49 protein-coding genes (1 of these 49 running past the window's edge) are annotated in these 57,671 nt (G+C 66.1%); 32 read left to right on the top strand and 17 right to left on the bottom strand.

Going from position 1 to position 57,671, the window contains the following annotated elements:
• The 5 genes from B4400_RS17010 to B4400_RS16990 form a co-directional block, all read left to right on the top strand.
• Positions 1 to 23 carry the end of a hypothetical protein gene (locus B4400_RS17010; protein WP_078311723.1) on the top strand. The gene continues 337 nt to the left of window position 1, outside the view, so the window shows 23 of its 360 coding nt (coding positions 338-360); its start codon lies beyond the left edge, outside the window; the stop codon is at positions 21 to 23.
• Complete coding sequence (locus tag B4400_RS17005) at positions 20 to 1,207, top strand: hypothetical protein (protein ID WP_078311722.1); 1,188 nt, start codon at positions 20 to 22, stop codon at positions 1,205 to 1,207. The genes B4400_RS17010 and B4400_RS17005 overlap by 4 nt, the downstream gene beginning before the upstream one ends.
• A gap of 125 nt (positions 1,208 to 1,332) precedes the next feature.
• A complete protein-coding gene (locus tag B4400_RS17000) occupies positions 1,333 to 2,199 on the top strand; it encodes an ABC transporter permease (RefSeq protein ID WP_078311721.1) in 867 nt (288 codons plus the stop codon).
• Complete coding sequence (locus B4400_RS16995) at positions 2,196 to 3,224, top strand: taurine ABC transporter substrate-binding protein (RefSeq protein WP_078311720.1); 1,029 nt, start codon at positions 2,196 to 2,198, stop codon at positions 3,222 to 3,224. The genes B4400_RS17000 and B4400_RS16995 overlap by 4 nt, the downstream gene beginning before the upstream one ends.
• Positions 3,208 to 4,017, top strand: coding sequence for an ABC transporter ATP-binding protein (locus tag B4400_RS16990; RefSeq protein WP_078311719.1), 810 nt, complete (start codon positions 3,208 to 3,210; stop codon positions 4,015 to 4,017). Before B4400_RS16995 ends, B4400_RS16990 begins: the two co-directional genes overlap by 17 nt.
• Here the strand turns inward: B4400_RS16990 and B4400_RS16985 are convergent.
• The 3 genes from B4400_RS16985 to B4400_RS16975 all read right to left on the bottom strand — a co-directional run bounded on the left by B4400_RS16985 (position 4,014) and on the right by B4400_RS16975 (position 8,125).
• A complete protein-coding gene (locus tag B4400_RS16985) occupies positions 4,014 to 5,234 on the bottom strand; it encodes an ankyrin repeat domain-containing protein (protein WP_078311718.1) in 1,221 nt (406 codons plus the stop codon). The genes B4400_RS16990 and B4400_RS16985 overlap by 4 nt on opposite strands.
• A gap of 143 nt (positions 5,235 to 5,377) precedes the next feature.
• Entirely contained in the window at positions 5,378 to 6,853 is a 1,476-nt protein-coding gene (locus B4400_RS16980) for an amidase (RefSeq protein WP_078311717.1), read from the bottom strand.
• A 27-nt stretch (positions 6,854 to 6,880) separates the two neighbouring features.
• Positions 6,881 to 8,125, bottom strand: coding sequence for a glycosyltransferase (locus tag B4400_RS16975; RefSeq protein ID WP_078311716.1), 1,245 nt, complete (start codon positions 8,123 to 8,125; stop codon positions 6,881 to 6,883).
• A gap of 166 nt (positions 8,126 to 8,291) precedes the next feature.
• On the opposite strand from B4400_RS16975, the gene pafA reads away from it, so the two are divergent.
• The 7 genes from pafA to B4400_RS16940 all read left to right on the top strand — a co-directional run bounded on the left by pafA (position 8,292) and on the right by B4400_RS16940 (position 16,590).
• A complete protein-coding gene (gene pafA / locus B4400_RS16970; RefSeq protein ID WP_109556025.1) occupies positions 8,292 to 9,650 on the top strand; it encodes a Pup--protein ligase in 1,359 nt (452 codons plus the stop codon).
• A gap of 108 nt (positions 9,651 to 9,758) precedes the next feature.
• The gene (locus B4400_RS16965; RefSeq protein ID WP_078311714.1) at positions 9,759 to 10,751 is read left to right on the top strand and encodes a helix-turn-helix transcriptional regulator; all 993 of its coding nucleotides are present in this window, start codon (positions 9,759 to 9,761) and stop codon (positions 10,749 to 10,751) included.
• On the top strand, positions 10,748 to 11,728 hold the full coding sequence (locus B4400_RS16960; protein WP_078311713.1) for a helix-turn-helix transcriptional regulator: 981 nt from the start codon (positions 10,748 to 10,750) through the stop codon (positions 11,726 to 11,728). The genes B4400_RS16965 and B4400_RS16960 overlap by 4 nt, the downstream gene beginning before the upstream one ends.
• Before the next feature lie 59 nt (positions 11,729 to 11,787).
• Entirely contained in the window at positions 11,788 to 12,054 is a 267-nt protein-coding gene (gene tatA, locus B4400_RS16955; RefSeq protein WP_170915043.1) for a Sec-independent protein translocase subunit TatA, read from the top strand.
• 112 nt (positions 12,055 to 12,166) lie between these two features.
• Positions 12,167 to 13,039, top strand: coding sequence for a twin-arginine translocase subunit TatC (tatC, locus tag B4400_RS16950; protein ID WP_078311711.1), 873 nt, complete (start codon positions 12,167 to 12,169; stop codon positions 13,037 to 13,039).
• Positions 13,036 to 15,789, top strand: coding sequence for a DEAD/DEAH box helicase (locus B4400_RS16945; RefSeq protein ID WP_078311710.1), 2,754 nt, complete (start codon positions 13,036 to 13,038; stop codon positions 15,787 to 15,789). The genes tatC and B4400_RS16945 overlap by 4 nt, the downstream gene beginning before the upstream one ends.
• 90 nt (positions 15,790 to 15,879) lie before the next feature.
• Positions 15,880 to 16,590 carry a DUF4333 domain-containing protein gene (locus B4400_RS16940; protein ID WP_078311709.1) on the top strand — a complete coding sequence of 237 codons (711 nt, stop codon included), beginning with the start codon at positions 15,880 to 15,882 and terminating at the stop codon, positions 16,588 to 16,590.
• Positions 16,591 to 16,645: 55 nt separating this feature from the next.
• On the opposite strand, the gene B4400_RS16935 is transcribed toward B4400_RS16940, so the two are convergent.
• Complete coding sequence (locus B4400_RS16935) at positions 16,646 to 17,581, bottom strand: 5'-3' exonuclease (protein WP_078311836.1); 936 nt, start codon at positions 17,579 to 17,581, stop codon at positions 16,646 to 16,648.
• A 60-nt stretch (positions 17,582 to 17,641) separates the two neighbouring features.
• Between B4400_RS16935 and B4400_RS16930 the strand changes: the two genes are divergently transcribed.
• Entirely contained in the window at positions 17,642 to 18,784 is a 1,143-nt protein-coding gene (locus tag B4400_RS16930) for a M24 family metallopeptidase (RefSeq protein WP_078311708.1), read from the top strand.
• Here the strand turns inward: B4400_RS16930 and B4400_RS16925 are convergent.
• Entirely contained in the window at positions 18,781 to 19,206 is a 426-nt protein-coding gene (locus B4400_RS16925; RefSeq protein WP_078311707.1) for a F420-dependent biliverdin reductase, read from the bottom strand. The genes B4400_RS16930 and B4400_RS16925 overlap by 4 nt on opposite strands.
• Positions 19,207 to 19,307: 101 nt before the next feature.
• Here B4400_RS16925 and dprE2 point away from each other — a divergent pair, with 101 nt between their 5' ends.
• The 4 genes from dprE2 to B4400_RS16905 are packed head-to-tail and all read left to right on the top strand — an operon-like array spanning position 19,308 to position 22,748.
• Positions 19,308 to 20,033 (top strand): decaprenylphospho-beta-D-erythro-pentofuranosid-2-ulose 2-reductase, encoded by a 726-nt coding sequence (gene dprE2 / locus B4400_RS16920; RefSeq protein WP_078311834.1) that lies wholly within the window; start codon positions 19,308 to 19,310, stop codon positions 20,031 to 20,033.
• Complete coding sequence (cbiE, locus tag B4400_RS16915) at positions 20,030 to 21,247, top strand: precorrin-6y C5,15-methyltransferase (decarboxylating) subunit CbiE (RefSeq protein ID WP_078311835.1); 1,218 nt, start codon at positions 20,030 to 20,032, stop codon at positions 21,245 to 21,247. Before dprE2 ends, cbiE begins: the two co-directional genes overlap by 4 nt.
• Positions 21,244 to 21,999, top strand: a complete 756-nt coding sequence (gene cobM, locus B4400_RS16910) for a precorrin-4 C(11)-methyltransferase (protein ID WP_078311706.1) — start codon at positions 21,244 to 21,246, stop codon at positions 21,997 to 21,999. Before cbiE ends, cobM begins: the two co-directional genes overlap by 4 nt.
• A 20-nt stretch (positions 22,000 to 22,019) precedes the next feature.
• The gene (locus tag B4400_RS16905) at positions 22,020 to 22,748 is read left to right on the top strand and encodes a cobalt-precorrin-6A reductase (protein WP_078311705.1); all 729 of its coding nucleotides are present in this window, start codon (positions 22,020 to 22,022) and stop codon (positions 22,746 to 22,748) included.
• On the opposite strand, the gene B4400_RS16900 is transcribed toward B4400_RS16905, so the two are convergent.
• From B4400_RS16900 to cobG, 3 genes are read right to left on the bottom strand one after another with little or no spacing between them, the layout of a single operon-like run.
• A complete protein-coding gene (locus B4400_RS16900; RefSeq protein WP_078311704.1) occupies positions 22,720 to 24,198 on the bottom strand; it encodes a precorrin-2 C(20)-methyltransferase in 1,479 nt (492 codons plus the stop codon). The two genes, B4400_RS16905 and B4400_RS16900, sit on opposite strands and share 29 nt — an antisense overlap.
• A complete protein-coding gene (locus tag B4400_RS16895) occupies positions 24,195 to 24,821 on the bottom strand; it encodes a precorrin-8X methylmutase (protein WP_078311703.1) in 627 nt (208 codons plus the stop codon). The genes B4400_RS16900 and B4400_RS16895 overlap by 4 nt, the downstream gene beginning before the upstream one ends.
• Before the next feature lie 9 nt (positions 24,822 to 24,830).
• On the bottom strand, positions 24,831 to 25,991 hold the full coding sequence (gene cobG / locus B4400_RS16890; RefSeq protein WP_078311702.1) for a precorrin-3B synthase: 1,161 nt from the start codon (positions 25,989 to 25,991) through the stop codon (positions 24,831 to 24,833).
• Between the two features lie 33 nt (positions 25,992 to 26,024).
• Between cobG and cobN the strand changes: the two genes are divergently transcribed.
• From cobN to B4400_RS16855, 7 genes are all read left to right on the top strand, one after another.
• The gene (cobN, locus tag B4400_RS16885) at positions 26,025 to 29,642 is read left to right on the top strand and encodes a cobaltochelatase subunit CobN (protein WP_078311701.1); all 3,618 of its coding nucleotides are present in this window, start codon (positions 26,025 to 26,027) and stop codon (positions 29,640 to 29,642) included.
• 9 nt (positions 29,643 to 29,651) lie between these two features.
• Positions 29,652 to 30,056 carry a PPOX class F420-dependent oxidoreductase gene (locus tag B4400_RS16880; RefSeq protein WP_078311700.1) on the top strand — a complete coding sequence of 135 codons (405 nt, stop codon included), beginning with the start codon at positions 29,652 to 29,654 and terminating at the stop codon, positions 30,054 to 30,056.
• Positions 30,057 to 30,066: 10 nt separating this feature from the next.
• Positions 30,067 to 30,468: a PPOX class F420-dependent oxidoreductase gene (locus tag B4400_RS16875; protein WP_078311699.1), complete on the top strand. Its 402-nt coding sequence runs from the start codon at positions 30,067 to 30,069 to the stop codon at positions 30,466 to 30,468.
• 51 nt (positions 30,469 to 30,519) lie between these two features.
• Positions 30,520 to 31,032 carry an FxsA family protein gene (locus B4400_RS16870; protein ID WP_078311698.1) on the top strand — a complete coding sequence of 171 codons (513 nt, stop codon included), beginning with the start codon at positions 30,520 to 30,522 and terminating at the stop codon, positions 31,030 to 31,032.
• A gap of 92 nt (positions 31,033 to 31,124) precedes the next feature.
• Positions 31,125 to 32,660, top strand: a complete 1,536-nt coding sequence (locus B4400_RS16865) for an amidohydrolase (protein ID WP_078311833.1) — start codon at positions 31,125 to 31,127, stop codon at positions 32,658 to 32,660.
• Positions 32,653 to 34,458 (top strand): apolipoprotein N-acyltransferase, encoded by a 1,806-nt coding sequence (gene lnt, locus B4400_RS16860; protein WP_078311697.1) that lies wholly within the window; start codon positions 32,653 to 32,655, stop codon positions 34,456 to 34,458. The genes B4400_RS16865 and lnt overlap by 8 nt, the downstream gene beginning before the upstream one ends.
• Positions 34,459 to 34,463: 5 nt before the next feature.
• The gene (locus tag B4400_RS16855; RefSeq protein WP_078311696.1) at positions 34,464 to 35,225 is read left to right on the top strand and encodes a polyprenol monophosphomannose synthase; all 762 of its coding nucleotides are present in this window, start codon (positions 34,464 to 34,466) and stop codon (positions 35,223 to 35,225) included.
• 12 nt (positions 35,226 to 35,237) lie between these two features.
• Here the strand turns inward: B4400_RS16855 and B4400_RS16850 are convergent, their stop codons facing one another.
• The 5 genes from B4400_RS16850 to B4400_RS16830 form a co-directional block, all read right to left on the bottom strand.
• Positions 35,238 to 35,999: an SDR family NAD(P)-dependent oxidoreductase gene (locus B4400_RS16850; RefSeq protein WP_078311695.1), complete on the bottom strand. Its 762-nt coding sequence runs from the start codon at positions 35,997 to 35,999 to the stop codon at positions 35,238 to 35,240.
• A 23-nt stretch (positions 36,000 to 36,022) separates the two neighbouring features.
• Entirely contained in the window at positions 36,023 to 36,358 is a 336-nt protein-coding gene (locus B4400_RS16845; protein ID WP_043079148.1) for an RNA polymerase-binding protein RbpA, read from the bottom strand.
• Between the two features lie 202 nt (positions 36,359 to 36,560).
• Entirely contained in the window at positions 36,561 to 37,457 is an 897-nt protein-coding gene (locus B4400_RS16840; protein ID WP_078311694.1) for a class I SAM-dependent methyltransferase, read from the bottom strand.
• 45 nt (positions 37,458 to 37,502) lie between these two features.
• On the bottom strand, positions 37,503 to 40,538 hold the full coding sequence (locus B4400_RS16835; RefSeq protein WP_078311693.1) for an MMPL/RND family transporter: 3,036 nt from the start codon (positions 40,536 to 40,538) through the stop codon (positions 37,503 to 37,505).
• A complete protein-coding gene (locus B4400_RS16830; RefSeq protein ID WP_078311692.1) occupies positions 40,535 to 40,933 on the bottom strand; it encodes an MmpS family transport accessory protein in 399 nt (132 codons plus the stop codon). Before B4400_RS16830 ends, B4400_RS16835 begins: the two co-directional genes overlap by 4 nt.
• A gap of 225 nt (positions 40,934 to 41,158) precedes the next feature.
• Between B4400_RS16830 and B4400_RS16825 the strand changes: the two genes are divergently transcribed.
• The gene (locus B4400_RS16825; protein ID WP_078311691.1) at positions 41,159 to 47,563 is read left to right on the top strand and encodes a type I polyketide synthase; all 6,405 of its coding nucleotides are present in this window, start codon (positions 41,159 to 41,161) and stop codon (positions 47,561 to 47,563) included.
• A gap of 75 nt (positions 47,564 to 47,638) precedes the next feature.
• Complete coding sequence (locus B4400_RS16820; RefSeq protein ID WP_078311690.1) at positions 47,639 to 48,358, top strand: thioesterase II family protein; 720 nt, start codon at positions 47,639 to 47,641, stop codon at positions 48,356 to 48,358.
• A gap of 20 nt (positions 48,359 to 48,378) precedes the next feature.
• Here B4400_RS16820 and B4400_RS16815 read toward each other — a convergent pair whose 3' ends face one another.
• On the bottom strand, positions 48,379 to 48,744 hold the full coding sequence (locus tag B4400_RS16815) for a hypothetical protein (RefSeq protein WP_078311689.1): 366 nt from the start codon (positions 48,742 to 48,744) through the stop codon (positions 48,379 to 48,381).
• A 275-nt stretch (positions 48,745 to 49,019) separates the two neighbouring features.
• Here B4400_RS16815 and B4400_RS16810 point away from each other — a divergent pair, with 275 nt between their 5' ends.
• From B4400_RS16810 to B4400_RS16790, 5 genes are all read left to right on the top strand, one after another.
• A complete protein-coding gene (locus B4400_RS16810) occupies positions 49,020 to 49,349 on the top strand; it encodes a hypothetical protein (RefSeq protein WP_078311688.1) in 330 nt (109 codons plus the stop codon).
• Between the two features lie 138 nt (positions 49,350 to 49,487).
• Positions 49,488 to 50,321, top strand: coding sequence for an ABC transporter permease (locus tag B4400_RS16805; RefSeq protein ID WP_078311687.1), 834 nt, complete (start codon positions 49,488 to 49,490; stop codon positions 50,319 to 50,321).
• A 10-nt stretch (positions 50,322 to 50,331) separates the two neighbouring features.
• The gene (locus B4400_RS16800; RefSeq protein ID WP_078311686.1) at positions 50,332 to 51,081 is read left to right on the top strand and encodes an ABC transporter ATP-binding protein; all 750 of its coding nucleotides are present in this window, start codon (positions 50,332 to 50,334) and stop codon (positions 51,079 to 51,081) included.
• A complete protein-coding gene (locus B4400_RS16795) occupies positions 51,062 to 52,087 on the top strand; it encodes an ABC transporter substrate-binding protein (RefSeq protein ID WP_170915037.1) in 1,026 nt (341 codons plus the stop codon). The genes B4400_RS16800 and B4400_RS16795 overlap by 20 nt, the downstream gene beginning before the upstream one ends.
• 40 nt (positions 52,088 to 52,127) lie before the next feature.
• On the top strand, positions 52,128 to 53,225 hold the full coding sequence (locus B4400_RS16790) for an LLM class flavin-dependent oxidoreductase (RefSeq protein ID WP_078311684.1): 1,098 nt from the start codon (positions 52,128 to 52,130) through the stop codon (positions 53,223 to 53,225).
• Here the strand turns inward: B4400_RS16790 and B4400_RS16785 are convergent.
• The gene (locus tag B4400_RS16785; RefSeq protein ID WP_078311832.1) at positions 53,222 to 54,106 is read right to left on the bottom strand and encodes an SCO6745 family protein; all 885 of its coding nucleotides are present in this window, start codon (positions 54,104 to 54,106) and stop codon (positions 53,222 to 53,224) included. The genes B4400_RS16790 and B4400_RS16785 overlap by 4 nt on opposite strands.
• Before the next feature lie 79 nt (positions 54,107 to 54,185).
• Between B4400_RS16785 and B4400_RS16780 the strand changes: the two genes are divergently transcribed.
• Positions 54,186 to 54,620: a pyridoxamine 5'-phosphate oxidase family protein gene (locus B4400_RS16780; protein ID WP_078311683.1), complete on the top strand. Its 435-nt coding sequence runs from the start codon at positions 54,186 to 54,188 to the stop codon at positions 54,618 to 54,620.
• Between the two features lie 13 nt (positions 54,621 to 54,633).
• On the opposite strand, the gene B4400_RS16775 is transcribed toward B4400_RS16780, so the two are convergent.
• Together B4400_RS16775 and eccE are read right to left on the bottom strand one after the other, a co-directional pair.
• Complete coding sequence (locus B4400_RS16775) at positions 54,634 to 56,490, bottom strand: CocE/NonD family hydrolase (RefSeq protein ID WP_078311831.1); 1,857 nt, start codon at positions 56,488 to 56,490, stop codon at positions 54,634 to 54,636.
• 83 nt (positions 56,491 to 56,573) lie between these two features.
• Entirely contained in the window at positions 56,574 to 57,527 is a 954-nt protein-coding gene (gene eccE / locus B4400_RS16770; RefSeq protein ID WP_078311830.1) for a type VII secretion protein EccE, read from the bottom strand.
• Between the last annotated feature and the right edge of the window lie 144 nt (positions 57,528 to 57,671).

Here is a 57,671-nt window from a genome sequence, read left to right as displayed (position 1 = left end):
GCTCCCGGACGTCGGCGCGATGAGCGGCACCGTACGGCCCGATGAATGGCATGGCGACAAGTGGAGCCACGAATCAATCATGGACATGCAGGCGCGGATGGCGCCCGCGGGTATCAGGCGCATCGCCGACGAATGGAAAAGCGCTCTGGGGGAGCTTGATTCGCTGTTCGCAACCTTTCTGGAGGATGTGACCGCAATGATCGACGAGAGTTGGGATGGCCCCGGGGCGCAGGCAGCACTGGGCACCATGCGGGCGTACGTCGAAAACTCGGGTGTTGCGCTCCGGCGTGCGTTCACGCTGTCCGCTGGCCTGGAGGTGCTGGCAGGGGCGACGAGTGAACTGCAACAGAAGATCGCGTCCCCGCCCGCCAATGCCCCGGCCGGACGGATGGGTGTGGACCTCGGGTGGGCAACGCCGGTCGCCGAGAACCTCGACCGGTGGGAGCAGGCGTTGGCCCAGGTGCGCACCATGTACAGCGGCCCGGCGGTGCAGGCCGGTAATGCGGTTGCCAAGCTGATCGGCCCTCGGGAACGACTCCGGTTCGGGTCCGGCACCGACGCGGATGCGGTGCCCGACCGGCCGGCGGATGAGCAGGCCGAGCGGGCCGGGGAATTCCTGGCGCGGTGGGGCGCGGAGTTGAACCCGCAGTCGGCGGTGCCCCCGGCCCACAGCGGTATGCCGCTGCAGCTGCCTCTCACGGTGGCGGGAACACCGGGTAATCCATTCCGGGGCAGAGACTTCGGGGTGGGCACGTCCTCCGGATCGGAGACGGACGAGTTTGGTGAGGACGATGTCTATGCGGGCCAGAACTGGATGCGCGATCCACTCTGGCGTGAGAACCCAACCCGCAGTGCTGGGTTCGAATCGGCGACACCGACGAGCCGGCAGCCACTTGCTCCCGACCGGATGCCGGCGATCGGTGCGGGACCCACGGTGGCCAGTGGTGGTGGTATCGGCGCGGGGGCGGCGACACGGGGGTGGGGCGCGATGATGCCGATGATGGGTGCCTATCCGGCGCACGCAAACCAGCGGCGCGGTGACGAGAACGAGCACTACAGCCCGAGGTATCTCGTCAACAGCGACAACACTCGAGAGCTGCTGGGGGAGTTGCCCAAGGGTTCCGCCCCGGTCATCGGGTTATGGGAGGGCGATATCGCCGACGACGATTTCGGGCCGCCCGGTCGGCGTGGGTTTCGTTCGCGCTGAGTCGGACCCTTGAGGGGTTGGGTTTGCGCCGGTATCAATACCGGGTGCCTTCGACACCCTCTGCTGATAGCTGCTGTCGCCTGACGCCGTCCCGTAGCGCCTAGCCACAGAAAGCTGTCTGCATAGTGTCTGTATTCGTTGACATCGTTCCTCCCGAAGAATCGCCCGTCGCATCGAAGGAAGCCGCCGCACGCCCGTCGCAATGGCGCCGTCGCCTCACTAATGCCGCGTTGCCGCTGTTGTCGGTGGTCGCCTTCGTCGGCATCTGGCAGCTAGCAGCGGCAAGCGGTATCTGGAACCAGACCTTTGTGCCGTATCCGAGCACCGTCTGGAACGCATTCATCGAGGTCTCCACCAACCACGACGGCGTCCATGGGTACGGCGGCTATCTACTGGCCGAGCACCTGTATATGACGCTGCGCCGCTTGCTTTTCGGTGTGCTCATCGGTGTCACCGGCGGCGTGCTGCTGGGCCTGGTCATGGGATCGGTCGGCTGGGTGCGCAGTGTCCTGGAACCCTGGCTGACCTTCCTGCGCACGCTGCCTCCGCTGGCCTACTTCTTCCTGTTGGTCATCTGGCTGGGTATCGACGAGGCCCCCAAGATCACGCTGCTGGCGTTGGCGGCGCTACCGCCCGCCGCGGTCGCCACCACGGCCGCCGTGGTCGCGGCACCGGTAGGGCTGGTGGAGGCCGCCCGCGCCCTGGGCGCCACCCGCTGGCAGGTAGTCCGCGACGTCGTCATCCCCTCGGCGCTGCCCGAGACATTCACCGGGGTGCGCCTGGCGGTGGGTATGGCCTATTCCTCGGTGGTCGCCGCCGAATTGTTCAACGGCATACCCGGCATCGGCGGCCTGGTGAAAGACGCGAGTAACTACAACAACACCCCGGTGGTGCTCGTCGGAATCTTCTCGATCGGCATTTCGGGACTGGTGATCGACGCGGCATTGCGCGCAGTGGAGCGCCGTGCGGTGCCGTGGAGGGGAAAGGTATGAGACCGGGCGCAATCGCGGCGGCACTGCTGGTGGCGTTCGGGGTGCTGTCCGGGTGCGCCATCGACCACTCCGGCCTGCAGGATGGCAAGCCGACCATCCGGATCGGCTATCAGAACTTCCCCAGCGGTGACCTTGTCGTCAAGCAAAATCGTTGGCTGGAAACGGCTTTGCCCGAATACAACATCAAGTGGACACGATTCGACTCGGGTGCCGATGTCAACACCGCGTTCATCGCCAGGGAACTGGACTTCGGATCCCTGGGTTCGAGTCCATTCGCGCGCGGGTTGTCGGCCCCGTTGAACATCCCGTACCGCGTGGCGTTCGTCCTCGATGTCGCGGGGGACAACGAGGCGCTGGTGGCCAGCAATCGCAGCGGTGTCACGACGATCGCCGGTCTCAAGGGCAAGCGGGTGGGTACGCCCTTCGCCTCCACCGCGCATTACAGCCTGTTGGCCGCGTTGGCGCAGAACGGACTGTCGGCCAAGGATGTTCAGCTGGTGGACCTGCAGCCACAGGCCGCGCTGGCCGCCTTCGATCGCGGCGATGTGGATGCCGTCTACACCTGGCTGCCCACGGTGGACCAGGTGCGCAAAAACGGCAGAGACCTGATTACCAGCCGGCAGTTGGCCCAGGGGAGCAAGCCCACCCTGGACCTCGCCGCCGTGGCCAACGCGTTCTCCGACGCACACCCGGAGGTTGTCGATGTCTGGCGCCAGCAGCAGGCGAGGGCGCTGAGACTCATCCACGACGACCCGAGCACCGCCGCCAAGGCGATCGCGGCGGAGAACGGGCTCACTCCGCAGGAGGTGGCCGGCCAGCTCAAACAGGGGATCTACCTCACTCCCGGCGAGATTGTCTCACCGAAATGGCTTGGTGAGGACGGAAAGCCGGGCCATATCGCCGTGGATCTGCAGAGCGCGTCGCAGTTCCTGGCCGAGCAAAAGCAGATCCCCACTGCGGCGCCGCTTTCGACGTTCGAGAATGCTGTCTACACGAAGGGTCTGCCCGGTGTCATTAGTCGATGATGTGGAAGCCGCTGCCGAGGAACGGAGCACCGGATCCATCCGGATCAGCGGTGTCACCCACCGGTACGGCAGTGGTGCGGCCCGGACGACAGCGCTGGGCCCGGTGGACCTGACCGTCGATCCGGGGACTTTTCTCGTGCTGGTCGGGGCTTCAGGGTGCGGTAAGAGCACCCTGCTGCGGCTCTTGGCCGGATTCGAGTCGCCCAGCGAAGGTGCCGTGCAGGTGGCCGGCGACGCACCCACACCCGGCATCACCTCAGGGGTCGTGTTCCAGCAGCCGCGTTTGTTTCCCTGGCGCACGGTCGGGGGAAATGTCGAGCTCGCCCTGAAGTACGCAAAGGTGCCCCGGGAGCGATGGGCGCAACGTCGGGACCAGCTGCTTGCCCGCGTTGGGCTGGAAGGTACTGCGGGGCGGCGTATCTGGGAGATCAGCGGCGGCCAGCAGCAGCGGGTGGCCATCGCTCGTGCGCTCGCCGCGGAGACTCCGCTGTTTCTGCTCGACGAGCCCTTCGCGGCGCTTGACGCCCTCACCCGGGAACGCCTCCAAGAGGATGTTCGTCAGGTCAGTGCCGAGTCGGGCCGCACGACGGTGTTCGTCACACACAGTGCCGACGAGGCCGCGTTCCTCGGATCGCGCATCGTGGTGCTGACCCGCCGTCCTGGCCAAGTGGCCCTGGATATCCCGGTGAACCTGCCCAGAACCGGCATCGACCCGGATGATCTACGCCGGTCTCCCGAGTACGCCGAACTGCGCACCGAGGTGGGCAAGGCCGTGAAAGCCGCGGCCGCTTAGCCCGTGTGCTCGCGCAGCAATGCTGCGGCCTCAGTCTGGTACGCGTGCTCTGCCCATTGCAGTGGTGTTGACCCGAAGCGGGTATCGGTCACCGCGCGATCAGCCCCGGCCTCCAGAAGCCGGCGGATCAGCACCAGATCACCGGCCCAGGCCGCCTGGTGCAGCGGTGTCGCACCTTCGTTGTCGCGGGCATTGACGTCGGTGGGGAAGGAGGCCGTCACGAGAGTGGCGCCCGCGGTATCGATTCCGTGCCGGACGAGCAGCTCCAGGCGATCGGTGAACCCGTGCTGGGCGGCCCAGTCGACCTGCCGCCGCCACATCTGCTCGCGGGTCTCCATCGCCTCGCCCAGTCGACGCTCCCATGGGCTCGTGCCGGCATCGGCCAACCCGTGGGAGAACAGCAGCTCCAGATGCGAGTCGTCGGGACGGAACATCCGGTTGTAAAGGGTCTGCTGGTCCACCGGATGTGCACCCCGCCGCAGCAGCACGGTGGCCAGTGCCTCGGCGAAGGGGTGGCGGGGCTGACGACCGGGCCCCTGCTCACCCTCGCCGAACACGCCCGTCAAGGCGGTGAACGGGGTGGATAGTCCGCGCCACAGATACCCCGAATTCGGGTCGGCGCCGCCGTCGAGAAGAAGGTGCGCGGCCGCCAGCGTGTCGGCCACAGTGCGGCCCAGCGGTGCCCGTCCGTAGCACAGGTACATCAGCGGGGACCAGCCGTACGGACCGCCGCTCGTGGTCGCCAGTGCCGGTTGCGCCGCCAGATGACGTGCGAGCGCGACCGGATCCGCGGCGGACGCGGCAGCCCACACATGCCGATCCACCAGTGCGGGATCGGCAGCCACCAGATCGGCCGCTGCCTGCCAGCGCGGCGGTTCGTCGTCCTCGTCGTACCGCAACGAGGCCAGGGCGCAGAACCGGTCGGCCGCGGAGAGGTCCGGTTCATCGACCGCGCTCGGATCGGTGCTGAGCCCGGCGGCAAGCTCCACATAGTGCACGAGCGCGGGCCAGCCGGTAAAACCGTAACGGCGGGCGACCGTCAACTGGGCATCGTGCAGCGCGAATCGGTCACCCGCCAAGGCGATATCGGAACGTGGGTGGTGCTGACGCACCATGCCGATCGCTTCGGGATCCGCGGTGCGCACCGCGCGCTGAAGTTCGCGCGCGTCATCGCGGATGCGATCGAGTGAGGGATTGGTGGGAAGGGTGCTGGCCATGACGGCCTCCTCTCGTGAACCCGATGTCCGCGAGACCAGGTGTGAGAAGAGGTCGGCTAAACCACGTCAAAGACGGCAGGGAGGCTGAGCCTCTTCGGGCGGACACCGGGCGCTCCTGCACGCCCGGCACCCACATTACCGCGCTAGAGCGCGGGGCGACGGTGTGCCCACGGCTCGGTTGCCTCGAGCTGAGCGGCCAGCCGGATGAGCAGCGATTCACCGCCCAATGGCGCGACAAACTGCACGCCGAGCGGCAGGCCCTTCGGGGTCTGATACAACGGCAAGGAAATCGCCGGGCGCCCAGTGAGATTCGCCAACTGGGTGTACGGGACCCAGCCGAGATTGTCGTTGATCATGCTGTCGACGATGTTCGCGTACTTGAGCACGCGGGCAGTCTTGGTGCGCAGCAGTAGGTCGGATACCGCCGCCAGCGGCGCCGGGAGATTGAACTCGCCGATCCGCGGCGGAGTCTTGGCGAGTGTGGGTGTGAGCAGCAGGTCGTAGTCGCCGAAGAAGGTCGCCAGTTCCCGCACGTAGTTGTGTCGGCGTTCCACGGCCGCAACGTAATCGGGGCCGCTGGTGGCGCGGCCCAGAGCGGCGATGAGCAGGGTGTCGCGCTCGAACCCCTCGTCGCCCGCCCCGGTCAGCTTCTTGGTGTCGTCCACCTCGTAGGCGGCGTGCACAAACCAGGTCAGCAGGAAGTCGCGGGCGAGCTGCCCGTCGTCGTAGGGGGCGCTCACCTCTTCGACCTCATGGCCCAGGTGAGTCAGGAGGCGCACCGCGGCCTCGACGGCGGCCACCGCGGCGGGATCGGGATTCGGGGTGATGACGGTGGGGATGCGCACCCCGATCCGCAGCTTGCCGGGATCCCGGCCCACTTGCGAGGCATACGAATCCTCGGGCATCGCCGGAAGATACGGCGATGTGGGCTCGGGGCCGGAGATGATGTCGAGCATGGCGGCGGTATCGCGGACGGTGCGCGAGACCGTGCCGCTGACCGCCGCACCGTGCATGGGCTCACCGGCCCCCGGACCCATCGGAGTGATACCGCGACCGGGCTTGAGACCCACCAGGCCACAGCATCCCGCGGGGATGCGGATCGACCCGCCCCCATCACTGGCACCGGCCACCGGCACGATTCCCGCGGCCACGGCAGCGGCAGAACCACCCGAGGATCCACCCGGGGTGCGGCTCAGATCCCACGGATTACGGCTTGGCCCAAAGAGTTCCGGCTCGGTGATGCCCTTCGACCCGAATTCGGGGGTATTGGTCTTACCGAAGATGACAAGACCGGCGTCGAGCCAGCGCTGCACGATGGTGGAGTGTTCCGGGGCGGGGCGGGTGGACAACGCCCGGCACCCCCCGGAGGTCGGGTGGCCCTTGTAGTCCTGGCCAAGGTCCTTGATGAGAAAGGGCACTCCGGCGAACGGTCCGGTCAGCTCACCGGCGACCTGCGCGTCGGCCTCGGGGATGGTTCGGACGATGGCACCGATGTCAGGGTTGACCGCTGCCGACCGGGCGCGCGCGGCGGCGAGTAGCTCGGCAGGACTGACCTGCTTGGTGGCGACCAGCTCCGCGAGGCCGGTGGCGTCGTGTTGGCGGTATTCGGAGAAATCCACCCGGCCAGCCTATGCGGCTTCAGAGGATCAGGCGTTGGCCTTCTTCAGCACATCGTTATAGATGGCGACGATCTTCTCGGTCTGCAGCGACTGACGTGGCTCGTCCTGGTGCGCGGCGACAACTTCGGTCATCTGTCGCAGTTTGCCGCGGTCATCGGCCAGCGAGCGGATGGCCGCGGCGATCGCCTCGACGGACTCGTTCTTCGTCACCAGGCCACCGCCGTCGGGCACCGATTCGCCGAGGATCTCGTCGCAGAAAATTACGGGCGTCGACATCGAAATTGCTTCCAGCAGAACCAGTCCCTGAGTGTCGAAACCGTAGGACGTGAACAACAGGGCGCTGCTGGCTCCCATCGCCGCCAGGCAGCTGTCCTGGCTGACCCGCCCGCGCAACCGGATCCGGTTGGAGGCTCCGTGCGAGTCGACGTACTTCTTGATGGCATGTTCGAGGTGACCGTCGCCGTAGATGTCCATGACGCAGTTCTTGACCTGGGTGGCGGCCTTCACGGCCTCCAGCACCCGCTTCTCCGGGGAGAGGCGTCCGCACCAGATCAGCCGCAGCGGCTCATCGTCGGTCGGCTTGTCGTCGGCGGCCTCCCGGGCGATGTCCACCAGCTCGTCGTCGACACCGTTCGAGACCACCGAGATGGGCCGACGCAGACCGCGGTCGGTGAGGGCCTGGGCGAAGTGCGTCGTCGGGGTGATCTCGTGGTCCACGGCCTGCGCCTGAGCCATCATCAGCTGCCATGCCCGCCGCGATGCGGCGGACTCCGGCACCGTCGTCAGGTGGAAATCCCTGGGCAGGTGGCGCTCCTGCATCTGGCTGAAGATCCACGCCAGCAGCAGCGGGTTGGGGCTGGCCTTCTCGAAGTAGACGTCGTAGCGGGTGTGCTTGGTCTGCACCACCGGGATGCCGTTGCGGCGGGCGGCTTCCACACCGGCGATGCACACACCCAGGTCGCCCTGGCTGTGGATGATGTCGATGGGTCCGCGGGCGCGAAGCTCCCGGTCGATCAGCTCCCTGTTCGCGGTTCCCGGCCATACGAAGGTGAAGTCGTCGTGCTTGCCGAGCTTGCGCATCGCCTCCGCCACGAACGGCACGGGCTTGACCTCGACGACGTTCGGGTCGGGGTCGACGGTGTGGGCCAGGGGTGCGGTGAACACCGTCACCTTGTGCCCCAGCCGCTCCAGACCGTGACGCTGCCGGGCCACCGAGATCTGCGCCCCGCCCAGGCTCTCGGGATGAAGATCGGTGAACAGCGCAATATGCATCGTCGAAACCTTGTCGTTGTGTGCCAGTACGGCGTGCGGAAACCGGGCCCAACCCGAACCGAACCGTATCGGATCGCCGGTCGTGCTGCTGAGATACCCAGACAGAAGGCCCTGAGAAAGGCCAGCCTCCCCGCCACCGATGGCCTCACCCAGTACGCTCGATGCTGTGCAGCGTCGAATTATGGGGATCGAGACCGAGTTCGGCGTCACGTGCACTTTTCACGGCCACCGGCGGCTGAGCCCGGACGAGGTTGCCCGCTATCTATTCCGTCGCGTGGTGTCCTGGGGGCGCAGTTCCAACGTGTTCCTGCGCAATGGCGCACGGCTCTACCTCGATGTGGGCAGCCACCCCGAATACGCCACCGCCGAATGCGACAGCCTGGTGCAGCTGGTCACCCACGACCGTGCCGGCGAACGCGTTCTGGAGGACCTGCTCATCGACGCCGAGCAGCGCCTGTCTGATGAGGGCATCGGCGGCGACATCTACCTGTTCAAGAACAACACCGACTCGGCCGGTAACTCCTACGGCTGCCATGAGAACTACCTCATCGTGCGGGCGGGGGAGTTCTCCCGGATTTCCGATGTGTTGCTGCCGTTCCTGGTGACCCGCCAGCTGATCTGTGGCGCCGGCAAGATACTGCAAACCCCCAAGGCGGCGACCTTCTGCTTGTCGCAACGTGCTGAACACATTTGGGAAGGCGTCTCCTCGGCGACCACTCGCAGTCGTCCCATCATCAACACGCGCGATGAGCCACACGCGGACGCCGAGAAGTACCGGCGCCTGCACGTCATCGTCGGCGACTCCAACATGTCTGAGTCGACCACCATGCTCAAGGTCGGCACCGCCGCGCTGGTGCTGGAGATGATCGAAAGTGGCGTCGCCTTCCGGGACTTCTCGCTGGATAACCCGATCCGAGCCATCCGTGAGGTCAGCCATGACCTCACGGGCCGCCGCCCCGTCCGGCTCGCCGGGGGGCGTCAGGCCAGTGCCCTGGACATCCAGCGCGAGTACCACGCCCGCGCCGTCGAGCATCTGAATACCCGCGAGCCGAACGCGCAGGTGGAGCAGGTCGTGGAGCTCTGGGGCCGTACGCTGGATGCTGTTGAGGCCCAGGACTTCTCGAAGGTCGACACCGAGATCGACTGGGTGATCAAGCGCAAACTGTTCCAGCGCTATCAGGACCGCTACAACATGGAGCTGTCCGATCCGAAGATTGCCCAGCTGGACCTGGCCTATCACGACATCAAGCGCGGACGGGGTGTGTTCGACCTGTTGCAGCGCAAGGGGTTGGCCGCCCGGGTCACCACTGACGAGGAGATCAAGGCAGCCGTCGATCAGCCGCCGCAGACCACCCGGGCCAAGCTCCGCGGCGATTTCATCACCGCCGCTCAGGAGGCCGGCCGCGATTTCACCGTCGACTGGGTGCACCTCAAGCTCAACGACCAGGCGCAGCGCACGGTGTTGTGCAAGGACCCGTTCCGGTCCGTCGACGAGCGGGTGGAACGGCTCATCGCCAGCATGTAGCGGGATTCCGCTGCGATCGTGATGCTTCCGTCGACCGTCGAACAAACTTTCGCAACACCCCCTAAAGTGCTGGCAGGAAACACGCCATAGTCCTCTAAGCTTTCCGCCGTGGCGATCTCCAAAGTCGAGCGGTTGATGAACCTGGTGATCTGCCTGCTGTCCACCCGTACCTATGTCACCGCCGAACGCATCCGTACGTCGGTGGCGGGTTACTCGGATTCGCCGAGCGACGAGGCCTTCAGCCGCATGTTCGAGCGCGATAAGAACGAGCTGCGCGATCTGGGCATCCCGCTGGAGACGGGGAAGGTGTCGTCCTTCGACGCCACCGAGGGGTATCGCATCCGCCGCGACGCCTACGAGCTGCCCGATATCACCCTCACCGCGGACGAGTCCGCGGCCGTCGCGGTTGCCACCCAGCTGTGGCAGTCACCCGAGTTGGTCACCGCCGCGCAGGGCGCGCTGATGAAGCTGCGCGCGGCGGGGGTGGACGTCGACCTTGCCGGCGAGAACGTTTCGGTATTGGCACCTACAGCCATGCCCGGCGGCCGTGGATCGGAATCGGTGCTACGGATCCTGCTGTCCGCCATCGACTCCGGTCAGGCTGTGCAATTCGGTCACCGGCCCTCGCGCGCCGAGCCATATGTCACGCGCACCGTCGAGCCCTGGGGCGTGATCACCGATCGCGGGCGCTGGTACCTCGTCGGACATGACCGGGACCGGGACGCCACCCGCACTTTCCGGCTCTCCCGCATCGGGGAGGACGTCACGATGCTCGAGAAACCGGGAACGGTACGGCGCCCCGAAGGGGTGGACCTGCGCGCCATCGTGGCCAGGGCTGTCGGCGACGGCCCGGTGCGGATCACCGCGCGAGTGTGGATCGCCGAAGGACGCGCCCAGGAGCTGCGCCGGATGGGTGCTGTCGTCGAACCACAGCGGCGCGGAGAGCGCGACGGGGATGTGGTCGAGATCGAGGTGGCCTCACCCGACCGCCTGGTTCGCTCGATCGCCTCGCACGGCGCCGATGCGGTCGCGTTGGAGCCGGCACAGGTGCGCGATGAGGTCATCACTCGTCTTCAGGAGCACGCAGGAGTCACGGCATGACCGAGCTGTCGAATCGCCTGACCCGGCTTCTGAACATGGTTCCGTACTTCCAGGCGAATCCGGGCATCAGCGCCGCCGATGCCGCCGCGGACCTGGGCGTCACGACCAAACAGCTGATGGCCGATCTGAACCAGCTGTGGATGTGTGGCCTGCCCGGTTACGGTCCCGGCGATCTGATCGATCTCTCCTTCTCCGAGGAGAGCATCGAGGTCACGTTCTCGGCCGGTATCGACCGTCCACTGCGCCTCACCTCGCCGGAGGCCACGGCACTGCTGGTCGCCCTGCGCGCCCTGCTGGACATGCCCGGCACCGTCGACCCGGAGGCCGCGCGCAGTGCTATCGCCAAGATCGAGGATGCGGCCGGGGCCGGGGACGAGTCGCTGGGGCGAAGAGAATCAAACACCGAGTCGGTTGGTTTACCGGGGACTCCCGTGGAGTCCGAGGCGGTCTCCGCGGTGCGTTCAGCCGTGCGTCACCGCAAGGCGCTGCGCATCGAGTACTACTCGGCATCGCGAGACGCGTTGTCGGAGCGGATAGTCGATCCCATTCGGATCGCAGTGGTGGGGGACCACAGCTACCTGGAGGCGTGGTGTCGCGCATCGGAGGGTGTGCGGTTGTTCCGGTTCGACAGGATCGAACAGGCCGAGGTCCTCGACCAGCGCGCGGCGCCCCCCGCTCCCGCGGTCCAGACGGCCACCGACACCGGTCTGTTCGAGGCGGATCCGGCGCTTCCCGCGGCCACGGTGCTGGTCGGCCCGAGTGCGTCCTGGGTTTTCGATTACTTCCCGATGCGGCCCACCGGTGCCCAGCATGCCGACGGATCGGTGGAGGCCGCCATGACCTACGCCTCCGAGGACTGGATGGCGCGGCTGATCCTCGGGTTCGGATCGGCGATCCGGGTGCTGGCACCGGAGTCGTTGGCGCGGCGGGTACGCGCTGATGCGGCGGTGGCGCTGGCGGCGTATCAGGCCAGCTGACCGCAACCAGCCCTGGGGTAGCATTCAGGGCAGACACGACGCCAGAGGAGGTGACCACGTTGGGCGGTCTGCAACCCATGCACTGGGTGATCGTAATTGTGGTGTTCGCGCTGCTCTTCGGAGCCAAGAAGCTGCCGGATCTCGCGCGTTCGCTGGGTAAGTCGCTGCGGATCTTCAAGTCCGAAGTCAAAGAACTGCAAAACGAGGGAAATTCTGCGAAGGCGTCCGACACCCCACAAGCCGTGGAGCAGCAGCAAGTGCCTCCGGCTACCGCGGCGGAAGCACCCCCGATCGAATCGACTCCCGGTCACAAGCCCACTGCCTAGCCGCGTTCCGCCGCGATAGGCCGGCCGGATAGGTCATGCGTTCATGAATAAGGTCCTGGGTGCTCTTGGGCTGCGGCGAAAATCCAGGCAACCCAAAAATCCCGATGGCACCATGTCGCTCATCGAGCATCTGCAGGAGCTGCGCACCCGCCTGCTGATCTCGGTGGCGGCGGTCCTGCTGACCACCATCATCGGTTTCCTCTGGTACGAGCACACAATGTTTGGCATCGAGAGCCTCGGTGAATGGCTGCGTGAGCCGTACTGCTCGCTTCCTGCGAGCGCTCGCGCCAATCTCAGCGCGGACGGGGCTTGCCGGCTGTTGGCCACCGCCCCCTTCGAGCAGTTCATGCTGCGCCTCAAGGTGGGCCTGACGGCCGGCGTGGTGCTGGCCTGCCCGGTGTGGCTGTACCAGATCTGGCGGTTCATCACTCCTGGCCTGTACCGCAACGAACGCAAGTTCGCGTTCATCTTCGTCGCCGCGGCGGCAGTGCTGTTCATCGCCGGCGCGCTGTTGGCCTACCTGGTGCTGGCCAAGGCCCTGCACTTCCTCTTGACGGTGGGCAGCGATGTTCAGGTCACCGGGCTCAAGGGTGACGAGTACTTCAGCTTCCTGATCAACCTGTTGCTGGTGTTCGGTGTCAGCTTCGAGTTCCCGCTGCTGCTCGTCATGCTGAACTTTGTCGGAATCATCTCCTACGCCAAGCTCAAGAATTGGCGCCGCGGCATCATCTTCGGCCTGTTCGTCTTCGCGGCCTTCGCGACGCCGGGATCCGACCCGTTCTCGATGACGGCACTGGGGCTCGCGCTGACCCTGCTGCTGGAGTTCTCCATTCAGGTGGCCCGGGTGCACGACAGGCGCAAGGCCAGGCGGGAGGCCGCGCAGGAACTCAGCGATGACGAGGCCTCCGCGCTGGACGCGCCCGAGGCCATTGCCGCGCCCGAACCGATCGGTCCCCCCGAGCGGTTTGACAACATGGGCAAGTGACCAGCATCGGAACCGAACTGAGTGCGTTCTCCCAAGGGCTGAGTTTCGCTCTCGATCCGTTCCAGGTCCGCGCGTGTACCGCGCTGGAGAACGGACACGGCGTGCTGGTCTGCGCGCCCACCGGCGCGGGTAAGACCATCGTCGGAGAATTCGCGGTACACCTGGCCCTGGCTGCCGGGCGCAAGTGCTTCTACACCACCCCGATCAAGGCGCTGAGCAACCAGAAGTACAACGACCTGGTCTCGGTGTACGGGCCGGAGAAGGTCGGCTTGCTCACCGGAGACTCGTCGATCAACTCCGATGCCCCGGTGGTGGTGATGACTACCGAGGTGCTGCGCAACATGCTGTACGCAGATTCCCCAGCGCTGCATGGTCTTTCGTATGTCGTGATGGATGAGGTGCACTTCCTGGCCGACCGGTTCCGCGGTGCGGTCTGGGAAGAGGTGATCCTGCACCTGCCCGAGGATGTCGCTTTGGCCAGTCTGTCGGCCACGGTGAGCAACGCCGAGGAATTCGGCGGCTGGATCAAGACGGTCCGCGGAGATACCGCTGTGGTGGTCGACGAGACCCGGCCGGTTCCACTGTGGCAGCACGTCATAGTCGGGCGGCGGCTGTTCGACCTGTTCGATTACGACGGTAAGAAAACCGACGTCGATCCGGAGCTCACGCGCTACATAGCCCAACGGCGCCAGGCGGATCGCTTCGCGGACTTCGACCGCCCACACCGGCGGCCGCACCAGGGCGGGCCGAACCAGCGTTCGGGGAGGCCGCCCACCCTCTATCGTCCGCCGTCGCGACCCGAAGTCATCACCCGGCTCGATGAGGATGGGCTGCTTCCCGCGATTACGTTCATCTTCTCGCGCGCCGGCTGCGATGGCGCTGTGGCGCAATGCCTTCGGTCCCGGTTGCGCTTGACCACCGAGGAGGAGCGGCGGGAGATCGTCTCCGTCATCGATCGCCGCACCGAGGGGCTGCCCGAGGGCGACCTGGACGTGCTCGGGTACTGGCAGTGGCGGGAGGGGCTGCTGCGCGGTATCGCCGCTCACCATGCGGGCATGCTGCCCGTGTTCCGGCACACCGTCGAGGAGCTGTTCACCAAGGGGCTGGTGAAGGCGGTGTTCGCCACCGAGACACTGGCATTGGGCATCAACATGCCCGCGCGCACGGTCGTGCTGGAGCGGTTGGTCAAGTTCAACGGAGAGCAGCACGCGGCGTTGACTCCCGGCGAGTACACCCAGCTGACCGGGCGTGCGGGCCGGCGCGGCATCGACGTCGAGGGACACGCCGTCGTGTTGTGGACACCCGAGGTGGAGCCCAGCGAGATCGCGGGACTGGCGTCCACCCGCACCTTCCCGCTGCGCAGCTCCTTTGCGCCGTCGTACAACATGACGATCAATTTGGTGCACCGCATGGGCCCGGGTCCGGCACGCGAACTGCTGGAGCGATCCTTCGCGCAGTTCCAGGCAGACCGCTCGGTGGTGGGATTGGTGCGCGGCATCGAACGTGGTCAGAAGATGCTCGACGAGATCGCCAATGAGCTTGACGGACATGATGGTTCGGTTCTGCAGTACGTCCGGTTACGTGGCAACCTCGCCGAGCGTGAGCGCGCCGCCGCACGCGCGTCGCGGCTCGAACGTCGTGGCGCGGCCAATGATGCCCTGGCCGCGCTCAAGCGGGGTGATGTCATCGCGATTCCCCATGGCCGTCGCAACGGTGTGGCCGTGGTGCTGGAGCCGGCCAACGACAACGATGACCCCCGGCCGTTGGTCTTGACCGAACACCGTTGGGCCGGGCGGATTTCGTCGGCGGATTACACGGCAGGCGCTGAACCGCTCGGATCCATCGCACTGCCCAAGCGCGTCGAGCATCGTCAGCCCAAGGTGCGGCGTGATGTGGCGTCGGCGCTGCGCTCAGCACTCGACGAGGGCCGCGTCCGCAGGCCGCAACCGGTGAAGGGCCGCAAGAACGGTACCGACGCCGACGGCTCGGATCTTGGAGTCGAGGTCGAACGGTTACGTCATGAGATCCGGCAGCACCCGGTGCATCGCGCCCCCAACCGCGAGGAGCTGGCGCGTACAGCAGAGCGCTATCTGCGCATCGAACGCGATAACGCCCAACTGCAGAAGAAGGTGTCGGCCGCGACCAATTCACTCGCGCGCACTTTTGACCGGATCCTGGCGCTGCTCACCGAACGCGGGTACGTCGAGGACAGCGCCGAGCTCGGGATGAAGGTCACCGACGACGGCATGCTGCTGGCCCGTATCTACAGCGAAAGCGACCTGCTGGTGGCCGAATGTCTGCGGCGCGGGCTGTGGGCAGGGCTCAAACCCGCGGAGCTGGCCGCCGTGGCATCCGCCGTGCTGTACGAGTCGCGGGGTGACGCGGTGTCGGCGACGGGCGAGGCGCCCACGGCTGCGCTGCGGGCGGCACTTGCCGAGACCCACCGGGCACTGGCCCGGCTGCGCCGCGATGAACAGCAGCATCAGCTTTCGCCCACTCGCGAGGTCGACGAGGGCTTCGTCGCGGCGGTGTACCGGTGGGCGACGACCGGGGATCTGGCGGCGTCGCTGGAGGCCGCCGGCGATACGGGTACCGCACTGCCGGCAGGTGATTTCGTGCGGTGGTGCCGGCAAGTGGTTGATCTGCTCGACCAGATCAACAAGGCCGCGCCCGACGCCGAGGTGCGCTCGGTGGCACGGGCCGCGGTCGCCGACGTGCGGCGTGGCGTCGTCGCCGTTGATGGCACATAAGGTCGAGCAAACGCTAAGGTGGAGCGTCAGCACGCTTTCACATCGGTAACCAACACCGGTAAGTAACAATGTCGCGACACGGGAGGAACGATGAGCGGTCCACAGGGAACGGAACCTGGCGGACAGTGGGCGCCGCAACCTGGGCAAGGCCTAGAGCCCTGGCAGACACCGCAATCCTCAGATCCGGCAGGGCAGGGCGAGCAGGGTTGGCAGCAGCCGGCCTACGGTCAGGGACAGCAGTATCCGCAGTACCAGCAGCCGGGTTTCCCGGGTGGTGGATTTGGGGATCCTAGCCAGTTCGGCCAGCAGCCCGGTCAGCAGGGATTCGGCGAGCCGAGTCAGTTCGGACAGCCTGGCGCCTACGGCCAGCCGGGACAGTACGGACAACAGGGTGGATACCCGGGCCAGTACGGGCAGCAGCAGGGACAGCCGTTCCCGCAGTTCGGTGCCGGTAAGCCGCAGCGTTCCACCAAGACCATCGCGATCATCGGCGGCATTGTCGCGGCCGCGGTGATCCTGATCGTGGTACTGGTTACCGCCTTCCTGGCTCCCGGCTGGGCCATGACCACGACCCTGGACGTCGGCAAGGCGCAAGAGGGCGTGACCAAGGTTCTCACCGACGAGACCAACGGATACGGCGCCAAGAACGTCAAGGATGTCAAGTGCAATGACGGCAAAAACCCCGAGGTGAAGAAGGGTGCCACCTTCAACTGCGATGTCAGCATTGACGGCACCAAGCGTCAGGTCACCGTGACGTTCCAGAACGACAAGGGCACCTACGAGGTAGGCCGCCCCAAGTAAAGAGGTTCTCGCGAAAACGCCGAGTGTGCCCTCCGCGCACTCGGCGTTTTTGTGTTCAGGGGAGTCCGTCGAGCGCCTTCTGCAAGCGTGTGATCGCCGACCCGATGCCCCATTCGGCGCCCAGTTCGGCGACGCGCTGCGGATCTCGCGCTGTCAGCGGTAGCGCATCGCTGTCCCGATCGATCGTGACCGGCGCATCCGCGGCCACCCGCACCACCGGTTCGGCAGCCGCGATGTAGTCGGTGGCGGCCAGCAGCCTGGCGCGAACCGCCTTGGACAGCCCGGATTTTGGATCGTCGGCGGCGGCAAGAATGCCGGTCAGCGACCCGTACTCGGCGAGCAGCTTGGCCGCCGTTTTCTCGCCTACGCCGGCGACGCCGGGCAGCCCGTCGGACGGGTCGCCGCGCAGCAGAGCGAGCTCCGCGTACGCCGCGCCGGCACGCTCCGCGGGCACTCCGTACTGCTCGGAAACCTCTGCCGGCCCGAACAATGTGGCCTTGGCGAACCCGCGTCCCATATAGAAGACGCGCACCGGGACCGGGGCATCGGTGACCACCTGCAGTAGGTCTCGATCTCCGCTGACCACGATGACCGGGTCCCGGCGTTCGGTCGCCGCCAGGGTGCCCAGCACGTCATCAGCCTCGAAGCCGGGTGCCCCCGCTGACGCGATACCGAATGCGTCCAACATGGCGGCGATCATGTCGACCTGGGGTGTCAGCTCGTCGGGCACCTCTTCAACGTCAACCTCTGTCGCGATCTCCTCGACGACTCTGTGCGCCTTGTAGGAGGGGATGGCGGCAACGCGCCAGGCCGGACGCCAATCCAGATCCAGGCACACCACCAGCCGATGGGGCCGGTGCAGGGTAACGAGCTGCGACATCGTGTCCAGGAACCCGCGGACGGCGTTGACGGGTCTGCCGTCGGGGGACGTGATGGAATCGGGAACTCCGAAGTACGAACGGAACCACAGGCTGGCGCCATCGAGCAGCAGGACGGGTCGCGCGAGATCATCTGACACGGCACTCAACCTATGCCAGATAGCCTGGACGGTATGGCAGCCCAGCGTTTCGAATCGGATGTGTACGCCAACCGCCTGCGACGTGCCGCCCAGGAGGCCGCGGCGGCCGGGGTGGCGGGACTGGTGATCACACCCGGATATGACTTGAGGTACCTGACGGGGTCGCGCGCGCAGACCTTTGAGCGGCTCACCGCATTGGTGGTGCCGGCCTCGGGAACGCCCTCTGTGGTGGCCCCACGGATGGAGCTTGCGGCGCTGCAAGATTCGGCGATCGGGGATCTCAACATCCCGATCAGCGATTGGGTCGACGGTGAAAATCCCTACGAGCTGGTGCGTGCGGCATTGGGTGGTGCGGGCGGTGCTGTGTTAGGCACCGTGGCGGTCACCGAGTCGATGCCCGCAATGCATCTGCTCCCGCTGACCGAATTGATCGGGACGGTGCCGGTACTGGCCACCGGGGTGCTGCGCCGACTGCGCATGGTCAAGGATGCCTCAGAGATCGATGCGCTGCGCAAGGCGGGCAGCGCGATCGACCGGGTGCACGCCCTGGTGCCCGAGCTGCTGGTGCCGGGGCGCACGGAGGCACAGGTGGCTGCCGATATCGCTGAAGCGATTGTGGCCGAGGGGCATTCGGAGGTCGCCTTCATCATCGTGGGTTCGGGCCCACACGGGGCCGACCCGCACCACGAGTGCTCCGAGCGCGAGCTGCGGGCCGGGGACATCGTGGTGGTGGATATCGGCGGCAGCTACGAGCCGGGTTACAACTCCGACTGCACGCGTACCTACAGCATTGGTGATCCTGACCCCGATGTGGCTCAACGCATTTCGATTCTTGAGCAGGCCCAGCAGGCCGCGGTTCGGGCGGCTCGCCCTGGTGTGAGCGCGCAGTCCGTGGATGCCGCCGCGCGCCGTGTTCTCGACGAGGCGGGGATGGGCGAGGCGTTCGTGCATCGCACCGGACACGGCATCGGGCTGTCGGTCCACGAGGAGCCGTACATCGTGGAGGGCAATGATTTGATCCTGGAGCCGGGAATGGCCTTCAGCATCGAGCCGGGTGTGTACTTTCCGGGACTGTGGGGCGCGCGGATCGAGGACATCGTCATCGTCACCGAAAACGGTTGCGAGTCGGTGAATTCACGGCCACATGGCCTGACGGTGGTGCCGTCCGGCCGCTAATCAGCCGGGGTGTCGCCGCGGTTCAGCAGATCCGAGGAGCCCAGCACCCGCTCGATCTTGACCTCGATGACCACCCGCTGCGGGTTGACGCGGGGAGTGCGGTAACGCTGCGCGTAGCGCAGCTCGGCGTCGCGCACGGCTTCCTTGTCGGTGACGACGGCGGCCGTGCCCTCCAGGGACAGCCAGCGGGCTCCGTCGACCTGACTCAGCACGGCGAGGCCACCGCGCTCGGCGTTGACGGCCTTCTGCGACCCGCCGGTGGTGATGACCCGCGCGATGTGAGTCGCGGGGTCGAAGGTGAAGCCGACGGCCACCACATGCGGGCTGTTGTCCTGCCGCAACGTGGTCAGCATCGCGAGATGGCGCTCGGAGAGGAACGCCAGCGCATCATCGGTAAGTCGGGTCGTAGGGGTGTTCGCCATCAACCCTCACGCTAGCGCAGGACATAATCGCTGACGTGACCGACACGGTGCGACACTCCGGCCAGCTTGGGGATGAACCGCGTCCGGGAAGACCGTCGACGGTGGTGATTTTCGGTGGCCGTAGCGAAATCGGGCTCGAGGTGGCTACGCGCCTCGCGCCGGGAAATGCCGTGGTTCTGGCCGCGCGCCGGGCCGAGGACCTGCAGGAGGAGGAACGACGCGTCCGTGACGCCGGTGCCGTTGCCGTCGACTGCGTCGAGTTCGACGCGGACCGGCTCGACACCCACGAATCCGTGTTGGCCGCGATCATCGAGCGACGGGGAGCCATCGATGTGGCGGTGCTCGCGTTCGGGCTGCTCGGCGACCAGACGCGCGCGGAAACAGATCCCGCTCATGCGGCGGCCATCGTGCACATCGATTACGTGGCACAGGTCGCCCTGCTGACTCAGTTGGCGGTTCGCATGCGCGGTGCCGGCCGCGGCGCGCTGGTGGTGTTCTCGTCGATCGCCGGATGGCGGGTACGGCGCGCCAATTACGTGTACGGATCCGCCAAGGCGGGACTGGACGGATTCGCGAGCGGTCTGGCCGATGCCCTGCACGGTTCCGGCGTACACCTGTTGATCGCGCGCCCGGGCTTCGTGATCGGGCGGATGGCGGCGGGCATGTCCCCGGCGCCATTGGCGAGCACACCGCCCCAGGTGGCAGAGGCGACCGTGCGGGCTCTGCGGCGCGGGAAGCGCACCGTGTGGATCCCGCGAGCACTGGGAACGTTGGCATTCGTCATGCGGTGGGTACCGTCGTCGGTATGGCGCAGAATGCCGCGATGAGTCCCTCGGGCGAAGAGCATCGAACTCAGATGATTACCGTGGTCGGGATAGGTGCGGACGGGGTCGACGGGCTATCGATGCGTTCTCGCCATGAATTGCAGCGTGCATCAGTCATTTTCGGCTCATTGCGCCAGCTGGAACTGCTGGCCGCCGAATCTCTGGCCGCCGAATGCCGAGTATGGCCCTCCCCGCTGCTACCCGCGTTGCCCACCATGTTCGACGGTCTCGGTGACGTCCACGTCCTTGCCAGCGGTGACCCCATGTTGCATGGCGTTGGCACCACACTGACCCGGCTGTTTGGCGGCGAGCGGGTGCGGGTGTTTCCGCATGTATCCAGTGTGTCGTTGGCCTGTGCCCGAATGGGTTGGGCGGTGAACGATGTCGAGATCATCAGCCTGGTGAACGCGCCGGTCGACTCCGCCCGCAGGTTCGGCGGACGGGCGGTGGTGCTGAGCCGCAATGCCAACACTCCCGGGGACCTGGCGCGAGCCTTGACCCGAGCCGAGCTGGGCGACTCGCGGTTGACGGTCTGGGAACAGTTGGGCGGTGCGGCCGAGCGTTCGTTCGCCGGTGCCGCCCGCGGTTGGGATCATTCACCCGGCGACGCGTTGAATGTCATTGCCGTCGAATATGTTCCGGAGGTGGAGGGCACCGTCCTGCCGCTGGTCGCGGGGCTGCCCGAGGACGTGTTCGAGCACGATGGGCAGATCACCAAGCGTGAGATCCGGGCGGTCACTTTGGCGTCGCTGGCGCCGCGGCCGGGCCAACGGTTGTGGGACGTGGGCGCGGCCTCGGGCAGCATCGCGATCGAATGGTCACGCAGTGGCGCCGGCTGTAACGCCTCGGCCTTCGAGATCGAGTCGTCGCGGCGGGCCGCCATCACGGCCAACGCGGAGAAGTTTGGCGTCGATATCGAGGTTTTCGGCTCGGCGCCAAAGGATTTCGAGCAGGCCATGGCCCCGGACGCGATTTTCGTCGGTGGCGGCGTTACCGGACCCGGATTGCTTGAACACTGCTGGGATCGGTTACCGAGCGGCGGCCGCATTGTCGTCAACGCAGTGACCGCGGAATCCGAAGCGCTTTTGTTGCAATGGTATTCCGGCCACGGGGGAGAGCTGCGCAGGTACCGCATCGAGGATGCCGCCCCCCTCGGTGGTTTTACCAGCTGGAGATCCCGGCTGCCTGTCACGCAATGGAGCGCGGAAAAGCCATGACGGTTTATTTCATCGGTGCCGGACCGGGCGCCGCCGACCTCATCACGGTGCGCGGGCAGCGGATCCTGCAACGGTGCCCGGTCTGTCTGTACGCGGGATCGATCATGCCGCGTGATCTTTTGGAGGTGTGCCCGCCGGACGCCCGGATCATCGACACCGGGCCACTGACCCTGGATGCGATCATCGGCGAGATATCCAGCGCCGCCGCGCAGGGACTCGATGTCGCTCGGCTGCACTCGGGTGACCCCTCGCTGTACAGCGCCGTCGCTGAGCAGTGCCGCCGGCTGGATGCCCTCGGCATCGGTCATGAGATCGTGCCGGGTGTTCCGGCCTTCGCCGCCGCCGCGGCGGCGTTGGGCACCGAGCTCACCGTTCCCGGCGTCGCGCAGACCGTGACGATCACCCGGGTGTCGACGTTGTCCACCGCGATGCCCGCCGGCGAAGATCTGCGCACCCTGGCCGCGCCGGGGGCGACCCTGGCGTTGCATTTGGCGGCGGCTCAAATCGATACCGTGGTGGCTGATCTCGTCGCTGGGGGATACTCGCCGCAGACACCGGTTGCTGTGGTGGCGTATGCCAGCTGGCCATCCGAGATCATCCTTCGCGGCACTCTCGCGGATATCGCCGGGCAGATGACGGAAGCGGGTGTCACCAAGACGGCGGTCATTTTCGTCGGGAAGGTGCTTGCGGCAGAGGGTTTTACCGACAGCTATCTGTACTCGGCGGGACGCCGTAGAGGGGCTTCGCACTGATGCACCCATTAAGAAGAGTCTTGATCCTCGGAGGTTCGGCGGAGGCGCGCCAGCTGGCCGAGCGGCTGGTACCCCGCTTCGATGTCACCACCTCGCTCGCGGGGCGGGTGCGCAACCCGGCGGTACCGGCGGGCGAGCTGCGCGTCGGAGGATTCGGTGGCGAGGTAGGTCTGCGGACATGGCTGTTGGATAACAACATTGAAGCGGTGATCGATGCCACCCATCCGTTCGCCGCGACGATCACCGAGAACGCCGTGGCGGCCTGCGGACGGCTGGGCATCCCTCACCTCATCCTGCGCCGCCCACCCTGGCCGACAGGCGATGCGACGGTGGTCTCTTCGGCGGCAGAGGCCAAGGATGCGGTGGTGGCGCAGGGTTTTTCGCGGGTGTTCCTGACCTCGGGACGCTCGAGCATCGGGGCGTTTCTGTTCTCGGACGCCTGGTTCCTGATCCGTGTGGTGGAGCCGGTGCCCGCCGACGAGCTACCCGAGCGGCATCATGTGTTGTTGTCGCGCGGGCCGTACTCGCTCGGCCAGGAAACCGAGCTGATGCGCCAGTATGAGATCGAAGTTCTGGTCACCAAGAACAGTGGGGGGACAATGACCTCCGCCAAGTTGGAAGCCGCTGCGGCGCTGGGTATTCCCGTCGTGATGATCGACAGGCCGGCATTACCGGAGAACGTGACCACCGTGACCACCGTGGACGCTGCGCAGCAGTGGGTTACGGAGCGGGATAACGCCGAGGCGTGAACACCTGAGGCCCGGAATCGGTGTCCTGCCACTGAGTCTGCGAGGAACCGATGATCAGCAGGGTGCGCATGTCCACCGCTGACGGGTCGAGCTCACCCAGCGTCGTCACCCGCACGGATTCTCCCGCGCCGCCGACATCGCGTCCCAACACGACCGGCGTCGCTGGGGCGCGGTGTTCCAACAGCACATCACGCATGGACGCCACCTGCCATGTCCGCGACTTCGAGGCCGGGTTGTACACGGCGAGCACGAGATCTGCGGCCGCCGCGGCGCGTAGGCGGGATTCGATGATCTCCCATGGTTTGAGGCGATCGGACAGCGAGATCACCGCGTAGTCGTGGCCCAGGGGTGCCCCCACCCGGCTGGCCACGGCCTGCGCTGCCGTCATCGCCGGGAGCACCCGCACCGTGACATCGGGCCACGCACGGGCCTCTTCCATCACTGCGGCGGCCATCGCGAATACACCAGGGTCGCCAGAGGACACGACGGCCACCCGGCGCCCGCCCGCCGCGAGCTTGAAGGCCAGTTCGGCGCGTGCGGGTTCGTCGCGGTTGTCGCTGGCGTGACGAACCTGGCCGTCCCGGGCGGGGATGCGATCCAGGTACGGGCCGTAGCCGATGAGATCGGTGGCGCGCGCCAGTTCCTGACGGACCTCGGTGGTGGTCCAGTCGTGATGGCCCGGGCCCAATCCGACCACCGTCACCATCTCGTCGAGCCGGGTGTCGGTGATGGGTTGCGCCCCGGGAACCAGGACCAGTGAGAAGTACGGCACCGAGGACGGGTCGACATCGGCGGCGGGAAGCACCCGCTGCTCCGTGGTGCTGGCCCGCTCTACGTAGTAGGCGCGATCGAGCACGCCGGCGGTGTCCAATGCCTGTCGCACGGCGCCATACGAGCGGCCCAGTTTCATGATGACCGCGGCATCCGAATCGCCGAGTCTGCGGGCGATTTCGTCGGCCGGCAGGGTGCCGGGGATGACGGTGAGAATCTCGTCGCCCTCGACCAAGGGCGTCCCCGTCGCCGCGGACGCGGCGCTGACCGACGTCACACCGGGGATGATGACCGCATCGAATCTGTCGGTCAGACGGCGGTGCATGTGCATGTACGAGCTGTAGAACAGCGGATCGCCCTCGGCGAGCAATGCCACATTGCGGCCCGAATCCAAGTGGGCGGCAATCCGATTCGCGGACTCTTCGTAGAAATCATCGATCGCGCCGCGGTATCCGCCCGGGTGCTCGGTCGTCTCGGTGGTGACCGGGTAGACCAGATGCTCCTCAAGCTGGCCGGGCCGCAGATACGGCTGCGCGATCGAGCGGGCAATGCTGCGCCCATGCCGTGCGCTGTGGAACGCCACCACATCGGCCTCGCCGATCACTCGCGCCGCCTTGACGGTCACCAGCTCGGGATCGCCGGGGCCCAGGCCCACGCCCCACAGGGTTCCTCTACTCATTCCTTATCGCTCGCCATCGCGTTCACCGCGGCGGCGGCCATCGCGCTGCCGCCCCGCCGACCCCGTACCAGGAGGTAGTCCATGCCACGCGGACGGTCGATCAGCTCCTGTTTGGACTGTGCCGAGCCGACGAAACCGACCGGGCCGCCCAGGACGGCCACCGGGGGAGCAACCCCTTCGTCGATGAGTTCGAGGATGCGGAACAGCGCGGTGGGGGCATTCCCGATCGCGGCGACCGATCCGGGCAACCGATCGGCCCAGAGGTCCACGGCGGCAGCCGATCTTGTGGTTCCGGTGCGCTGGGCCAATTCCGCGGCGCGCGGATCGGCCACCAGGGACACCACCTCGTTGTCGGCGGGGAGGCGCAGGCGGGTGATCCCGGCTGCGACCATCGACGAATCACACAGGATCGGGGCACCGGCGTCCAGGGCCGCCCGGGTGCGTGTCACCACGTCGGGGGAGAAGGCGATCTCGCCGGGCAGATCCACCTGCCCGCAGGTGTGAATGAGCCGGACCACCACGCGCGCGACGTCGTCGGGGAATGCCGACAGATCGGCCTCAGCCCTGATGGTCGCGAACGATTGCCGATAGATCTCGGCTCCGTCTCGCACGTAGTCAAGCACGCGCTCACCCTACGGGTGCCGCTCCAGCGGCCGATAACCCAGCTCCGTCGCCACCAGCACCTGGCCTGTGGCGGGGGAGCCGCAGGCGCGTGGACAGCCAACCCAGTGCCGATGCACCGGGGAATGGATTCCGCTGGCGATCTCCTCGGCGACTTCGAGTCGCACATCGGCGTGCACGTCGGCCCGCGAGCGCCCACATCCGGGTAGTCCGGTGCATGAACTGGCATTGAGCCAGGGGGAGCGTTCGTCGAACACCAGGCCCAAAGGCGCCAGCACCCGCAGTACCACGTCGGCGTCTTCGTGGGGCAGATCGCACAGCAGTACAGATCGCCACGGGGTGATGACGACAGGTTTTTCGGCCGCCGCCAACAGCGCGGCCACTCTCGCCGGTAGCTGACCCAACGGAACCGCGGCGCCCAGTGTCACCATGTCGCTGGCAGAGTTACCCGAGGAAGGCTGCTCGATCCATCCCACGGGTGCACGTACCGTGGCCGTCGGATGAGGTGGGCCTTCGATCAGCGTCGCGCCGATCGCCTGAGCAAGGGTCTCCGCCGCGTCCGGCAGCTCCGCCACGCGCCACGCGTTCCCGCGGATGTGCACGAAGGCCTGCGCGATCGCGAGCACGCGTTCCACGGCGGCATCTGGGTCGTCGATGCACACTGACGTGGTGCGGCCGTCGAGAATCAGTCGCCATCCACCTGGGTAATACCGCAGTCCGATATCGGCCCCCATGGCCGTCATATCGCCCCGCCCGTCGTCGAGGCTGAACAAAAAACGCCCCGGCAGGTCGGCGAGAACGGGAGCAGAGATCAGCCCGCGGTCCAGCGCGACGACCAGCGGACGCACATCGGGAAAGTCGCCGGACCGACCCGACAGCGGTGAGGCCACGATGTTGCGTACCCGTTCATGGCTCGGCGACGGCAGCAGCCCGGCCTCCGATAAGAGGGTGCCCACCGCATCCGCATCACGGATCGATCGCAGCTGAACATTGCCGCGGGAGGTCAGTTCCAATACCGGCGCGCCATAGTCGCCGGCCGCCTTCGCCAACGCGGCCAACTGCGCTGACGTGACCATTCCGCCGGGCAGCCGGATGCGTGCCAACGCTCCATCGGCAGCCTCGTGTAGACGCAGCGCACCGGGGCACGCGTCGTCTGGGCTGGAGCGGGTCACCTACTCACCGTAGGACTACGGTACGAATGTCCTGTGAGCAATGCCCCGATCCTGATCCTGTCGACATCCGACACCGACCTGCTGAGTGCGCGTGCCAGTGGTGCGAACTATCGATGGGCCAACCCTTCTCGTATCCACGTCGACGACCTGCCGGCCCTGCTGGACGGGATGGGGACGGTGGTTGTTCGGCTTCTTGGTGGCCGTCGCGGTTGGGAAGAGGGCATCGATGCCGTCATCGCCTCCGGTGTGCCGGCCGTCGTGGTCTCCGGTGAGCAGGCTCCCGATGCCGAGCTCATGGAATGTTCGACCGTCCCGGGCGGCGTGGCCCTACAAGTGCACCGGTACCTGGCCGAGGGTGGGACGGCGAATCTGCAGCAGCTGCACGCCTTCTTGTCCGACACCGTGCTGATGACGGGAATCGGCTTCGAACCGCCGACGACAAACCCCGCCTGGGGGGTGCTACAGCGTGCCGCCCGGAATGTCGACGGTCCCACCATCGCGGTCCTGTACTACCGCGCCCAGCAGCTGGCCGGAAACACCGCGTACATCGAGGCTCTCTGCACCGCCATTGAAAACCTTGGAGGACGGGCGCTTCCGGTGTATTGCGCCTCGCTGCGGACCGCGCCGGCGGAGCTTCTGCAGACCCTGGCGGCCGCCGACGCCATGGTGGTCACCGTGCTGGCCGCCGGTGGTGCGACTCCCGCGGCAGTGGGGGCCGGCGGAGCCGACGACGAGTGGAATGTCGGCCACCTTGCGGCCTTAGATATCCCAATCCTGCAGGGGTTGTGCCTGACCAGCCCCCGCGATGATTGGGACGCCAACGACGACGGTATGAGCCCGTTGGACGTCGCCACCCAGGTCGCGGTTCCCGAATTCGACGGACGCATCATCACCGTGCCCTTCTCGTTCAAGGAGATCGACAGCGACGGCCTTATCACCTACGTTCCCGACGCGGAGCGTTGCGCACGGGTGGCCGGTATCGCACTGCGGCACGCAAAACTTCGATCCATCCCCGCCGGCGAGCGTCGGATAGCGGTGGTGTTCTCCGCGTATCCCACCAAGCACGCCAGGATCGGCAACGCGGTGGGACTGGACACCCCGGCGAGCGCGGTGGCGCTGCTGACAGCGATGCGTGCGGCGGGCTATGACGTGGGCGCCGACGGTGACATCCCCGGACTGCCCGCTACCGGTCGGCCCGCGACGGACGGCGACGGGGACACGCTGATTCATGCGCTCATCGAACGGGGCGGCCAAGATCCGGACTGGTTGACCGCGGAACAGCTGGCGGGCAACCCAATTCGTGTACCCGCGCGACAGTACCGGGAGTGGTTCGCGCGGCTGGCGCCCGGGCTCGCCGAGCAGGTGGTCGAACACTGGGGCCCACCACCGGGAGAACTATTCGTCGACACCAGCGTCAACCCCGACGGCGATATTGTGATTGCGGCGTTGCAAGCAGGCAATATCTTGCTTCTCGTACAGCCGCCGCGTGGATTCGGGGAGAATCCGGTAGCCATCTACCACGACCCCGACCTGCCACCCAGTCACCATTACCTCGCCGCGTACCGCTGGCTGTCGGCCGGACGCGAGGAGGGCGGGTTCGGCGCCGATGCTCTGGTACACCTGGGCAAGCATGGCAATCTGGAGTGGCTGCCCGGGAAAACCGTTGGCCTGTCGGCAGATTGTGCTACCGATGCTGCGATCGGTGATCTGCCGCTCATCTACCCTTTCCTGGTAAACGATCCGGGCGAGGGCACTCAGGCCAAAAGGCGCGCGCACGCGACCCTGGTCGACCACCTCATCCCGCCCATGGCCCGCGCCGAAACCTATGGGGATATAGCGCGTTTGGAGCAACTGCTCGATGAGCACGCGAACATCTCGGCGCTGGACCCGGCGAAACTGCCGGCAATCCGCCAGCAGATCTGGACGCTGATGCGTGCGGCGAAGATGGATCACGACCTGGGGCTGCAGGAGCGCCCCGACGAGGACGTCTTCGATGACATGTTGCTGCATGTCGACGGATGGCTCTGTGAGATCAAAGATGTGCAAATCCGCGACGGCCTGCACATTCTGGGCAGCGCGCCCATCGGGGGAGCTCAGGTTGATCTGGTGCTGTCGATCCTGCGTGCCCGACAGATGTGGGCCGGTGAACAATCGGTACCCGGATTGCGTCAGGCGCTCGGACTGGCCGAGGACGGCACCGACGACCGTGGGCGCGTCGATGAGATTGACCAGCAGGCGCATTCGCTGCTGACGGCGCTGCAGGCTACGGGCTGGAATCCCGACGCGGTGGACGATCTCACCGATGACCCTCAGGTCGCGCAGATCCTGCGGTTCGCGGCGGCCGAGGTAGTGCCCAGGCTGGACGGAACCAACGGCGAGATTGACGCGATCCTGCGCGCTCTGGACGGCCGGTTCATCGAGGCTGGGCCCTCCGGCTCGCCGCTGCGGGGGCTTGTCAACGTGCTGCCTACCGGGCGCAATTTCTACTCGGTGGACCCCAAGGCGGTGCCGTCGAAGCTGGCCTGGGAGACCGGGCAGGCCATGGCGGACTCGCTGCTGGAGCGATACCGCACCGACTATGGAGATTGGCCGCGGTCTGTAGGTCTTTCGATATGGGGTACCTCGGCGATGCGGACCTCCGGTGACGATATCGCCGAAGTTCTTGCACTCCTGGGTGTTCGGCCAGTGTGGGATGAGGCCTCCCGGCGCGTGGTGAGCCTGGAGGCGATCTCCCTGGCAGAACTCGGGCGCCCACGGATCGATGTCACGGTGCGCATTTCCGGATTCTTCCGCGACGCCTTCCCGCATGTGGTGACCATGCTCGATGACGCGGTCGCGCTGGTGGCGGGTCTCGATGAACCCGCGGAGCAGAACTATCTGCGGGCGCATGCCGAATTGGATCGCGCCGAGCATGGGGATTGGCGACGCGCCACCATGCGCATCTTCGGTTCCAAGCCCGGCACTTATGGCGCAGGACTACTTCAGCTGATTGATAGCCAAAACTGGCGCAACGACTCGGATTTGGAGCAGGTCTACACCGCGTGGGGCGGATTCGCTTATGGTCGTGGATTGGATGGTGCCGCCGCGAGTGAAGATATGCGTCACCAGTATCGCCGGATCGCGGTCGCGGCGAAGAACACCGACACCCGCGAACACGATATTGCCGATTCGGACGACTACTTCCAGTACCACGGCGGCATGGTCGCCGCGGTGCGCGCACTCACTGGTAAGGCTCCCGCGGCGTATATCGGTGACAACACCCGACCGGACGCTGTGCGTACCCGCACGTTATCTGAAGAAACCACAAGAGTTTTCCGTGCACGTGTGGTCAATCCGCGGTGGCTGGAGGCGATGCGCCGGCACGGTTACAAGGGCGCGTTCGAAATGGCGGCCACCGTCGACTACCTGTTCGGGTACGACGCCACCGCGAATGTGATGGCCGACTGGATGTACGAGCAACTCACCAGCAGCTATGTGCTCGATGAGCAGAACCGCAAGTTCATGCAGCAGTCCAACCCGTGGGCGCTTCATGGCATTGCCGAGAGGTTGCTGGAGGCGGCCAGTCGGGGCCTGTGGGAGAACCCGGATCAGCAAGTTTTGAGTGATTTGCGCTCAGTGTTCTTGGAGACCGAGGGCGAGCTGGAGTCGTAGCATCGGAGCATGGCCCGGAATATCGGCTTGGACATCGGCACCGTAGCGGCCGGCCGCTACATTCTGTTGACCACATTCACCAAAGATGGTGTGCCCAAGCCAACTCCGATGGGCTTCGTCGCCGAGGGCGATGAGCTCTTGCTGACCACGAGTGCGAACACCTGGAAGGTCCGAAGGATCCGGCGAGACCGGAAGGTGAGAGTGGCCGTCTGCACGCAGCGCGGCCGGGTGATCAGTCCGGTTGCCGATGCCACTGCGGTGATCGTCGAGGATCCGGCCTCGGTGGCGCGTATCCGGGAGGCGGTGGTCAAACGGTACGGACTACCCAGCCGGATCGTGACGGCGTGGTTGGACCGGCGCAACGGCGCCAGAGTCGGTATTTCGGTGACGCTCGGCGCGCCGGAAACGCTGTGAGGTTCCTAGACTGATCGGCATGGGTGCGAACCTCCCGGTGCCGACATTCGACGACGTCTGTGCCGCCAAATATGTCCTGTTGACCACCTACACCAAGGACGGTCACGCCAAACCGGCCGCGGTGTGGGCGGCACCCGAGGACGGCGAGCTTCTCGTGTGGACGGAAGCCAACTCCTGGAAGGTGCGCCGGATCCGCAATACCCCGCGCGTAACGCTGGCCGTCTGCGATGTGCGTGGCAAGGTCCGCAGCGGCGAGATCGAGGGCACCGCACGAGTCCTGGACCCCGACGGGACCGAGCGGGCGCGGGCGGCCATCACCCGGAAGTACGGCCTGCTGGGGTGGGTGCTGGTCAAGGCCAGCGTGCTGCGTCGAGGCACCAGCGGCACCATCGGGCTAGCCATCACCGCCTGACCCGGAACGCCGAACCGGGAACCCGGCGACGGGCCGGTGCGTTGTCCGGGTATGTGGCCAGGCCTGTTTCTCCTGTATGTGATCGTCGAGGTGTCCGCCCTGGTGGCGTTGACCTCGGCGGTGGGCATCGGCTGGACCATCATCGCCGTCGCCGCGGCCTTTGTCGTTGGTCTGATACTCGCGGGCTCGCAGGCCCGGCGCGCCGTGGATCAGCTGCGGCGGGGAGTGCGATCCCCCGGGGGCGCCGTCGCGGACGGTGCGCTCATCGCGCTCGGAACTGTCGCGGTGGTGATCCCGGGGCTGGTGTCCTCGGCTATTGGGCTGCTCATGCTGTTGCCCCCGACCCGTGCCGTCCTGCGGCCGGTGCTGACCCTCGTCGCGGCACGGCAGCTGAGCCGGCGCGCGCCCCTCATCACCGTCATTCCCGCCGGATACGGCGCGTTTCAGGCCAGCCGAACGCGGCCGAGCACCGTCGACTACATCGATGGTGAGGTCGTCGACGTGGCGGAAGATTCAGGCGAGCAGACCTCCAGGTACCGTCCCGGCCACGACCTGCCTGCGTAGACGTCCCTCGAACCCGGCAGAATTACCGAGTGCAGACTCAACTGCTCGTCAACGCGCGCGTGCATAGCCCGTCGCATCCGGCGGCGACCGCCATGGCCGTGACCGGCGATATCATCAGCTGGATCGGCGAGGACGACCTTGGTCGCGCAGAGTTCCCCGGCGCCGACATCGTCGACCTGGAGGGTGCCTTCGTCGCGCCCGCGTTCGTCGACGCCCACGTTCACCTCACCGCTCTGGGGCTGTCCATCATCGGGCTCGACCTGTCCGACATGACCTCACGCGAGCAATGCCTGGCCCGACTGGCCGCGTACGCCGGTGAGCATGCCGATGAGGTGATCTGGGGACACGGCTGGGACGAATCGCGATGGCCGGATCGGGAACCGCTGAGCACCGCCGAACTGGACGCGACAGCACCCGGCCGGGCCGTCTACCTCACCCGTATTGATGTGCACTCGGCCGCGGCGTCGACGGCGCTGCGCCGGCAGGTACCGGGACTTGCCGATGCCACGGGATTTCACCCCGAGCGTCCGCTGGCCGGGGCGGCTCACCACCTATTGCGGGCACACGCCCGCGGTGCGCTCTCCGTCAACGGGCGGGCGCGGGCACGGCGCGCGGCCCTCGACAGCGCGGCATCGCTGGGCCTGGTGTCGGTGCACGAATGCGGCGGGCCCGAGATCGGTGGGCTGGATGATTTCCGGGAGCTGTTGGCCACCGAGCATGGCGTGCAGGTCACCGGATACTGGGGTGAGCCAGCCCGCGACCCCGATCACGCGCGCGAGCTCATCGCCTCAACGGGGGCTGCCGGTCTGGCCGGTGACCTCTTCGTCGACGGCGCGCTGGGATCGCATACCGCCTGGCTGCAGGAGCCGTATCACGATGCGCCGCACACCTGCGGCACGATGCATCTGGACGCTGAAACGGTTGAGACGCATCTGGACTCGTGCACGCAGGCCGGCATCGCCGCAGGGTTCCACGTGATCGGCGACGCCGCCGTCACTCAGGTGATCGACGCGCTGGGCCGTGTCGCCGACCGTTATGGCGTGCCGGCGGTGGCTCGGTGTGGACATCGTCTTGAGCACCTCGAAATGGTCTCCGCGGCACAGGCCGAGCAACTCGGTCGCCTCGGGGTGATTGCCAGCGTGCAACCGGCATTTGATGCTCTCTGGGGTGGCCCAGATGGCATGTATGCGGAACGACTCGGCCCGGACCGAGGTGCTCAGCTAAACCCGCTGGCGCTGTTAGCATCCCAAGGCGTGCCTCTCGCGTTCGGTTCTGATGCCCCTGTCGCGCCCATGGATCCGTGGGTGACGGTGCGGGCAGCGGCACATCACCGCACCGCAAGCAGTTCCGTTTCGGTCCGCGCGGCATTCGGTGCCGCGACCCGGGGCGGCTGGCGTGCGCAGGGCGTTCATGACGGCGCGACCGGCACGTTGACGCCGGGAGCGCTTGCCAGCTATGCGGTTTGGGAGACAGGGGACTTGACCATCAACACCAGCCAACCGGGAGTGCAGCGGTGGTCCACGGACCCGCGCTCGCGGGTCCCGGCCCTGCCGGACTTATCGGACGCCGCTGCTGTGCTCCCCACATGCCTCCGGACCGTGCACCGCGGCACGGTGATCCATGGCTGAAGAAGCTGTCGGCGAATCCGTTGACGAGACTGTTGGCGAGGACATCGCGGATCGCGGTGTGGAGGCCAACGTTCCGGTAGACGAGGAGCCGCAGGCTCCGGGCAACGCCGGTCCCTCACGCGGTGCGGCCTTCGCCGGTGCGGTGCGTGCACGCGCTGTCGCGTTCGGCACGGCCTGGCTGCGCGCGGCGACCCGTCAGGGCGCGGCGTTGATCGGGGGCCTCGCATTGTGTGCGAGCTTCCCGCCGTGGGGTTACTGGTGGGCCGCGTTCCCGGCACTGTCGATCCTGGGATTGGTGTTGTGGTCGCCGAAGACCAGGTTGCGCGGCGGGCTCGGGTACGGCCTGCTGTTCGGTCTCGCGTTTTACATCCCGCTGCTGCCCTGGACAGGCCAGCTGGTCGGCGCCGTCCCGTGGCTGGCGCTGTCCTTGCTCTGTGCGACCTGGGTGGCCCTATTCGGTGTCTTGGCGGTCGCCGTGCGGAACCTGCCGGGTTGGCCGCTGTGGTTCGCCGCCGCGTGGTCCGCTGCCGAATGGGGTAAAGCGAGCGTTCCGTTTGGCGGGTTCCCTTGGGGCCGTATCGCTTTCGGGCAGGGCGACGGTCCAATGCTGAGCCTGGCGCGATACGGGGGAGCGCCGTTGGTGTCCTTCATGGTTGCCCTGGGGGCCTTCGCGGTGACCGCACTCGGTATCGAGATGTACCGCTGGTGGCGAAGCCCATCCTTGGGTCCGGACGGCGCCCGGCCGATGCCCTCGGTGCTGCTGCCCGGAGCCTGCGTGTGTCTTGTGCTGTTCGCCATGGCGGTGAGCTGGCAGCAGGTTCGGCACGCGAGCCACGGCGCCACGGATGGTCGGACCGTCACCGTCGCCGCGGTGCAGGGGAACGTTCCGCGTTTGGGGCTCGATTTCAACGCTCAACGCCGCGCTGTGCTCGACTACCACGTCAAGGAAACCCTCCTGCTGGCCCAGGACGTGAAGGCGGGCAAGGCTCCGGCACCTCAGTTCGTCGTGTGGCCGGAGAACTCCTCGGATATCGATCCGATCCGCAACGCCGACGCGGCCGAGGCCATCACCGAGGCATCACAGGCCATCGGTGTGCCCATCCTGGTCGGCGGCGTGCTGCGGTACCCCGATTCCACCCCCGAACAGCCCAAATCGATCAATTCGATCATCGTGTGGGATCCGAACACCGGCCCGGGGGAACGTCATGACAAGCAGATCGTGCAGCCGTTCGGAGAGTATCTGCCGTGGCGGAGTTTCTTCGCGCACTTCTCGGAGTACGCCGACCGCGCCGGGTACTTCGTGCCGGGAGACGGCAACGGTGTCGTCACCGCCGGTGGAGTGAAGATCGGTGTGACGACGTGCTGGGAGGTCCTGTTCGACAGGGCAGCGCGGCTGTCCACCCTCAACGGTGCCCAAATTCTGGCGGTGCCGAGCAACAACGCCCTGTTCGGCAGTGCGATGAGTGAACAGCAGCTGGCCATCTCCAAGGTTCGGGCGGTCGAGCACGACCGGGAGGTCATCGTCGTCGGCACCACCGGGATCAGCGCATTTATCTCTCCCGATGGTGTCGACGCGGGCCGCACCAAGTTTTTCGAACCGGCGTACATCGACATGCAAGTGCGACTGCACGACGACCTGACACCCGCCACACAATGGGGTCCCTGGATCGAATGGGCACTTGCTGTGATCGCTGGACTTGCCGTCCTGGCCTCGGCTGGCCTGGCGATACTGCACAATGGAGGGCTGAAGAGGCCGGAACGTGAGGTAGAGCCGGCCTCACCGATTAAGGAGACCTGACCGGAGTGGATCCCGTGACCGAACGTCCGAGCGCCCGGACCCTGGTGATCATTCCGACGTACAACGAGCGGGAGAATCTCCCGCTGATCCTTGGTCGGCTGCACAAGGCGCAACCCGATGTCCATGTGCTGATCGTCGATGACGGCAGCCCTGACGGCACCGGTGAACTTGCTGACGAGGCCGCGCTTGCCGACCCGGATCGCGTGCACGTCATGCATCGCAAGGAAAAGGGTGGCCTGGGAGCCGCCTACATTGCCGGCTTCGGTTGGGGCCTGGCCCGTCAGTATTCGGTGCTGGTGGAGATGGACGCCGACGGCAGTCACGCTCCTGAACAGCTGTCGCGGCTGCTCGATGCCGTCGACGCCGGAGCCGATCTGGCGATCGGTTCTCGCTACGTCCCCGGGGGCACCGTCGTCAACTGGCCCTGGCGGCGGTTGGTGCTATCCCGCAGCGCGAACGTCTATGCGCGGCTGGTGCTGGGCGTCAAGCCCCACGACATCACTGCGGGATACCGCGCGTACCGGCGTGAGGTGCTCGAAAAGCTGGATCTGGCGGCCGTTGAATCGCACGGCTACTGCTTCCAGATCGACCTCACTCTGCGCACCATCGCGCACGGTTTCGAGGTTGCCGAGGTGCCGATCACCTTCACCGAACGCGCCATCGGTGAATCCAAGATGAGCGGATCGATCATCAACGAGGCCCTGGTCAAGGTCACCAAATGGGGTATCAGCAGTCGCCTCGATCGGGCGCGCGGCATCAATCGCTGAGGTACTCAGCCTTCACGCGTTGCGGGCCATCAGGCCGCCGTCGACGGGAATGACCGTGCCGGTGAGATAGGACGCGGCCGGCAGGCACAGGCTCAAGGTCATGTGTGCCACTTCCTCGGCGCGACCGTAGCGCCGTAGCGCGGTGCGCCGGCGGGCATAGGTGTCTTTGTCTTCGGAGGAGATCGCTGCCGTCATCGCGGTATCGATCGGCCCTGGGCAGATGCAGTTCACCGTGATGCCGTCGCGTCCAAGGTCGACGGCCAAACTCCTGGTCAGACCAGCCAGGCCGGACTTGGCCGCGACATATGGGCTGTCGTACGGGGTGGCGCCGAGAGCCTCCGTGGAGGCGATGTTCACCACGCGCGGGGCAGGGGAGTTACGCAGGAACGGAAGCGCCGCACGGACAATCCGTTGGGGTGCGGTCAGATGAACGGCCAGTGAGCGCGCCCAGGTCTCGCCGTAATCGGGGTCATCGAGGGACCTGAATGCCGCGAAACCGGCGTTATTCACCACAATGTCCAGCCGGCCGAATCGCTCGGCGACGGCCGTCACCACCTCGGTGATCTGGGTATCATCGGTGACATCCAGTGCCCAAGGGGCGGCGGAATCGCCGATCTCAGCGGCGACCGCCTGTGCGTCCTCCAACCGAAGATCGGTGACCGCCACAAACGCGCCGTCCTCGGCGAAAACCCGGGCAGTTGCCTTCCCCATGCCGCTGCCGGCACCGGTGATGAGAACTGCCGAACCCGCGACGGATCTGCCGGAGGCACTCATCAGGCGAGTTACGCTGCCGCGCCCTAGCCCCTGCGACGGCCCTTGATCAGTTCCAGACGCTCCTTGAGCAGCTCGTCGAGTTCCTCAACGCTGCGGCGCTCCAGGAGCATGTCCCAGTGCGTACGGGGGGGCTTGACCTTCTTGGGCTCGGGCACATCGCCGTCGAGGAGGGTGCCTTCCAGGCCATTGCGGCACGCCCAGTTGGCAGGGATCTCGGCATCGTGGGCGAAGGGAACGTCGAACTCTTCACCGTTGTCGGTGCGGTAGCGAGCCATGCGGCGGGGCGCCAGGTCGTGGTCACGATCGGTTTCGTAGCTGACGGCGCCGAGTCGGCTGCCCCGTAGAACACGATCTGCCATGTGTACATCTCCTCTTCACTGCGGGTCTCTGCGGATCGGATCCCGCGCTCGAATTGCTGGTGGCTGTCTACCTCAACGCCGTACCCGCGCCGTTAGTTCCCTGTTCGCGCAGGTTGTGGCCCTCATTATAGCTGGTGAACGCCGTTGTGGCGGTCACCGCTTTGCGTCTGCGACGCGTGGCGGGGTATCACGATTGCCCGAGTTAGGCGCGCTGTGCCGTGGTGATAGCTGCCCGGCCATCGGCGGGCGATCGGCTGGCATAGGTCGGTGCGTACCGCTGCAGTAGTTCGCGTGTGGTCAGGTGCTTTTGGCACTGGAACCCATGCGAGGCCAGCAGTGCGTCGGCGTCACCCGCGGTGAGGCCCGTCAGGTATGGCTCGCCAAAACGTGCGGCCGCCTCGGTCCACAGTCGGGCGCGTACAGACTTGCTGTCTCCACCGGTGACGACACTGGTGTCGAGGTAGTCGAAAACCAGCAGGCTCCCGGGCGCGCAGACCGTCGCGAGGTCGGCAAGTGTCGCGTCCAGTGCGTCCTGGGTGAGGTAGGCAGTCACACCGAGCCAGATGAACAGGCTCGGCCGGGTGGGATCGAATCCGTGGGCGAGGAGTCTTTCGCGCAATACGTCGTGTTCGAAATCGCAGGGCACCCAAACGATCTGATCGTTGTCATCGGGTGAACGGAGCTGTTCCATGACGGCGCGTTTGTCCGCTTGGGTGGTGGGCGCGTCGACTTCGAAGATCCTGACCGAACCGTGTGCCGCCCGCCGCAACGTGGTGGTGTCGAATCCGGCGCCCAGCAGCACAACCTGATCGACACCGTCGTTGATGGCGGCATCGAGGACATCATCGGTGTAGCGCACCCGTAAGACCAGGAAGAAGTGACCCGCGGCGCCGAACACGGATTTCAGTACTCCGATAAAGCCGCGCGCCACCAATGGATGGATCAAACAGGCCCGTAGCAGGGGGCTGCGGATGAAATGCCGTGAGTACGGATCGTCGAGCAGGCGCCGCCGTGGCGGCTGCAACGTTTCCGCCGCGCGTTGGGCCGCGCAGGATTGCGCCGTAAAACTCGCCCGACGATCAAGACGACGACTACTCACACCGGTCTCCGCTTCTGGTGGCCAACACATTCCCCGCATCCACGTCTAGGCCCGGTGTCCGCCGGACGTTGAGCCGACCAATGCCGGATCCGACTCCCGCAGCGCGCGGCACGGCACGCGCATCGGCCACCAGAACCACCGGCCCAGGAGCGTCGCGATGGAGGGGATGACGAGCGAGCGGACGATGAGCGTGTCGAGCAAGAGTCCGACGCCGACGGTCGTGCCGATCTGCGCGAGCGTGCTCGAGTAGCCCGCGATCAACGCGAACATCGTGAAGCCGAAGATCAGGCCCGCGGTCGTGACCACGCTGCCCGTCCCCACCATGGCGCGGATGATCCCGGTTTTTATCCCGGCGCGGAGCTCTTCCTTGAACCGGGCCACGAGCAACAAGTTGTAATCGGCGCCGACCGCGACAAGGAAGATGAAGGAACACGGTGCGACGGCCCAGTGCAAAGGCAGACCGATGCCGTACTGCCAGATGGCGACACTGAGCCCCCACGCGGAAAGAAAGGACAGTCCCACGGTGCCCACGACGGCGACCGCGGCGACGAAGCTGCGCAACAACAGCAGCACGACGCAGAACACGAAGGCGAACGCCGCGACCGCACTGGTGAGGAAATCCTCCTTCGCGAAGGCCGCGATGTTGAGCAGCGTGCCGCCGGCTCCTCCGATGCTCACCGTGCTCCCGCCGAGTGACGTGCCCTTGAGCGCCGCCTTGGCCGCGGGGACGATCTTTGCGCTGTAGTCCATGCTCTCGCGGCTGAACGAATTCACGTCACCCATGACGAGCATGCGGGTGATCTTGCCGTCCGGAGAGAAGAAGACGGAGAGCGCGGATTGGAACAACGGGGATTCGAAGGCCTGGCTCGGAAGGAAGAAGTACCCGCTCGGGTCTCCCTTCATATAGGTGTCGGCGATCTCTCGCAGGAACTGGGTGACTTCGTTCATCTGCACCAGCAGCGAGTCCGCCATGCCGCGGATCGGCGTCAGTGTGCGTTGCGAGTCGGCGAGAAAACGGTCCAGCAGCCGGACCTGGGCCACCAAGTTGGGCAATGATTCCGAGGCGACGCGGGACGCGTCCACGATGTCCTCGAACTTGCGTCCCCCCGTCTGATTGAGTCCGTCGAGAACGGCCAGACCGGTGAGCGCGGCGTTGCAGGGGAGGAGCTGCTTGCAGTCGGGAACCATGTCGACGAGCTCGCCCGCCGCGTCGATGCCATCCGCGACGAGCGGCTGCATTTCGTTATGGATCCCCTTCGCCACCTTCAACAGCTCAATGAGACGTTGCCGGGTGGCTGCGCCGGTGCCGCCGGGCAGCTCGACCGCGCGCTGGGTTACCTCAAGGTCTTTGAGCACCACCTTGACCCCCACGGACAGCTGATCGATCTGACCGGTGATTCTGGCGATGCCGTTGAGCTGCGTGCTCACCATCTCGGCTATCTGGGACATCCGTTCGCCGATGTATCCGCCCTGATAGGTCAGGGTGCCTTGGGGAAGTGGCGTGATGAGTGGGCGGGTGATGCCTTGCACCGCCTGGACGCCTTCCACGGCGTAGACGGCGTTCGTCAGCTTCGCGAGTGCGATCAGGTCGGCGGAGTTGCGCATGTCGTGATCTGACTCGACGAAGAGCAGATTCGGGTTCAGCAGATTGGGCGGCAAGTGCCGATCCGCGGCATCGAGACCCAGGTTCGCCTCGGTGTTGGCCGGTTGGGCCGCACGCTCGTTGTAACTGATCACATAGGTCGGCAGCACAAGAATCGCGAGTGCCAGCACGGCGAGGCTGCCGGCGAGCACCGGACCCGGCCAGCGGACCACGTGGGTGGCGATGCGCCGCCAGCGCCGGACGGCGCGTTCTCCGCGCGGTTCGTACAGTCCGAGCCTGCATCCGATCGCGAGCAGTGCGGGGCCAAGGGTCAGCGCTGCGGCAAGTGCGGTGAGGATGCCGATGGTGCAGGGCAGACCGGAGGTGGAAAAAGCGGCGAGTCTGGTCAGCGTCATGCACGCGGTCGCGCCCGCCACGGTCAGCCCCGAGGCGAAGATGATGCGCTGCACGCTTTTCAGTGCGGTGTAGTACGCCGTGGTCGGGTCCTGCCCGGCTCGTCGTGCCTCCTGATATCTGCCGAGCAGGAAGATGCCGTAGTCGGTGCCCGCGCCCAGCACGATTCCGGCGAGCAGGCTTGACGCGAATATGGAAATGCCGATGATCTCGTGCTGGCCGAGAAGGGCGACGATCGGCCGGGCCGTGACCAGAGCGACGGCCACCACGAGCAGTGGCATCGCGGCCGTGAATAGCGAGCGGTAAGTCAACGACATGATGATGGTGATGCAAATGGCGCAGGCGAAGATGATCGGCAGGATCGATCGGTTGATCGCGAGCAGCTCGTCGTTCACGACCGCGGATGGACCGGTCACGTAGATCTTGACGCCGTCCGGCGGCGGATACGCCTTGACGATGTCGCGCACGGCCTGAGTGGATTCCATGGCCAGCGCGGTGCCCATGTTGCCACCCAGGTTGAGGTAGCTGAAGGAGGCCTTCCGATCCTGGCTTTCGAATGCCGGAGCAAACGATGGGTCGGACCATAGGTCGATCGTCGTGATGACGTGTTTCTTGTCGGCCTTGAACTTCTCCATCAGGTTCGCGTAGTAGCGGTGCATCTCCGCGCCGAACGGCTGGTCGCCCTCGGCGAGCACCGCGACGAAGTTGTTCGTACCGCCGTTGCCAAAATACTTGCCCATGTTGGACAGTGCCTGCACCGACGAGGCCTGATCGGGCAAGAAGGACAGGGCGTGTCCCTCAATCACCTTCTCCAACTGAGGGCCTGCGGCATTGAGCCCGCACGCGAGTAATACCCATAAGACAACAATGGGTATGGAGAGTCCATACAGCAGTCGGGCGTACAGGGGTCGGTGCTGTTCGGTGCCCGCGTAGGTCTCACGACGGAACGGCACCGAGAATTCCCCGCGCACTCGGCGACCGAAGGCGCGCGATCGGGCGGCGAACCCATCAGCTGCGGCAGGCGCGGCAGGTGTGCCGGGAGCGGGTATCGGGCCGGTATCCGCTTCGGCCTCGTCTGCGGTCATGCGACTTGCACCTTGCAACTGGCGATACCGCCGGTGGCCGTCGCGACTTGTTCATCGCGGACCTGTCCGTTGACGGTGATCCGGCATCCGACGCCAGCGGCATTGGATTGCACGACCATGCTGGTCACCAGGGAGGGCTCCACGGTGCGCAGCGCCTCCTGCCATGGCAGGACCGCGCCGACATTCTGGTTGTGGCCGTTGTCATCAAGATAGGACACCGTCGCCGGCGTCCCGGCAGGCCCGATGGCTTCGTACTGGATGGTCCGCTCGGAAAGGCTGCCGAGTACAGGGAGACGGCTCACGGTTCCCACCGCCTCATCGGGGATCTCGCTCGACCGCAACTTCAGAATGAACACGGCCGCGACCGTAAGGACCGCCAGCACAACAAGATACACCCAGGCGCTTCTCATCAAGCGACCTTTGGAGGAAGCGGCAAATCCATTGTGAAACACCCTTCGTGTTGCCAATCAGGCGCGTACAGTGCGAATTCCACAGGATGACACGGCAGGCAAAGCTTCTTTGATGGTGACGATGATTGCAGATGAGTTAAGAGCGTCCCGCTGTTTCGGCAAAAGTTCCATTGTTTCCGGACGATCCAATAACTAGGAGAGGGCAGAGCATTGGTCGCGGTGGCCATTATTGGCATTGGATGCAGGTTCCCCGGGGGCATTGAAGACGCGGATTCCTTCTGGGAGTTCGTATTGCGCAGAGGCGACGCCGTGGCCGATATCCCGAAGGATCGGTGGGATGCGGACAAGTACTACGACCCCGATCCCGACACTCCGGGGCGGATGTACACCCGGCGCGGCAGCTTCCTCACCCAAGGATTCCGGCGGTTCGACGCGGACTTCTTCGGGATCTCGCACCGCGAGGCCGCCGTCCTGGACCCACAGCAGCGGCTCCTTCTCGAAACCTCGTGGGAGGCACTCGACGACGCGGGCATCGCTGGAAAAGCGTTGGGCGGCAAAGTGGGAACGTTCATCGGCGGCTTTATGAACGACAACATGGTCAGCCGGGCACTCGCCCGCAACCTTGAGAAGATCAACAACTTCGCCGCGTTCAGCGCGTCTCAGACTTTGCTGTCCAACCGGATCGCCCATGCGCTGGACCTGTGGGGGCCGAGCATGACCGTGGACACGGCGTGCTCTTCATCCCTCGTGACAACGCACCTCGCGGTGCGGGCGGTCGCCAGCGGTGAGTGCGATGTGGCGCTCGCGGGTGGCGTGAACGCCATGTTCCAGCCGGAAACCTTCATCACGATGTGTAAGGGCAGGTTTCTTGCCGCGGACGGGCGGTGCAAGTCATTCGATGCGGCCGCCGATGGCTACGGTCGTGGCGAGGGCGTCGGTGTCGTCGTGCTCAAAAACCTCGAACAGGCACAGCGCGACGGCGACCGCATCTATGCGGTGATCCGGGGCAGCGGTGTCAATCAGGACGGCAGAACGATAGCGCTGCCGGTACCGAATCCGGTGTCGCAGCAGCGGCTTGCGGAGCAGGTGCTCGAGGAGGCAGGTGTCGACCCCGCCCTCGTCGGGTACATCGAAGCGCACGGCACGGGGACGAGCGTCGGCGACCCGCTGGAGGCGGAGGCGTTGGGACATTCGTACGGTCAGGCAGCCGGCCGCACACAGCCTCTGCTGATCGGATCGGTGAAGAACAATTTCGGGCACACCGAGGCCGCCGCGGGCGTCGCGGGTCTGATCAAGGCCGCGCTCACCGTGCAGCGCAGGACTATTTTGCCGCAGGTTGTCCTCGACAAGCTCAACCCCGCAATCCCGTTCGACGAGCTTGGGATTCGGATTCCGACCGAGGTTCAGACCTACCCCGATCTGGGTGCGCCGGCGTATGCTGCGGTGAACAGCTTTGGCTATGGCGGGACCAACGCACACGTCCTTGTGCAGGAGCCGCCGGCACCCGTGGCCGCAAAGCCTGCTGTGCCCGTCAGGGACAGCATCCGGATCTTTCCGGTCTCCGCCCGCAGTGGTGCCGCACTCCACGAGGTCGCCCGGCGCTACGCCGCGCTCCTGGAGCCCGGGGAGGGCACAGCGGGCACAGTCTCCGACGAGGCCGCGCAACGCCTGAAGACCGCGGTCACCGGCCGCAGGGCACACCATTACCTCCGTAAGGGCTTCATCTACCGCGGCGCGGACGACCTTCTCGCACAGCTGAATTCCTATGCCGAAAGTGACGAAGCGGCACCCGCGCGTGCCCTGGTCGAAGGGATCTCCGATCCCGTGTTCGTCTTCAGTGGCATGGGTCCGCAGTGGTGGGGGATGGCGCGCGGTGTGTTGGAGCGCCCTGGCGCGTTCCGCGATGCCGCCGCCGAGATCGACGCGGTGTTCCAGGAGGTGTCGGGCTGGTCGGTGATCGCCGAGTTGCTGCGCGCTGAGGGCGACTCCCGTGTCAGCCGCACGGAGATCGCCCAGCCGGCGAACTTCCTTGTCCAGGCGGCACTTGCGAAGCACCTCGAACAGTTCGGAATCCGTCCCACGGCGGTGGTGGGACACAGTGTCGGGGAGGTGGCCGCGGCGTATGTGAGCGGTGCGTTGTCCCTGCGGGACGCGGCCACGGTGTCCTATCACCGTTCCCGCCTGCAGGCCAAGACGGCGGGCTCCGGCGGCATGCTCGCCGTTGGTCTCGATGCCGAGGAAGCGCAGCGCCGGGCCGCGCGCTTCGGATCGGCGGTGTGTGTCGCGGCAATCAACAGCGCCGCGGCGACCACGCTTTCCGGTGACTCGAAAGCCCTGCGGATACTGCACGATGAGCTTGCCGAAGACGGCGTCTTCGCCCGGATGCTGCACGTGGAGGTCCCGTATCACAGCCAGCTCATGGACCCCATCCTTGGTGAGCTCGCCGCATCGCTGGCCGGACTCGCCCCACGCCAGGCCGACGTGCCGCTGTATTCGACGGTCACCGGCGAGAAGACCGATGGTGAGGCATTTGCGGACCCCGACTATTGGCTGAAGAACGTGCGCGAAAGCGTGTTGTTCGCGAAGGCGATCGACACGCTCATCGATGACCGGTATCGAGTGTTCCTGGAGCTTGGGCCGCACCCTGTGCTCCTCGGAAACATTCGTGAAAGCTTTGTGCGCCATAGTGTCTCGGGCGCAGCGGTCCCGACGCTGCATCGTGAGCAGGATGACGAGCAGTCGGTGCTGCAGGCCGTCACCGACTTGTACGCGGTAGGCGCGATCGACGCCCCCGGCGAGGCCGATCTCTACACGAACGGCTCGATCCCGCACATGGATCTGCCGAAGTACCCGTGGTCGCAAGAGGAACTGTGGGAAGAAGATCCCCTCACGCTGCGCGCGCGGTACGGGGACGCCGATCGTTTCGCCCTTCTCGGCGACAGGGCGGAGGCGCTGACACCGCAGTGGGAAGTGACCCTGGCTCCGGCGAACCTGCCCTGGCTGCCGGACCATACGGTCCTCGGTTCGGTCGTGCTGCCCGGAACCGCGTATCTCGATGCCGCGCTGTCGGCCGTGCGTCAACGCTCTGGCCGTGGCCAGGCCGGACTGGACTCGGTGGTCTTCGCGGTGCCGTTGGTCGTTGCCGAACACGATGCGCCGATCACCCGCCTCACCGTGGACGAGCCCACTAAGCGGTTTACCGTCAACGGCCGTTCCGCGCACACCCAGCTGTGGACGGCACATGCCAACGGCAGACTGGTCGAGGCGAATCTGGGGACGTTGCGGATCGATGTTCCGCAGTCCGAGCACGACACGATCTTCGACGGCGCAGACGTCTATAAGGGGTTGGCGGCGGTCGGATTGTCCTACGGTCCCGCCTTTCAGCGAATCCAGAGTGCGCGCATCGGTTCGGCGGGCTGCGTCGCGCAGCTGGCGAGCCCCGAAGCGGTACCCGAGCCCGGGGTTGACCCTAAGCACGCTGTCCACCCCGCACTCGCCGACGCGGCCTTGCAGTGCATCGCGGTCCTCTTGGCCGCACGTCCGGAGCTGGACATACCTCCCACGGCGCATATTCCGGCTTCGGTGGACCGGGTGCGGCTGTACCACGAGGTGCCTGAGGACCCCATCGCGGTCGTCGAGATCACGAGCACGCAGCCGCTGCGCGCGAACGCCTACCTCGCTTCGCCCGATGGCGACGTGGCCCTGGCCATGACCGGCGTGACGCTGCGGCCGGTGGGAGCGGCGTCGGACCCGCTGTCCGAGCTTGAGCAGTACTTTTACGAGCCTCGGTGGGAGCCGTTCGACGAGGAGCCGGAAGGGCAAGAGGGACAACGTGTCCCGGCGCCTGTCACCGCTGCTCGCGCGGCGAACGCGGTCGTCGAGATCGGGGGCGTCAGCGCAGCTGTCGCCGAAGGCGTCCGCCGAGCGGCCGGCGCCGGTGTACCGATCCTGCGCGCCGAATCGCACCAGGGAGCAGATCTCGCCGAGACGTTCGGGGAAGCGTTGCGCGCAGACACGTTCTTGCGCGTGCTGGTGGCCGTCGGCTCCGGGAAGTCCTCGGTAGAGAACCTTCATCAACTCGTCGTGGTCGCGCAGGCGTTGCGGACGGTCATGGAGGCCGAGACCGACCGCGGTGTCGTGAATCCGGACGTGCAGGTCGTCGTCGTGAGCACGCATGCCTTCCTGGCGCCGGGTGATCGTGGACTCGTCCTGGACCAGGCCACGCTCGTGGGGGCGCGCCGGGTGTTGGCGAACGAGCAGCATCCCGCCAAGTGGTCTCTGGTGGACCTGTCCGATTCGGTCACCGCAGACGAGGTGGCCGCAGAGATCAACGCGATGAATCGAGCGGAAGAAGTCGCGGTGCGCGCGGGTGTGCGGTGGACCCAGCGGATGCGTCGGTCGCTATCCGAACTCGTCGCGCCGTGGGAAGAGGCATTCGAGCCCACAGACCCGGACGTGGCCTACGAGGTGCAGATCCCGGATACGCGGACGCTCAAGGACATTGCGCTCCGTGCATGCGATCGCGTCGAGCCGGGACCCCGGCAAGTGGAGGTCCGCGTCGAGACTCTCGGACTCAACTACAAGGACCCGTTGAAGGTCCTCGGGATCCTGACTGAGCGTGAACTCGGCGAGACGTACTTCAAGCTGGATCCGGGCATGGAGGGTTTCGGTGTTGTCACGCGCGTCGGCTCCGCGGTCAGCGAGCTTCGGGTTGGCGAGAGCATCGCGGTCGCGGAGCGGGGTCTGCTGCGCCGCTACCTGACCTTCGACCTCGACGGCGGTGCCGCGTGGGAGCGGATAGACGAAGAGCATCTTCAGCGTGCGGACTTCGATCCGCTCGCGGTGGGTTCCGGTGTGCCGTTCTTCACGGCGGGCTATGCCTTCTACAAGCTGGCGGATCTGCAGCCCGGCGAGACAGTTCTTATCCACGGCGCGGCGGGCGGCATGGGCATGGGCGCGGTGCAGATCGCGGTCAACATGGGTGCGGTCGTGTACGCGACCGCCGGCAGCGAGGAGCGTCGGCGTGCGGCGCTGGAGCTCGGCGCCACCGCGGCCTTCGACTCGCGGTCGGTCGGGTTTGTCGACGACATACTGCGGGTCACCGAAGGGCGCGGGGTTGACGTCATCTACAACTCATTGCCCGGCGAGATGATCGCCCAGAACTTCGCAGTCGCCGGGGAGTTCTGCCGGATCATCGAAATCGGCAAGGCGGACATCTATTTCGGCGGAGCGATGGATCTCAAGCCGTTCAGCGGCAACCTGTCGTTCCACGCGATCGACATGGACCGCATGCTGCGGCTGCGTCCGGAAACATTCCGCGAGCTCAGGCGCGAGTGCACCGAGATGCTCACCTCCGGCAAGCTCACCCCGCTCCCGTTCACGCGGTTCCCGATCGACGAGGTCGTGGGGGCGTTCGAGGCGGTGTTCCGGGCGGCACACATGGGCCGGATCGTGCTGGATCTGCGTGATCAGACGCCTAAGCTGCTGCCGCGCAAGCCAGATCCGGCGCCGGTGCGCCCCGGTCACTCCTACCTCATCAGCGGTGGATTCGGCGGCTTCGGTCTGGCCACCGCACGTTCGTTGGCCAGGGCCGGGGCGACCCATCTGATCCTCGCGGGCCGCAGCGGTGCCACAACGGACGTTGCGCGAGCGCAGATCGAGGCGCTCAGGGCCGCCGACGTCGACGTGTGGGAAGAGCGGATCGACATCAGCGACTATGACCAGGTCGCGGATCTGATCGCGAAAGTGGAGGCCTCGGGCCATCCGCTGCGTGGCGTCTTCCATGCGGCCGCGGTCGCTCACGACGAGGTGCTCGCGGATATCAGCGCGGAGTCGTTGTACAAGGTGTTCGGGCCCAAGGTCGAGGGTGCGCTGAACCTCGACAGGGCCACGCGCGAGCACGATGTGCCACTCGACCACTTCGTGCTGTACTCCTCGATCAGTGGCCTCATCGGCATCGTTCCGCAGCTGACCTACGCGGCGGCGAATAGCACGCTGGACGGCCTCGCTCAGGCGCGGCACGCGGCCGGGCTGCCTGCTCTGTCGGTGAGCTGGGGTGCCATGAGCGGCGGTGGCATGGCCGAGGTTGAGGCCATTGTGAAGTTTCTCGATTCGGTTGGGCTGCGCCGCCTCAACATGGACCTCGGGGCGACACTCATGCACGAGTGCTCCCGTTTCCAGCTTCCGCACGTCGCCATCGCGGGTGTCGATTGGGGGGTCTTGCGCACGCCGCTGCCCTCGACGGCCAAGAGCACGCGCTTCGCGCATTTGTCCGCTGAGGCCGCCGCCGTGTCGAACGAACAGGCTGCCTTCCGTGCGGCGGTGTTGGCACTGCCGGAGGAGGAGCGCGGACCGATGGTTACCAAGGAACTGGCCAAGGAGCTCGCCAACGTGCTCAAGGTCGATGTGGACAGCATCGACCCCACGGGGCCGATCGCCGATTTGGGAATCGACTCCCTGATGGCGGTCGAGTTCGCCGCCCGCGCCGGCAAGCAGTTGAACATCCAGATCAGTGCGTTCCAGTTCACCCCCGACCTCACCCTCGAGGCTGTCGGTGCCCGGGTCGCATTACTCATTGCGCAAGGGGTCGGCGATCCCGAGCACGACGCGATATAGAGGATCCGCGTGACTGTTGCGACTCCGCTTGAATGTTGGTGGTGGCCCAGGGCGTATCAACCGTCCCTGCCCACCGTGCTGTTTTTCCCGGGCGCTGGGGCAAATCACGCCGGTGAGCAGCACTTGGTCCCGCACCTGGCGGGGGTGAATTTTGGGGTGTGGCGGATGCCGGGGCGCAGCACCCGGTCCACCGAACCATCTCCGGAGAGTCTGCGCGCGCTGTCGGAGGAGTGCGCGTCGGCGATCATCGGGCTCGGTTGCCGCCGACCGGTCCTCGCGGGAAAGAGTTTCGGCGGGCTGTTCGGCTACACGGTGTGTCAGGCATTGGAGTCGCGGGACTTCGCCGTGGGCCGGTTCGTTCCGGTGGTGAGCGGGCATCCGTCTCTCTGGCGAATGGATGCTCTCTACGCCAAGACCCGGGGGCACAACCCGAAACAACACGCACTCTGGAGACTTACCAACGATGAGCAGCGCGGCGCCTGGCCGCCGAAGAAGATTGCGGATGAGTCATTGCTGGAGCAGGCGCGGCTACATGCGGTGATCGATTTCAGTCTTGGCCTGCAATCGATTTCGCGTCGCCGGATCACGACGCCGATCACCGAGGTGAGCGCGAAGGATGATGAGGTGATTCCGAAGTTCGCGCCGCCGCGCCGATGGGCCCCGTACACGAAGGGGGAGTTCACGAGCATCCTCGTGACAGGCGGGCACTACTTCTACTGGTCGAACCCGCAGGCCTTGGCGAGCATCTTGACGCACGAGGCCGAGCTGGCCCTCGGCGGCTCGTACTCCTACTAGCCGCCGAGGCAAGCGTCGTATTACGGGGTTTCGCGCTGGCAGTCCGGGCCGGTGTACTGCCAGTTCGGGTTGCTTGAGTATTCGCAGCCCGGGCCCACGTACTTCCAGTTCGGGGCCGGGGCAGGCAGGCGCCCACCTTCGCCCTGCCAGTTGCGGCCGGAGTATCGCCAGCCCCACGCGTCGAACCAGCTGTCGGGGTTGACGCACCCTTCGACGTTTCCTGGTCCCCACGGGGGTGGGGGTGAGGGATACGGTCCGTTAAAGCACACATCCGTGGGGGCGGGGATCGGCTGCGCCGACGCCGGGCCCGCGCTCAACAGAGCGATCGGGGCGGCGATGACGCCTGCTGCTAACACGGCCTGCCCGACCATGATGATCTTGTTCATCGCACAACCTCCGACGCTGGATGCCGCTGTGATTCCGCAAGATTAGCGCACTATCGCGCGTTTTCTCGGTAATTGTGGCAATTGCGCTCGCTGACATATCACTACGCGAACCGGCGTACGTCGCACCTGCGCTACCAGCCGTGTTGTCGATCAGAGGGGTGCCGACATCGCGCTCGCGGCGGAGGCCCATCGGTTCGCTGACCCCGATGCCATGAACCCTGCTGAGAGGTTGCCGCGCCAAGGGGGCGGCCGGGTCACCGCTACGCTCCTGAGACGTGGCACGTCGCAAACACGCTCAGCCCTGCAAGTGGTGCGGGCGCGAAGTCGATGACGCAGAGCTGGGTCGCCGGCGGCAGTATTGCCGCCAGTCCTGTCGCCAGCGCGCGTACGAACAGCGTGCGGCGGTCAAGGGCACCTCGGTGCCCGCCGACGCCGTGGTGCTGACCGCCGACGAAGCGACCGATCTGGCCGATCGGGTGTATCAGGCGAGGTGTGCGGCCGAGGATGTCGCGACGGCCGTCGACGAGGGCGCGACCCAGGACCAGCTGCGCCAGTTGTGCGAAGAATTGCTGCGCGCCACCAAGGCTGCCGACGGCTGGCGCTAGTTTCGGTCGTTCACCTCGGGTGAGGGATACCCGTCGAATCAGCGCGATATTAAGTCTTCACGGAATCCAAACGCGCCCATAGTTTGTCAATACTTGTCGAAACGCAGCCGCCGACCCGTGAGGATTCCCGAGCTTTTCATGACCACCCGTAATACGTTGGTGGCCGCTGCGGCGACTGACACCGACGCCCCGATATCCACCCCGTCCCGACGGGAGTGGATCCTCAGCCGGCGCTGGGAGATCATTCGATTTCTTTCGCCGTTCGTGGTGCTGCTTGTTTGGCAAGCGGGGAGTGGCTGGGGTCTGATCGATCCGGACATCCTGCCGGCGCCGTCGACGATCGGGCACGCCGGAATCGAGTTGGTCGGCAATGGTCAGCTCACCGCGGCACTGCGGGTCTCCGGCATCCGTGCCGCCGAAGGACTGCTGCTGGGTGGCTTGGCAGGCGTGGTGCTGGGCGCGGCGGTGGGTTTGTCGCGGCTCGTCGATGCCGTGGTGGACCCGACCATGCAGATGGTCCGGGCGTTGCCACACCTCGGGCTCATCCCGCTGTTCATCCTGTGGTTTGGAATCGGTGAGCTTCCCAAGGTGCTGATGGTGGCCCTCGGGGCGGCCTTCCCGCTGTACCTCAACACCACTTCCGCGATCCGGCAGGTTGACCCCAAACTTTTCGAAACCGCACAGGTACTTGGGTTTTCATTCTGGCAGCGGTTGCGCGTCATCATCATCCCCGGTGCTACTCCGCAGGTGCTTGTCGGGCTGCGTCAATCCCTGGCGTTGTCCTGGCTGACGCTCATCGTCGCCGAGCAGATCAACGCCGACGCCGGGGTCGGTTTCCTTATCAACAACGCGCGCGATTTCCTGCGTATCGACGTCATCATCTTCGGGCTCGTGGTCTACGCGCTGCTGGGCATCGTCACGGACGCCATTGTGCGCGTGCTGGAACGGCGCGCGCTGCGGTACCGATCATGAAAGGCACATCATGACAGCGGTTTTCGAGGTCACTGAACTGGCACGGCAATCTGCTGTACCGGCGGCAGAGCTGACATCGGTCACCAAATGGTACGGACGCAATCGCGTTCTCGATGACGTCTCACTGCGGGTGGGCCATGGCGAGATCGTCGCATTGGTGGGCCGCAGTGGTTCGGGCAAGTCGACGGTGCTGCGGGTGCTGTCCGGGTTGGCCGGCGACTACGAGGGCGAGCGTCAGGTGCTGGGCGCTCCCGCGGTGGCGTTCCAGGAGCCACGACTGTTCCCGTGGCGTTCGGTGCGCGACAACGTGTTGTACGGGCTCACCCGCACCAAGTCGTCCAAGGCGGAAGCGCTTTCCCGCATTGATCGGGCCCTTGATGAGGTGGGGCTTGCCGATAAGGCACAAGCCTGGCCGCTGACACTCTCGGGCGGACAGGCGCAACGCGTGTCCCTGGCGCGTGCGCTAGTCGCGGAGCCGCAGTTGCTGCTGCTCGACGAGCCCTTCGGCGCACTTGACGCGCTCACGCGACTCTCCATGCACCGACTGCTGTTGAACCTGTGGCGAGAGCACGAGTTCGGCGTGCTGCTCGTCACTCACGATGTGGACGAGGCGATATCTCTGGCCGACACCATCCTGGTGCTGGATGAGGGCCGGCTGGTGCACACATTGCGCATCGGCAATCCCCGTAAACCTCATGGCAAGCACGACGCCGAAACCGAGAAATACCGAGGAGAGCTCCTTGCGCAGCTTGGTGTTTAAGTCAATCGTCAGCGCGACCGTGATCCTGCTGTCTCTGACGGCCTGCACCTCCGGCCGCGACGGCAAGGGTGATACCGCTGTGCCGCAGCTTGTTCCGCTCTCAGAGCTGGCGAGCCTCACCCTGCGGGTGGGCGATCAGAAGGGTGGCACCGAGTCGCTGCTGCGGGCGGCGGGCGAGCTGGACAACGCGCCGTACAAGGTCGAATTCTCGACCTTCAGCTTTGGCCCCCCGCAGATTGAGGCGCTCACCGCGGGCAAGATCGACTTCGCGGTCACCGGCAATACACCGCCGATCTTCGGCGCGGCCTCCAAGGCGAGAATCAAAGTGGTGTCTGGGTATACCAATGACGCCTCCGGTGACCAGATCCTGGTTGCCGACACATCCCCGATCCATTCCGTCGCTGACCTGCGGGGTAAGAAGGTGGCTGTCGGGAAGGGCAGTTCGGCGAACGGTCATCTGTTACTTCAGCTGCAGAAGGCCGGTCTCACCATCAAGGACATCCAGCCGGTCTTCCTGCAGCCTGCCGATGCGTTCACCGCACTGAGTCAAGGCCAGGCTGACGCCTGGGCGATCTGGGATCCGTACACGGCGCTGGCCGACAAACAGCTGAAGGTTCGTACCCTGGTGACCGCGACCGGCGTCGCGAACGGGTACGGATTCGGCGTCGCATCGCAGGTGGCGCTGCGTGATGCTCAACGCAATACCGCATTGTCCGACCTGGTGCAGCGCATCGCGCGTGCCAGCGCATGGGCCCAGGCCCATCCACAGGAGTGGTACGGAAAGTACGCCGCGGCAATCGGAATCGACCCTGCGGCAGCAGAGCTGGCGCAGTCGCGCAGCCTGCGGCAACCAATACCGCTCGACGGCGAGGTGACGGCCTCGGAACAGAACCTGGCCGACCTGTTCGCGCAGTCGGGACAGATTCAGGGCAAGCCCACGTTCTCTGATTTCGTCGACAACCGCTTCAACGACGTCCTCACGCAGTTCTTCACCCAGTCCCACTAACCCATACGTCCTCGTATCCCACACAAGGAGAGCAATTCCCGTGGCCGCCAAGTTTTTCTGGTTTCTGCCCACCAATGGTGACAGCCGTTCCATCGTGGGTGCCTCGCATGCGTCCTCGCATCACACCATCCCGGTGGGGTACCGCGAGCCCAGCTTGCGCTATCTCGGTGAGATAGCTCGCGCCGCGGACCGATTGGGCTTCGAGGGTGTACTGACTCCCACCGGCACCTGGTGTGAGGACGCATGGCTGACGGCTTCGGCGCTGCTGGAGCAGACCGAGCGCCTGAAGTTCCTCGTGGCCTTTCGGCCGGGGTTGGTGCCGCCGACACTGGCCGCGCAGCAGGCAGCGACATTCCAGCGGTTCTCGGATGGGCGCTTGCTGCTGAACGTCGTCAGCGGCGGCGACGATACCGAGCAGCGCCGTTTCGGTGATTGGCTCACCCACGACGAACGGTACGAGCGCACCGGGGAGTTTTTGCAGATCGTCCGGGATATCTGGAAGGGCGAACCCGTCGACTATTCGGGCAAGCACTACACAGTGACCGATGCGCGCGTATCGGAGCCGCCAACACCGTTGCCGCAGTTGTATTTCGGAGGCTCGTCCTCGGCGGCGCTGCCGATTGCCGCCGAGCATGTCGACGTGTACCTGACCTGGGGTGAGCCGCCCGCGGCGGCGGCCGCGAAGATCGAGACGGTGCGCGCGTTGGCCAAGGAGCGAGGGCGCAACCTGCGATTCGGCATCCGCCTGCACACGATCAGCCGCGACACCTCCGAGGCGGCGTGGGCCGTCGCGAACTCTCTGGTCGGGGAGCTGACTCCCGATCAGATCGCCGCGGCGACGGCACTGCATTCCACATCCGAATCCGAGGGGCAGCGGCGCATGACGGCGCTGCACGGCGGTCGGCTCGACAAACTGGAGATCTACCCGAATCTGTGGGCGGGCGTCGGGCTGGTGCGTGGCGGCGCGGGCACGGCGCTGGTGGGCAGCCATGAAGAAGTCGCCAATCTGATTTCCGAATACCACGCGCTGGGGTTCGACGAATTCATCCTGTCCGGATACCCACACCTGGAAGAGGCGTACTGGTTCGCCGAGGGCGTGCTTCCGCTGCTCAAGAAGCGGGGAGCGCTGGCGGCCTAGCCCAGACCCGCGCTGTCGTCATCGAGGTCGTTGCGCTGCAACCCCATGGGTGTCGACGCCGGCAGATCGCCACCCGCGATGACCTGTCGTGTGATCGGCGTGAGCGCCCTAAAGAGAGCCTCCACCTCGCTGTCGGTCAGGGCATCGAGTACCGGCAGTGATGCCCGGTCGGTTCGGCTCTCGATATCGGTCTTCAGCGCCCGGCCCTGTGGCGTCAAGTCACCGCCGTCGAGCAGGCCGCGCCGAGTCAGGTTCTGTTCGATGACCGCCCACTCGCCGTCGTCATAGTCGCGGCTGCGCATGATGCCGTCCTTGGTGACCCGTCCCGCCGCAACGTGAAACACGTTCGATTCACGGCCGTCGATGCCCGCGGCGACCAGCGCGGCGACATGGGCATCGCCGCGCTGCTCGCGTAGCAGGGTGGCGGCATGCCACAGCACCGCCACGGGTTCATCGGGCCAGGGAACAGCGGTGAGCGCCGCGTACAGGGGGCGCCCGGCCGGAGAGGCGTTGCGGGCCGCCTTGCCCAGCAATTCGGCTGCGGTGCATAGGTTGTCATCCTCGGTGAGGCCGTAGCGCCGTAGTGCCGCGACGGCGCCGGCCTGCCGCGCGGCCAGCGCCTGCTCCGGGCTGACGGTATCCCAGGCCCCATCGAGGGATTTGGCGACTCGGAATGCGGCGAAGTTGTAAAAGACGGCCTCGACAAGTCTGGGGGCCGCCCTGCCCAGGGGTGCCGATCGGGTAGCGAAGTATCCGCGCCAGAATCCGCGGTAGCCGAGCTCGTCGGCGGCGGCGCGTGCCTCGGGGGCGAAGTAGGTGATGCCGTGTACCGGTTCGAAACGCTCGTAGAGACGCCGGGCGAGTGCGGGTGGACGTGCCATCGATCCAGTGAACCACGGCGTGCCCTCGCGGACTGTCGAGTCCGGTGCGGCTGTCGGTGCGGGCTCGTAGTGTGGTGTCATGGGATTGAGTTTGGAAGAACGACAGGCATTTTTGGCCGAGCCCCACGTGGCGGCAATCTCGGTGAGTGCCGGGGCGGACCGCGCGCCGCTGACGGTGCCGATCTGGTACTTCTATACCCCGGGCGGCGATCTTTGGGTTCCGACGGGCAAGGGATCGCGTAAGCACCAGCTGATCGAGGCCGCGGGTCGGCTGACGCTTATGGTCGACCGTGAGCAGCCGACGGTGCGGTACGTGAGTGTCGAGGGGCCGGTGACCAAGGTCGTGCCTCTCGAGCACGACCAGCATCGGCAGGTGGCTGCCCGGTACATCCCGGAGGAGCTGCTCGACGGGTATCTCACGTACTCGGAGGGGTACGGCGAGCAGATCGCTGTGTATGTCTCTCCGGAACACTGGCTCTCGGCGGACCTTGGTGGCCCGGAGAACTGGGGCTAGCGTTCCCGCGTGATCACCGGGGCAGCGGGAACTGTTCGGTTCCCTGATCGCCCGCGGGTATGACGGGCAGTGTGAGTGTGGACGGGTGCTCCGCATCATGCAGGATTGTCTGTGTGGCGGTGCGCAGCTCGGAGTTCTGTCCGAATGGTGCGCCCGTGTTCGGGTTGGGCGCGTACTGCGGGAAGTCGCTGCTGGAAATCTCCAGTCGGATGCGCTCTCCGGCGCGGAACTGGTAGCTCACCGGCCATACGTCGATGTGGTATATGTGCGGCCGGCCCGCCGCTACGGGATGCGGGTCGGACAGCGATTGTGCCAGTGAGGTGCGGACAACTCCGTTGTTGAGATTGACGGCGGCACCATCGGATTGCACGACAACCAGTTTCGCGGTGAAGTCGGTGTCGGGGGCCGAGGACGCGGCCCATAGGTCGACGCTGATCGGTCCGGTGACCTCGGTTTCGGTGGTGAGCGGCTCGCTGGTGTAGGTCAGCACATCGGGGCGCTGTTCCACGGCGGTCTGGTCGTAGCGACCTTCCGGAGCCGAATCCGCGGCACAGCAGGAGTGCCCACCCGCGCTCGGTACCGGATTGGCCGGGTCGTAGCGGTAGGTGTCGGGTGGATCATGGGGTGGGGCCGAATTACCGAGCCTTCCCTCGTGCTTCGCGCCGGGACCGCCCAAGTGATACACGGTCCAATTCGTCTGCGGTAGCGGCCAGGAGGGGGCGTTCTTCCATCGGTTGGCGCCCATCAGGTAGTAGTCGACGCGGGGTGACCCGGGAGCGACACCATTGTCCGTGCCCTTGAGGAAGTGGTCGAACCATGCCAGTTGCAGCTCGTTCACGGGGCTGCTGGCGCCGGGTCCCAGGCTCTTCAACAATGGTGAAGGGCTGGATGTTTCACGGCCCCAGGCCAGATGATCCCAGGGGCCGATGACAATGCGCTGATGTCGGCGCGCCTCCGGCGACCCGCCCCGTGCGGACATGCCGGCGAAGTTCTCCAGGCCGCCGCGCAGGAAGGCGTCGTACCAGCCCTCGAAGTGCAGCACCGGCACCTTCACGTTCTCGTACCGATCCCGGATGCTCCACCGCTGCCAATACTCGTCGCGGGTTGAATGCCGGATCCACTCGAAATACCACGGCGCAACGTGGGGATTGCCCGGCTGCATTGGTGGAAGATCCTGGTATGGAAGGAAATTGAGCCAGCGATCACGTTCTTTGTCGGCGGCCTCCAGTTGTTCGACGGCCGCCTCATCGCCCCGGTTCTTCGCTGCGGTGGTGGCGATCGTCTCGATCGCCCACGGGAGCACGAAGCCGAGCCGGAACGCGCCGCCCTCGTAGGTCCACCCGTCGTAGTAGTCGGAGGCCGTGTTGGAGGGGACGATGGTGGTCAGGTGCGGGGGAGTTGTGGTGGCAGCGAGCCATTGTGTGGCACCGACATACGAGGACCCGTACATTCCGACCTTGCCGGTGGAACCGGGTAATCCCGCGGCCCACTCAACGGTGTCGTAACCGTCGGTGCCGTCGTTGCCGAATTCGGTGAATATCCCATCCGAAGCGCCTTGACCCCGAACGTCCTGCACCACCACGAGATAGCACTGCGAGGCGAACCAGCCGGGAGTCTGGAACCGTGAAGGCTTGACCTGCGCGCTGCTCTTGCCGTACTGGGTGCGCATCAGGATGACCGGCACCGAGTCCTTGAGCTTGGGACGGTAGATATCGGCGCGCAGGATCGTGCCGTCGCGCATGGTCGCTGGCACGTCGGTCTGCTTGGCGACCGCACAGGGGCCGCCGCCGTCCGCCGGGGGCCAGGAGTTGCGACCGGGACCCTCGTGGCCGCACGCGGTGAGAATGAGGCCCAGAATGGCGGCGAAAATTGCCAGACGACTGGCCGAACCTGCGATCACCCCGAAAGGGTACCGAGACGGGCTAGCGCACCCAGGTGCGCTAGCCCTCGTGCTCATACCAGTGCCGGCGCCTCGTCCTGCAGCGTGAGGTTGTCGAGGAACTCCTCGGTGACCGCGGTGCCGACTCCGCCGAAGGTGCCGGACGACAGCGGGTTCATCGCCTCCAGGACGAGCAGGTGCTCGCCCCAGCATGGTGTCAGCCCGGCCCACGGTGCGCGGGACTCGGGTTTCTCCTGGGTACGCAGTGCGCACACCACGGTCAGCCGCGGAGCCTCGGTGGTGCCGGTGAGCTCAAGAGCGGTCCAGCGCTCCGGTAGCGGCGCATTCCAGATGTTCCCCAGGGTGTCCGGCAGACTCCCGTTCACCGTGGCGCGGTAGGCGGCCAGGTAACCGCGATCGTCGGCGACCGCCCGGGATCCCTCCTTGACCTCCGCGGGCAGCGGCGCGTCCGGGGTGTCGACCGCATTGACCTGCCAGCCCAGCTCGCGCAGGTGATCGGAGAGTCGGCGCCCCACGATATCGGCGCTCTCGCGCAGTGGGATTCGCGGAGACCGTGCCCGCAGTGCGGCGAGATTGTCCGCGGCACTCAGGGTCAGGCTCACCCAGGTCTTGCCCTCGGCGCCGACGACATCGGCGGTGGTGACGCGGATCGATGAGCAGCGCATGCCGTAGCGATCCAGGTATCCGGCGAGAAGCCCGACTGGGATCTCCTCACCGGATGCGGGTGCCTTGAGCTCGAGTGCCACGGTGGTGCGCGCATCGACTCCCGCCGCGACAACCTGTGCGGTGTTGGAGGGGGAACGACGAGAGAACCTACGGGTCAGCATCTTCGTGAACCGTCCGAGAATGTCGGTGAGGAAGGTGCCACGCCACCACGCCAGTAGAACCAGCGCCAGCACCGCAGCGGTGATCGCGATCCAGCGGTCGTCAGGGTCTCGACGGTAGAGCGCGAACGCGCCCGCGGCGACCAGCGTTGCCACCAGGGTCAGCCGCAGCGTGCACGGCACCGGGGGTCGATACAGCTTCACGTTCTTACTCACTCGTGCTCTCCTGTCTGCGACGTGCACTGAGCCCGGCGACGACGATCACCGCGATCAGACATACACCGGCGCCAAGGAAGGCGAGTCGCCGGGGAAGGGGGTTTTCGGGGG

This window comes from Mycobacterium sp. D16Q13, from assembly GCF_002013375.1.
GTDB lineage: Bacteria > Actinomycetota > Actinomycetes > Mycobacteriales > Mycobacteriaceae > Mycobacterium.
This window is presented reverse-complemented; position numbering and strand designations above follow the sequence as displayed.

Bases quoted from the DNA above. Each gene is read 5' to 3' on its own strand.
- cbiE (WP_078311835.1), top strand. From the start codon at position 20,030: ATGAGTCCCTCGGGCGAAGAGCATCGAACTCAGATGATTACCGTGGTC.
- B4400_RS16800 (WP_078311686.1), top strand. From the start codon at position 50,332: ATGACAGCGGTTTTCGAGGTCACTGAACTGGCACGGCAATCTGCTGTA.
- B4400_RS16865 (WP_078311833.1), top strand. From the start codon at position 31,125: ATGGCCGTGACCGGCGATATCATCAGCTGGATCGGCGAGGACGACCTT.
- B4400_RS16940 (WP_078311709.1), top strand. From the start codon at position 15,880: ATGAGCGGTCCACAGGGAACGGAACCTGGCGGACAGTGGGCGCCGCAA.
- B4400_RS16960 (WP_078311713.1), top strand. From the start codon at position 10,748: ATGACCGAGCTGTCGAATCGCCTGACCCGGCTTCTGAACATGGTTCCG.
- B4400_RS16870 (WP_078311698.1), top strand. From the start codon at position 30,520: ATGTGGCCAGGCCTGTTTCTCCTGTATGTGATCGTCGAGGTGTCCGCC.
- B4400_RS16880 (WP_078311700.1), top strand. From the start codon at position 29,652: ATGGCCCGGAATATCGGCTTGGACATCGGCACCGTAGCGGCCGGCCGC.
- lnt (WP_078311697.1), top strand. From the start codon at position 32,653: ATGGCTGAAGAAGCTGTCGGCGAATCCGTTGACGAGACTGTTGGCGAG.
- B4400_RS16850 (WP_078311695.1), bottom strand. From the start codon at position 35,999: ATGAGTGCCTCCGGCAGATCCGTCGCGGGTTCGGCAGTTCTCATCACC.
- B4400_RS16985 (WP_078311718.1), bottom strand. From the start codon at position 5,234: ATGGCCAGCACCCTTCCCACCAATCCCTCACTCGATCGCATCCGCGAT.
- B4400_RS16845 (WP_043079148.1), bottom strand. From the start codon at position 36,358: ATGGCAGATCGTGTTCTACGGGGCAGCCGACTCGGCGCCGTCAGCTAC.
- tatC (WP_078311711.1), top strand. From the start codon at position 12,167: ATGTCGCTCATCGAGCATCTGCAGGAGCTGCGCACCCGCCTGCTGATC.
- B4400_RS16785 (WP_078311832.1), bottom strand. From the start codon at position 54,106: ATGGCACGTCCACCCGCACTCGCCCGGCGTCTCTACGAGCGTTTCGAA.
- B4400_RS16780 (WP_078311683.1), top strand. From the start codon at position 54,186: ATGGGATTGAGTTTGGAAGAACGACAGGCATTTTTGGCCGAGCCCCAC.
- cobM (WP_078311706.1), top strand. From the start codon at position 21,244: ATGACGGTTTATTTCATCGGTGCCGGACCGGGCGCCGCCGACCTCATC.
- B4400_RS16815 (WP_078311689.1), bottom strand. From the start codon at position 48,744: ATGAACAAGATCATCATGGTCGGGCAGGCCGTGTTAGCAGCAGGCGTC.
- B4400_RS16930 (WP_078311708.1), top strand. From the start codon at position 17,642: ATGGCAGCCCAGCGTTTCGAATCGGATGTGTACGCCAACCGCCTGCGA.
- B4400_RS16995 (WP_078311720.1), top strand. From the start codon at position 2,196: ATGAGACCGGGCGCAATCGCGGCGGCACTGCTGGTGGCGTTCGGGGTG.
- B4400_RS17005 (WP_078311722.1), top strand. From the start codon at position 20: ATGAGCGGCACCGTACGGCCCGATGAATGGCATGGCGACAAGTGGAGC.
- B4400_RS16900 (WP_078311704.1), bottom strand. From the start codon at position 24,198: ATGAGTAGAGGAACCCTGTGGGGCGTGGGCCTGGGCCCCGGCGATCCC.
- B4400_RS16835 (WP_078311693.1), bottom strand. From the start codon at position 40,538: ATGACCGCAGACGAGGCCGAAGCGGATACCGGCCCGATACCCGCTCCC.
- B4400_RS16805 (WP_078311687.1), top strand. From the start codon at position 49,488: ATGACCACCCGTAATACGTTGGTGGCCGCTGCGGCGACTGACACCGAC.
- B4400_RS16925 (WP_078311707.1), bottom strand. From the start codon at position 19,206: ATGGCGAACACCCCTACGACCCGACTTACCGATGATGCGCTGGCGTTC.
- B4400_RS16975 (WP_078311716.1), bottom strand. From the start codon at position 8,125: ATGCATATTGCGCTGTTCACCGATCTTCATCCCGAGAGCCTGGGCGGG.